Origin of the sequence: Serratia sp. OS31 (genome assembly GCF_014164835.1) — a bacterium.
GTDB classification, from domain to species: domain Bacteria; phylum Pseudomonadota; class Gammaproteobacteria; order Enterobacterales; family Enterobacteriaceae; genus Serratia; species Serratia liquefaciens_A.
The window spans coordinates 1-56,494 of record NZ_JACJFQ010000015.1 but is presented as its reverse complement, the minus strand read 5'-3'; the positions used below and the strand labels follow the sequence as shown (position 1 = coordinate 56,494).

Sequence of the window (56,494 nt, the reverse complement as noted above, 5' to 3'; positions counted from 1 at the left end):
CATATCGCCATTGGGATAGTTGCAGATGATGGCGTCGTACTTGCCGCTGTTAATGGCGGTCAGCAGTTTGTCGGTCAGCTCGGCGGCGCTCATTTCTGGCTGCAGATCGTAGGTCGCGACCTTCGGTGAGTTGATCAGCACACGCTCCTCTCCGGCAAACGGTTGTTCAACGCCGCCGTTATAGAAGAAGGTGACGTGGGCGTATTTTTCGGTTTCCGAAATGCGCAGCTGGGTTTTGTCGTGCTTCATTAACCATTCGCCGAAGGTGTTGTTCAACGATGCCGGCGGATAGGCGCAGGGAACTTTGATGTCGGCGGCGTATTCGGTCAGCATGACGAAATCACCAAAGTTGATGACTTTGGCGCGTGGGAAACCGTCGAAATCCGCATTCACGAAGGCACGAACGATCTGGCGTGCGCGATCGGCGCGGAAATTCATGAAAATCAGCGCGTCACCGTCGTGCAGTTCGGCAGTGGCCTCCCCGGCAGCCTGGAGAACGGTCGGCTTGACGAACTCGTCGTTCTCGCCACGCTGGTAAGCGGCCTGCAGGGCAGCAACGGCGTTGTCGGTGACAAAGTCGCCCTTGGCCTGAGTCAGTAAATCATAAGCCAGTTGAACGCGATCCCAGCGGTTGTCGCGGTCCATGGCGTAGTAACGGCCGATCAGCGATGCGATACGCCCGCAGCCCAGGCTGGCAAAGGCATCGCTAAAGCGTTGCAAGGAGGTTTCAGCACTGCGTGGCGGAGTATCACGACCGTCGAGGAAGGCATGCAGGTAAACGGTCTTGGCGCCGCGCTGCGAGGCCAGTTCAATCATGGCCAGAATATGATCTTCGTGGCTGTGTACGCCACCCGGCGACAGCAGCCCCATGATATGCACCGCTTTGCCGGCCTGCACGGCTTTGTCGACCGCTGCCGTCAGCGTTGGATTCGCGAAGAAATCGCCTTCTTTGATTTCTTTATCCAACCGGGTCAGATCCTGATAAACGATACGGCCGGCCCCCAGGTTGACGTGGCCGACTTCCGAATTGCCCATTTGACCGTCAGGCAGGCCAACATCCAGCCCGGATGCGGCGATCAGCGTGTGTGGCTGCTGTTGCCACAGGCGATCCATCACCGGCGTTTTGGCGTTCACAATGGCGTTGTCCTGTTGCTCCTCGCGGTGGCCGTACCCGTCCAGGATCACCAGTACCATCGGTTTTTTGTTGCTCGACATTGCATTAACCTCGTTATGAATTTTAAGTTGTGAATAGCCATCTGCCCGGTGCCAGAGTGATGGCTATTCACCCTAAAAACCGACCGATTTTACAACGCCGACGGTTAAAAAGAGCCCAGAGAGATCAAAGTTGCGGTCAACAAAGGCGGCTTTTAGGCTGTGGCGCAGAGAATTTCTCAGCGTAGCCCGCAGTTTCTGCACTAGCACTTGCTTATTGGCTGTATTTGCTGCACTCGGCAGGTATACTCTGGAACCTTGAGTTATTTTTTCCTTAAACTGACGGGAGTTGTTACACCCCATGCTGCAAGAAATTATGCAATTCGTTAGCAAGCATCCCATACTGAGCCTGGCCTGGATCGCCCTGCTGGTTGCGGTGATCGTCATGACGTTCAAGAGCAGTTTCTCCAAGGTGAAAGAGATCACCCGCGGTGAAGCCACCCGACTGATTAATAAAGAAGATGCCGTTGTGGTGGATACCCGCAGCCGTGATGATTTCCGCAGAGGCCACCTGGCCAACGCCATTAACCTGACCGCCAGCGAAATCAAAAGCGGCAGCCTGGGCGAGTTGGAAAAACACAAGGCTCAGCCTATCATCGTGGTTTGTGCCAACGGCACCACTTCCCGCGAGCCGGCAGAAAACCTCCACAAGGCGGGTTTCGAAAACGTCACCACGCTGAAGGACGGGATTGCCGGCTGGAGCGGGGAAAACCTGCCATTAGTGCGCGGTAAGTAATTATTTAACGTATTTGAGGTGGTAATCCATGGCTAACATTGATATCTACACCAAAGTGACCTGCCCGTTCTGCCATCGCGCCAAAGCGCTGCTGAACAGCAAGGGCGCCGCGTTTAACGAAATCGCCATCGATGGCGATAATGAAAAACGCGAAGCGATGATTGCGCGCAGTGGGCGCACCACCGTGCCTCAGATTTTCATCGATGGCCAACATATCGGCGGCTGCGATGATTTATATGAACTCGATGCTCGTGGTGGTCTGGATCCGCTGCTTTAAGCGGGCCGCTACCGGTTACTGAGTGTCAATAAGGACGTTTAACCAAGGGTATTACACACATGTCAGAACAAAACAGCACAGAGATGGCTTTCCAGATTCAGCGCATTTACACCAAGGATATCTCCTTCGAAGCGCCAAAAGCGCCGCAGGTTTTCCAGCAGGAATGGCAGCCAGAAGTTAAACTGGATCTAGATACCGCTTCCAGCCAGTTGGCTGACGAAGTGTATGAGGTTGTACTGCGCGTAACCGTGACGGCGTCTCTGGGCGAAGAAACTGCGTTCCTGTGTGAAGTGCAGCAGGCAGGCATCTTCTCTGTAGCGGGCATCGACGGCACGCAGCTGGCGCATTGCCTGGGCGCATACTGCCCGAACATTCTGTTCCCGTATGCGCGTGAGTGCATCACCAGCCTGGTTTCTCGCGGTACATTCCCGCAGCTGAACCTGGCACCGGTTAACTTTGACGCGCTGTTCATGAACTATCTGCAGCAGCAGGCGGAAGGCGAAGGTGCCGCACCACATCAGGATGCCTGATGAACACCGTCAATGCTTCAATGACCGTTATCGGTGCCGGCTCGTACGGCACCGCATTAGCCATTACGCTGGCGCGTAACGGCCACTCCGTGGTGCTGTGGGGCCATAACCCCGAGCAGATTCAAAAAATGCAGCGCGATCGCTGCAATCAGGCCTTTCTTCCCGACGTAACCTTCCCCGACACGCTGTTGCTCGAAGCCGACCTGGCCCGTGCGCTGGCGGCCAGCCGTGATGTGCTGGTGGTGGTGCCAAGCCATGTGTTTGGTGACGTGCTGCGTCAGTTGAAACCGCATTTGCGGCCGGATGCCCGTATCGTTTGGGCAACCAAAGGGCTGGAAGCAGAAACCGGCCGGCTATTGCAGGACGTGGCGCGCGAAGCGCTGGGTGAAGCCATTCCGCTTGCGGTGGTCTCCGGGCCGACTTTCGCCAAAGAATTGGCTGCCGGGCTGCCTACCGCCATTGCACTGGCCTCTACCGATGCGCAGTTCGCTGAAGATCTGCAACAGTTGCTGCACTGTGGCAAAAGTTTCCGCGTCTACAGCAACCCCGATTTTATCGGCGTGCAGTTGGGCGGGGCAGTGAAGAACGTGATTGCCATTGGCGCCGGCATGTCAGACGGCATCGGGTTTGGTGCGAATGCTCGTACGGCATTGATTACCCGCGGCTTGACGGAAATGACACGCCTTGGCTCTGCGCTGGGTGCCGATCCCTCGACCTTCATGGGCATGGCCGGGCTGGGCGATCTGGTGTTAACCTGCACCGATAACCAATCGCGCAACCGCCGCTTCGGTATTATGCTGGGGCAGGGAAAAGGCGTGCAGGAAGCGCAGGACAGTATAGGTCAGGTGGTCGAAGGCTATCGCAATACCAAAGAGGTATTGGCGTTGGCGCAGCGGCACGGCGTTGAAATGCCGATTACCGAACAGATTTACCAGGTGCTGTACTGCCACAAAGATGCCCGCGAGGCCGCGCTAAGCCTGTTGGGGCGGACCAGAAAAGACGAAAAACACAACGCTTGACCTATAAAATAGAATGCGGGGCGGCATGCTGACCCCGGCAACTGAATTGGGCTGCCTGATCGCCATGCGATGAGGCAGCCTGTTTTGCAAGGCGGAGAGGAACCTGATGTCGTCAGAAGAGTTAGAGCAGGTCTGGAATAGCATTAAATCAGAGGCGAGAGAGCTGGCTGAGTGTGAACCGATGCTGGCTAGCTTTTATCATGCGACGTTGCTCAAGCACGATAACCTGGGCGGTGCGCTCAGCTATATTCTGGCAAACAAGCTGGCAAATCCAATTATGCCGGCCATTGCGGTGCGTGAAGTGGTGGAAGACGCCTACCTAGCCGATCAGCAAATGATCGCTTCGGCCGCCCGTGACATCCTGGCCGTGCGTCTGCGTGACCCGGCGGTAGACAAATATTCAACGCCGTTGCTGTACCTGAAAGGTTTCCATGCGCTCCAGGCCTACCGTATCGGCCACTGGTTGTGGCTGCAGGGGCGGCAGGCGTTGGCGATTTACCTGCAGAATCAGATTTCGGTCGCTTTCGGCGTGGATATTCACCCGGCGGCCACGATTGGCTGCGGCATCATGCTTGACCATGCTACCGGCATCGTGATCGGTGAAACTGCCGTGGTAGAGAATGACGTGTCTATTTTGCAGTCGGTTACCCTCGGCGGTACCGGAAAGACCAGCGGCGATCGCCATCCGAAGATCCGTGAGGGCGTAATGATTGGCGCCGGGGCTAAAATTCTCGGCAATATAGAAGTGGGTAAAGGCGCTAAAATCGGTGCGGGCTCAGTGGTGTTGCAGTCTGTACCTGCGCATACGACGGCTGCGGGCGTGCCTGCACGTATTGTCGGTCGGCCGGAAAGCGACACGCCGTCGATGGATATGGACCAGTATTTCAACGGCACTAACCACGGTTTTGAATACGGCGACGGTATTTAAGCGGGTGGATTGGCGCATAAACATAAAATCGGGGGAGCTGTGGCTCCCCCGATGTGTTTCTTCGCAGGGTTAACCCTGTTTCGGGAAGTTGGTGATGTCTGTGACCATGTCATCGATCGCGGCTTTGACGTCCTCTGCCGTTACCGGTGAACTGTCGTTGCTGACGGTTTTACCATAGGCTTTACGAGCGACTTCCAGCACGGTTTTGCCGGTGTCCTGATCAATCAACTCACCTTCGATATACAGCGTGGTGTTTTGGGTTCTGTGACCGCTGGCCGCCATGGTGCTGGCAACCACTGCCGCGACCGGCACCACCTCATAGAATTTCACATCTTCGTTTTCGGCAGAAACTGCGGTGATGGCGAGCTTAGCTATCAGTACGCGCGATCCGGCCGGACTCTTCAGTACGGTAAAGCGATTTTCAAGCGCGGCTTTGATCCGCTGGGTGGCGTAAGCCTTTATTTTATTCAGCGTATCCTGGCTGACGCGCGTCGTCGGTTTTTCAGCAGGGAAATAGACTACCGGCTCGAAATACAGGCCGCGGTAGTTGGATTCTTTGTAGCTTGGGTCGATCCAGCGCAGCGTTTTATGGCCGCTGGGTGACGTGGTTTCCTGCAATTTACTGTAGTCAGACAAGAATCCCGAGTACTGATCCGTTTTGGTTACTTTGGACGAACAGCCTGCCAATAACAGGCCCGCTGCCAAAACCGCCATGGCAACGCCCAAACGTTGTTTTTTCATACGATTTCCTATGATGAATGTCGATTACCCTTACAAAACATAGCCTATTATCCTCTGCCGCAGTGAATGTTTTCGGGGACTGGCGTGCCCTGTTCCCGCACCCTTTTGACAGGATCGTGATACACCGCGGATTTTAGGTATTAAGCGCCCGTGAAAGTGAAAGCAGCGCCTTCTCCGCTTTCTCCCGCGTGACATCCAGCGCCCTTTGCCACTCTGGCAGCAGCGGCCACAGATCTTGCTGATTTTCGGCCTGCTGGCACCAGACAAAACGATCGTGCCAATCGCCGAGCGCACTTTGCGCTATTTTCAGGTTGGCGGCGGCTTGTGGCGTAATGTGAGAGAGTTGAGGATAGGCATCGACAACATAGCGCAGGCGCTTAACCAGCAGGCGCAGCCGGTGTCGATCGTAATGCGAGTCTGCTAATGCCAGGCACAGCTGCTTCGTCTGAAGGCTCAGGCGGAGGGCAATACGACGTTTCGTATGCCGGGGGTTGGTGCGGCGAAAGGTTTTTGGCCAGGCATGCAGCAGAGTGGGAAAGTGGGTCAGCAACGGTTGCGACATCAACGCCAGTTTGCGGCTGTGCAGCTCGGTTTTGCGCGTGTTGGTCTGCCATGCCAACGGGTGCTGTTCCAGTTCGGCAATCAGCACTTCCAGATCGCGTATCGGCGTAGTGATTTTACCCAATTCAGCGGCAGCGCGGCTGAGCCGGGTAACGCCAGGAATACCGCGCAAGGGGCGCAACAGGCTTCTGATACGCTGCAGGTTGATACGTACGTCGTGTAAGGCCTCAGCGTCCGTTATGTCGTGCAAACGCAACAGCGCCTGATTCAGCGCGCTTTCGAGCCTGCGTAGTTGCGTGACAATACTCTCAGCCAAAGCCATTCGATGTCCCCGGAGAGGTAACCTTTAAACATTATTGTCTCCGCAGGCCAGGTTGTCATTGATTAAGACTTAATCAGTGCACCCGCATAGTCCAGTTGTCGCCAGGCTTCGTACACCACCACGGCAACGGCGTTAGACAGGTTCATGCTGCGGCTTTGTGCCTGCATGGGGATGCGGATTTTCTGCTGTGCCGGCAAGGCTTCGAGGATCTCGGCGGGCAGGCCGCGCGTTTCCGGCCCGAACAGCAGGTAGTCACCGGCCTGATAGCTGACCGCGCTGTGCGCCGGGGTGCCTTTGGTGGTCAGGGCAAACAGACGCTGCGGATTTTCGCCGGCGATAAAAGCCGCGTAGTCGGCATGACGCCGGATGCTGGCGAATTCATGGTAATCCAGCCCGGCGCGACGCAGGCGTTTATCGTCCCACGGGAAGCCCATTGGCTCTATCAGGTGCAGTTGAAAACCGGTATTGGCACACAGGCGGATAATATTGCCGGTGTTGGGTGGGATCTCAGGTTCGAATAAAACGATGTTCAGCATGTAAAAAGCCCCTCATGACGAGGGGCGCAGAATAGCAAAATCTTAGCGGCCTGTCTTAGGCTATCAGCGCTGGTGGAGCGGTAACCACAACACCAGACGCAGGCCGCCGAGCGGGCTGTCTTCCGCTTTCACCCAACCACGGTGTTGGTTGACTGCCGCCTCAACGATGGCCAGGCCCAAACCGGTCCCGCCCGAGGCGCGATCGCGTGCTTCATCGGTACGATAGAACGGCCGGAATATTTGTTCGCGATCTTCCGCACTGACGCCGGGACCGTCGTCGTCGACCACAATGGTTATGCCTTGGTTGTCTGCGCTGAACGCCACGGCAATGTGGGTGTTCGAATAGCGCAGGGCATTGCGCACGATATTTTCCAATGCGCTATCCAGCGCACCGGCGTTACCGAACAGGGCCCACGGACCGGGAGGAGAGGTGATCTCCAGCTGTTTGCCCATTTGTTCGGCTTCGAAGCTGGCGTCGTCCAGCACGTCGGCCCACAGTTCGTTGGCCAGCAGCCGTTCACGGGCCAACTCACTTTTCTGTTGTCCGCGCGACAGCACCAGCAGATCGTTGATCATTGAGTCCAGGCGTTGTGCTTCGGTTTCGATGCGCGCCAGCTCGTGCCCTTCGCCGTGACGACGGCGCATTAATGCCGTGGCCAACTGCAGGCGGGTCAGCGGCGTACGCAACTCATGCGAAATATCGGAAATCAGCCGTTGCTGAGCGGTCATCATGCGTTCCAGCGCGCTGACCATTTGGTTAAAACTGGCACCGGTCGCCAGGAACTCTTGCGGCCCGGCCTCCAGTTCAGGATGCTGTTTCAGGTTGCCACGTGCGACATCGTCCGCCGCATTCTTCAGCTTGCGCGCCGGTTTTGCCAGGCTCCAGGCCAGCCATAGCAGCAAGGGGGCGCTGATCAGCATGGTGACGATCAGCAGCAGCAGCGGCCGGTCGAACATCAGGTTGATAAAATCGGATTGTGGGCTGTTGGCAGGGCGGATCAGGTACAGCTGGTAGTTGTCTTCACCATCGCGCACCGAGAAAGGGCCGACCAGTTCGACACGGCCATATTTCTTCTTCTTCGGATGATCGGCGTTATCAGATTGGCCGATGAAATTGCGCACCAACTGCATTTCGTTGCGCTGCATGTTGCCAATCACCCGGCCTTCGCTGGTGACCAGAAGCAGGCGCTGCCCAGGCGGGGCCCATTTTTCAATGGCGCGGAATAAGCGCCGCCACCACATCAGATCGTTGGCCGGATCGTTTTGCAACTCGGCCTCGACGTGTTGTTCCAGCATCAGCCCCTGCCGCTGCTCGCTGTCCAGCAGCGAGGTCATTTGGCGGGAGTCTAACTTGGGCACCATCAACACCAACATCAGCACCAGGGCCAATGTGAACCAGAAAATGGCGAAGATACGTGCCGTCAAACTGTTGATCATGTTGCAGATACCATTAAGTAACCCCGACCACGCAGCGTTTTGAACCACGGATGGCCGTCTTTGCGGTTGGGCAGCTTACGTCTCAGGTTGGAGATGTGCATATCGATAGCGCGATCAAAAGGCGTCAGCCGTTTACCCAGCACTTCCTGGCTCAGCAGTTCGCGTGACACCACTTGACCAAGGTGCTGCGCCAGCAGGTACAGCAGGGTAAATTCGGTGCCGGTGAGATCCAGCGTTTGGCCGTCGAAGCTGGCTTCCTGGCGACCTGGGTTGAGCTGCAGGCCGTCCACGTCCAGCGTTGGTGCGCCGGTGTCGACATTCTGCTGTTGTTCGCTCCAGTTGGAACGGCGCAGGATCGCGCGGATACGCGCCACCAGTTCGCGATCGTTAAAGGGTTTCGGCAGGTAGTCATCGGCGCCCAGTTCCAGACCCAATACGCGGTCAAGTTCACTGCCGCGAGCGGTCAGCATGATGACCGGGGTCTGGTGATGCTGACGCAGTTCTTTCAACGTATCGATACCGTTTTTCTTCGGCATCATGATATCGAGCAGCAGCAGATCGATGGAGCTGTCCAGTAGCGACAACGCCTGTTCGCCATCGTAAGCAACCACGATGGTAAAGCCTTCCATTTCAAGCAGTTCTTTTAACAGCGAGGTCAGCTCGCGGTCGTCGTCAACTAGCAGAATTTTATTCATTGTGTTTTACCTCCTGACGCAAAATACGTCATCAACTGTTGGCATTCCATGACTTTACGTAGTTTTACATGCACTGACGCATGTTTGCAGGTGCAGCAGTACACTGCTCCTCGTTGATTCGCAAAGTGAGAAAGCACGAGGAGTTGAAATGCGTAAGGTGACCGCATTAGTTATGGCATCAATGCTGGCAATAGGTTCTACCGCTGCGTTCGCTGCCGACACTACATCGGAAACTGCACCGACTCCCGGAAACGATGCGACCACCAGAACACCTGGCCAACACCACATGTTTGACGGTGTCAGCCTGACTGAGCAACAGCGCCAGCAAATGCGCGATTTAATGCGTCAGGCACGCCACGATCTGCCAGGTGTCAATGTAGCTGAAATGGAAGCCATGCATAAGCTGGTGACCGCAGACAAATTTGATGAAGCCGCCGTGTATGCCCAGGCGGAACAGATGGCCCAGCAGCAGGTTAAGCGTCAGGTCGAAATGGCCCGGGTACGCAATCAAATGTATAACCTGCTGACGCCACAGCAAAAAAGCGTTTTAGACCAGAAACATCAGCAGCGCATGCAGCAGATGGAGCAACAGATTTCTGGTTTGCAGCAAACTTCTGCCCAGAAGTTAAGTACGACTGAGTAGTCCCCTGTTTTTTCCTTGCCATAGACACCATCCCTGTCTTCCCCCGCCATGATGGCGGGGTTTTTTTTATCCATCAATTACAGCTTGATAAGCCGTTAGGCTACCCTGCAAAGTTAAGCCACAGAGTATGGACCATGACGGCGTTTCGCGCTGGTCGAACGGTTTTTTCTTCATCGATATGGCCGTTTTCCCTTTGCGACGCGCACTGCCTTGGCAACGGCAGGCGACGCTACGCGAAGGCTTTTTTGCTCACCATTCCGTTATACTGACCCTCTGAACGTTTAACCGGGATGGGTTATGGAACCGCAATATGCGCGTTTGGTGAAATCCGCCGCGTTAGCGGCCACCGTTTTGGCCTCAACGCTGTTACTGATCAAAATTGTCGCCTGGTACCGCACCGGTTCGGTGAGCCTGTTGGCCGCGCTGGTGGATTCGCTGGTGGATATCGCCGCATCGTTGACCAACCTGCTGGTGGTGCGTTACTCGCTGCAGCCGGCCGATGAGGAGCACACTTTCGGGCACGGCAAAGCTGAATCGTTGGCGGCGTTAGCGCAAAGTATGTTCATCTCCGGTTCGGCGCTGTTTTTATTTCTGACCGGTTTTCAACATCTGTATTCGCCGGAAACCCTGCGCGACCCTGGCATCGGTATGGCCGTGACGATAGTGGCGTTGGTCAGCACCCTGTTGCTGGTCACCTATCAACGCTGGGTAGTGAGAAAAACTCGCAGTCAGGCAGTGCGAGCAGATATGCTGCATTATCAGTCAGATGTCATGATGAATGGTGCTATTCTTATAGCGCTTGCGCTAAGCTGGTATGGTTTTCACCGGGCGGATGCGTTGTTTGCATTGGGAATCGGCGTCTACATTCTTTATAGCGCGTTACGGATGGGTTATGAAGCTGTGCAATCGTTGCTGGACCGGGCACTGCCGGACGACGAGCGCCAGGCGATTATCGACGTGATCTCTTCATGGCCTGGAGTGAAAGGCGCGCACGATCTACGCACCCGCCAGTCCGGTCCGACGCGTTTTATTCAGCTGCACCTGGAGATGGATGATGCGCTGCCGCTGATGCAGGCGCATATTCTGGCGGAACAGGTGGAGCAGGCGTTATTGCATCGCTTTCCGGGGGCTGATGTTCTCATCCACCAGGATCCTTGTTCTGTGGTACCCGTGGGCCGGCAAGGACGTTGGGAGCTATAATTAATGCAGGATGACGAGAACCGGCGCAGCGGATAAACGATAGCATTAGCTCAGCGTGCCATGAGGTTTTTTTACCGCAATAATGCGTGACTTGAATCAATTCAGCTGGGTGTTTTTGCTATAATATCCAGCAATAAACCGTAAAGCTGGTTTTCTGCAGCCGGAGAGGTTTCAAGACAATCGGCGAATACAGAATTCTTAAGAAATTGCATCTACAGTTCAGAGGTAGTCATGATCAAGAAAATCGGTGTACTGACGAGTGGCGGTGATTCGCCGGGTATGAACGCTGCAATCCGTGGCGTTGTGCGTGCTGCACTTTCGGAAGGTCTGGAAGTTTTTGGTATTTACGATGGCTACCTTGGCTTGTACGAAGATCGCATGGAACAATTGGACCGCTATAGCGTGTCCGATATGATCAATCGCGGCGGCACTTTCCTCGGTTCAGCCCGCTTCCCTGAGTTCAGAGACGACAGCGTACGCGCCAAGGCAATTGAGAATCTGAAAAACCGCGGTATTGATGCGTTGGTGGTGATCGGCGGCGATGGTTCCTATATGGGCGCCAAACGCCTGACGGAAGAAGGTTTCCCTTGTATCGGCCTGCCAGGCACCATCGATAACGACGTGGCCGGTACCGACTACACCATCGGCTTCTTCACCGCGCTCGAAACCGTAGTGGAAGCTATTGACCGTTTGCGCGACACCTCGTCTTCTCATCAGCGTATTTCCATCGTTGAAGTGATGGGGCGCTACTGCGGCGATCTGACGCTGGCGGCGGCGATTGCCGGCGGTTGTGAATTTATCGTATTGCCTGAAACCGAGTTCAACCGCGAAGACCTGGTTTGCGAAATCAAGGCCGGTATCGCTAAAGGCAAAAAACACGCGATTGTGGCGATCACCGAACACATCTGCGATATCGATGAGCTGGCTCGCCATATCGAACAAGAAACCAAGCGTGAAACCCGCGCGACCGTGCTGGGCCACATTCAGCGCGGCGGCTCGCCGGTAGCTTACGATCGTATTCTGGCTTCCCGCATGGGCGCTTACGCTATCGAGTTGCTGCTGCAGGGCTACGGTGGCCGTTGCGTCGGTATCCAGAACGAGAAGATGGTGCACCACGACATCATCGATGCGATCGAAAACATGAAGCGTCCGTTCAAGGGCGACTGGCTGGATACAGCGAAAAAGCTGTACTGATCCCGCATTCATTCAACTCGAGAAGCCTCCGCACGCGGGGGCTTTTTTTATGCCCGTGGCAGTTATATTCCAGAATCGTCTAGCCCAACATTTTTTATTCTTTAATTGGCGGGAAAGTTTCTGGCAGGCTCTGATGCTAAATCAACCGATTGAGGTTGTGATTATTTTTCCTGGGAGAGCGAGTCGATGCGTATGCGTAAATGGGGTGTAGGTCTGACAATAATGCTGCTGGCGTCCGGCGCCATGGCGAAAGATATCCAACTGCTGAACGTTTCGTACGACCCGACACGCGAGTTCTATCAGGAATATAACACCGCATTCGGTAAATACTGGCAGCAGCAGACCGGCGATAAAGTGACGGTGCGCCAATCGCATGGCGGCTCCGGCAAGCAGGCGACCTCGGTGATTAACGGTATTGAGGCCGATGTGGTCACGCTGGCGCTGGCCTATGACGTGGACGCAATCGCCGAGCGCGGGCGCATCGATAAAGAATGGATCAAACGCCTGCCGGACAACTCGGCACCTTATACCTCGACCATTGTGTTTTTGGTGCGTAAAGGCAACCCAAAACAAATTCACGACTGGCCGGATTTGATTAAGCCGGGCGTCTCGGTGATCACCCCGAACCCGAAAACCTCCGGGGGCGCACGCTGGAACTATCTGGCGGCCTGGGGTTACGCACTGCACCAGAACAATAACGATCAGGCCAAAGCGCAGGAATTCGTTAAAAACCTGTATAAGAACGTCGAAGTGCTGGATTCCGGCGCACGCGGTTCAACCAATACTTTCGTAGAACGTGGCATCGGTGATGTGCTGATCGCCTGGGAAAACGAAGCTTTGCTGGCGGAGAAAGAGCTGGGTAAAGACAAGTTTGAAATTATCACCCCAAGCGAATCGATCCTGGCGGAGCCGACCGTCTCGGTGGTCGATAAAGTGGTTGATAAGCGCGGTACTCGCGATGTGGCGACGGCTTATCTGAAGTATCTGTATACGCCGGAAGGACAAACCATCGCGGCGAAAAATTACTACCGCCCGCGTGACGAAGCTGTGGCGGCCAAGTTTGCCGAGCAGTTCCCGAAACTGAAGCTGTTCACGGTGGATGATACCTTTGGCGGCTGGACTCAGGCACAGAAGGTGCACTTCGCCACCGGTGGCGTGTTCGACGAGATCAGCAAGCGCTGATGCCTTGATGACAATAATAAAAAACCCCGGCTTGCCGGGGTTTTTTATTTAGCAGCCAGAGAAAAATCAGGCTTTTTTAGCAGCGGCAGCGGCTTTGACGATCACGGCGAAAGCATCGGCTTTCAGTGATGCGCCGCCAACCAGCGCGCCGTCGATGTCCGGCTGGGTGAACAGCTCGGCGGCATTTTTATCGTTCACGGAACCGCCGTACTGGATAATCACTTCTGCAGCTACCGCAGCGTCCTGCTTGGCGATGTGATCGCGGATAAATTTGTGTACTGCCTGAGCTTGCGCAGGGGTAGCGGATTTACCGGTACCGATAGCCCAGATTGGCTCATAAGCGATCACGGCGCCTTTGAACGCTTCTGCGCCCTGAGTTTTCAGCACGGCGTCGATCTGGCGTGCGCAAACTTCTTCGGTTTTACCCGCTTCGTTTTCTGCGTCGGTTTCACCGATGCACAGCACTGGGATCAGGCCGGCTTTTTTCAGCACGGCAAATTTCTCGGCGATCGCCGCATCGGTTTCTTTGTGGTAAGTACGACGCTCGGAGTGGCCGATGATGATGTATTGCGCACCGATATCTTTCAGCATGTCGGCGGAAACTTCACCGGTGAATGCGCCGGACAGGTTCACGTCTACGTTTTGGGCGCCCAGAGCAATGCGGCTGCCGGCCAGTGCGTGTTTCGCCTGGTCCAGATACATCACAGGCGGTGCGATAGCGACGCCACAACCGTCAACGCTGCTCAGCTCATTGCGCAGAGCGGCGATCAGTTCGTTAACCATGTGAGTGCTGCCGTTAAGCTTCCAGTTACCCATAACTAATGGATGACGCATGTTTTTTCCTCCAACAAGGGAACGCGAGAGTCGAAATAACCACTGCCGGACCGGCAGTTTACCTGCCCAACAGTATAGAGATGATTAAGCGCGAAGGCTTTGCTTTTCGTCATTAAATAGCCTGCTGTTACGGCTCGGATAACGTCAGCTTAACCGGTTCAACAGCGAAAGTTACCCCTTTATCGCCGTTATCTGCCACCACATAGCGGATCGCGCCGACCTGCTGTTGGTAAAAACGCGAGCCTTTGCCTTTTTCCAGCAGGTTAGCCACTTTACTCAGGCTTTTTTCCACCGTCAGCGTCGGTTCGAACTGGCGCATCAACGCGGCCATATAGCTGACGGCAATGGTGCGAGCAGCCTTTTCTTCGCCACTCTGCTGTAGCGGCAGATGGGTAATTTGCAGCGTTTTGATTTTTCCGGTGCCTTTTTCCAGCGCGGTTGAGGCATAGAGATTTTCGTTCAACTTGCTGGCGGCGCGCGTCAGCAGCGGCGAATCGTCTTCGGCGGTGGCAATAGCGCGAAATTCACCGATCGGCAGCGTCGGGTTATCACGATTGTATTTCTCGCGGAATTTTACCACCGTCAGATCAAACGTTGGCGCTCCGGCCTGCAGGTAAGGCGCGGTAGGCGAAGCGTTGGCGGGGGCATCCGGCGGATCGGCCCAGGCGCTGCCGATGCCCAGCAACAGGCAGGCAATGGCGATGGTTTTTCTCAGCATGGTATATACGGCATCAATGACAAAGATGGCTCCGATTAAAGCGAGAACAGAGGGGGGTGTCAAAGATCCCGCGCCATTATCGCTCGCTGACAAGAAAGCTGTGCGTTACTCCGCGTAATGCAGGGCAGAAATCTTCGCCCGGCAGCGCCTATGTTACACTGCACGGCAGAATATGGGCAGGCAAACAACGCAGGATTCAATGACAATACAACAGTGGTGTTTTTCGTTTAAGGGCCGAATTGGGCGGCGTGATTTCTGGATCTGGATGGTGCTGTGGGTGCTGCTGATGGCGGTGGCCTTTTCGCTTGCCAGCCGTGAGCTGGTGGACATCCAAACCATTGCATTCTTTATCGTTGGGCTGCTGTGGCCAACGGCGGCGGTGTTGGTGAAGCGTTTGCATGACCGCAATAAAGCCGGTTGGTGGGCGTTGTTACTGATTGTGGCTTGGCTGCTGGCGGCGGGTAACTGGCAAATGCTGGCGCCGGTTTGGCAGTGGGGCGTGGGGCGTTTTATCCCGACGTTGATCATTGTGATGATGATGATCGATTTGGGCGCGTTCGTCGGCACGCCCGAGGACAATCGTTTTGGTCCGCCGGCCAAACCCGTTAAGTTCGGCGCGGATTGAAACCAGGGGCTATCCGTTACCAGTAGTGTTCGCTGGTGATATGGCCCGGTTTGCGGCGCAGGTGCTTGCGCATTTGGCGCTGATCTTTCAGCGTTTGCTGGGTATCGCGCACCATTTGCGGGTTGCCGCACAGCATGACGTGGTCAGTTTCGGCATCGAGAGTCAGGCCCACCGCCGCTTCCAGGCGGCCATCCTCAATCAGTGCCGGCACGCGGCCCGTCAGTGAGCCGGGGACTTCTTCACGGCTGACAAGGGTTTGAATGCGCAGTTTGCCGTTGTAACGCTGTTGCAACTGCTGCATTAGTGGCAGATAGCTGAGATCGCGGGCAAAGCGTGCGGCATGCACCAACACCAGGTTTTTAAAACGCTCCAAGCCTTTGCCTTCCTGCAGAATCGACAGGTAAGGGCCAATGGCAGTCCCGGTGGCCAACATCCACAGGGTGTCGCACTCCGGCACCTCGTCCAGCACGAAAAATCCGGCGGCCTCTTTGGTCACCATCACTTCCGAACCCGGTCGTAGCTGATTGAGCCGCGGGCTCAGTTTGCCTTCCGGTACGGTAACCAGGTAAAACTCCAGATTCGGATCGCTGGGGGCGTTGACGTAAGAATAGGCGCGCTGCACGCGTTCACCGTCAACTTCCAGCGCCAGCTTGGCAAACTGCCCGGCAATAAAGGGATCTATGGGGGCGTGGACGGTAATGCTGAACAATCCGTCGGTCCATTGTTTGACTTGCGTAACCTTGCCATTAACCCAATCAGCCATACTCTAAAGCTCCAATGGTCGAATCAAATAAGCGCAATGTCGTGAGCCGGAAATAGCATGCGCAGTACGCTCTATGCGATAGCCGTGGCCAAACAGGCGGTGAAACAGTTGCAGCTCCGAGTTGCACAGGCTGCTGCAGGCGGTGGCCGCTACGCCGATGGGGCAGTGGTTTTCCACCAGCAGCACGCCTTGCGGATGCTCAAGCAGTTCGGCCATGTAGCCATCGTGTTGCCGCAGGCGCACCAACCGGGCGAGTTTGGCCTGATGGCAGGTCTCTTCCGACAGCTCTTCGGCATAGCGCTGATAAAGTTTCTCTTCGCGCGCACTGAGTAACTGTTCAACCGCTTCAGTGCCAAACAGCTGATGGGCGGACTCCAACAACGCCGTCGCCAAAGTATCGTGGCCATCGGCGAACCGGCTGTGCCCCTCATGGGTCAGCGACCAGTAGCGTGTCGGACGGCCCACTTTGGTGCGCGCTTCCTCGTAACAAACCAGCTCACGTTTTTCCAGGGATTGCAGATGCTGACGGATGCCCATGGGGGTGATATCCAAACGCTCGGCCAGCATTTTGGCGGAGTGTGGCCCCAGGGTTTTTAACTGCAATAAAATCAGCTCTGGTGTCTTCATTGTCCAAATCCCTATGGTGTTATTTTATTTCAAGATGATGAAAATAATTATCGATTAAATGCTAAAGCTAAACTACTGAAAGTTTGCTCTTTTTAACTCTTAAGCGGTAGACGTACAGTTTAATTTACGAGGCTGGTTGCCTTTGCTGCCACTGTGACGTGGATCAATATCTGCCTGAAACTCGCTAAAAAAATCAGATTTGTTAGCTTATGCCGCCATAGAGGGCTGCTCGCCGTTCTGGCTGAATGTGGGGCCATACCGGGACGCTGTGACGAGTTAAAACGTTAACGAAGATAATGAGAAAAATAGAAAACTTTCACCTGTTGGTGATGCTTACCCTGTTAGTGGCCGTCGGTCAGATGGCACAAACCATTTATGTTCCTGTTATTGCTGACATTGCCAAGGATCTGTCGGTGCGTTCCGGCGCAGTGCAGCGCGTGATGGCGGCGTATCTGATGACCTACGGGTTCTCGCAGCTGATTTACGGCCCGTTGTCGGACCGCATTGGCCGCCGTCCGGTGATCCTGGCCGGGATGATGATCTTTCTGATGGGGGCCCTGGGGGCGCTGTTGTCCAACAGCCTGACGATGCTGGTTGCCGCCAGCGCCATTCAGGGTATGGGTACCGGCGTGGCGGGGGTGATGGCACGTACCATGCCGCGTGACCTGTATGCCGGCACCTCGCTGCGGTATGCCAATAGCCTGCTTAACATGGGCATTCTGGTGAGTCCGCTGCTGGCGCCGATCATCGGCGGGGCTTTGGCGATGGTCTTTGGCTGGCGCGCCTGTTATGCCTTCCTGTTGATACTCTGTGCCGGCGTGGCCTTTGCCATGTTCCGCTGGCTGCCGGAAACCCGGCCGCAGCAAACCGAAAAACGGCGCATGCTGGCAAGTTTCCGCAAGCTGCTGACTGACGGCACGTTCAGTTGTTATCTGGTCATGCTGATCGGTGCGCTGGCGGGGATCGCCGTCTTTGAAGCCAGCTGTGGCGTGTTGATGGGCGGCGTGCTGGGCCTGAGTGGTCTGACCGTCAGTCTCCTGTTTATACTGCCGATCCCGGCGGCGTTCTTTGGTGCCTGGTATGCCGGTCGTGACGGTAAGACCTTCCACACGCTGGTGTGGCATTCGGTTATCAGCTGCCTGTTGGCGGGGCTGATGATGTGGATCCCGGGCTGGTTTGGGGTGATGAACATCTGGACGCTGATTGTGCCGGCTGCGCTGTTCTTCTTCGGCGCGGGAATGATGTTCCCGCTGGCCACCACCGGTGCGATGGAGCCGTTCCCCTATCTGGCCGGCGCGGCGGGAGCATTGGTCGGTGGTATGCAGAATATGGGGTCTGGCCTGGCGACCTGGCTTTCCGCCATGCTGCCGCAAACCGGGCAGTTCAGCCTCGGGCTGCTGATGTTTGCCATGGCGCTGCTGATATTGCTGTGCTGGTGGCCGCTGTCGAACCGAATGCAGCATCAGGGTCATACCGCATAAAACTTGCAGGGCGCCAATCGGCGCCCTGTTTCATTACAGCAGGAATTCGTGCAGCGCCGGGTCTTTGCGATCCAGGTAATGGGTCGAACGAATGCGGCGGATAGTGCGTGATTTGCCGCGGATAAGCAGGGTTTCCGTGGTGGCCATATTTCCCTGACTGCTGATGCCTTCCAACAGATCGCCCTTGGTGATGCCGGTTGCAGAGAAAATAACGTTGTCGTTGCGCGCCATTTCATCCAATACCAACACCTTGCCGGCTTCGATGCCCATCGCTTTGCAGCGTGCCAACTCTTCTTCGCCGATACGGCGATTTTCGGTGCTGTCGCCTTTCACCTGATGGCGTGGCAGCAGGCGAGCCTGCATATCGCCGTCCAATGCGCGGATCACCGCGGCGGAAATCACCCCTTCTGGCGCGCCGCCGATGCCGTACATCACGTCGACTTCGCTGTCCGGCATGCAGGTCAGGATGGAGGCCGCCACGTCACCGTCAGGAATGGCGAACACCCGAACGCCCAGCTGTTGCATTTGGGCGATAACGCCGTCGTGACGCGGCTTGGCAAGAATGACCACGGTCAGTTGAGTCAGCGGTTTGCCCAGGCAGGCCGCCACCTTATTCAGATTTTCCGCCAACGGCAGGTTAAGATCGATAGCGCCGCGTGCCGCCGGGCCAACCACCAGTTTTTCCATATACATGTCCGGCGCGTTCAGGAAGGTGCCGCGATCGCCGACCGCCAGTACCGCCAATGCATTGGGTTGGCCCATGGCGGTCATGCGAGTACCTTCGATCGGATCGACCGCGATATCCACCGCATCGCCCTGACCGCTGCCGACCTGCTCGCCGATATACAGCATCGGTGCTTCATCAATTTCGCCTTCGCCGATCACGATGCGGCCATCGATATCCACTTTGTTGAGCATAATGCGCATTGCGTTGACCGCCGCGCCGTCGGCGGCGTTCTTGTCGCCGCGTCCCAGCCATTTGTAGCCCGCCAGCGCGGCGGCTTCGGTAACACGGGAAAATTCGATGGCTAATTCACGTTTCATGGCAAAACCTGTCTGTGAGAAAGGAAGAAAATATCGGCAAAGTTTATCACAGCGGGCGGCGGCGGGGGCGGGGCAAAAAAACGCGCCGCCCGAAGGCAGCGCGTTATCAGGTTAACAAAGCAAAACAGCGTTAGTCGTGCTCTTCCCACGCTTGTGCGCGGGCAACCGCTTTTTTCCAGCCGCTGTAACGGAAGTTACGCTCGGTGGTTTCAATGCTTGGACGGAACTCGCGTTCGATAACCGCCTTGCTCTTCACCTCATCCAGGTCATTCCAGTAACCGATAGCCAGACCTGCCAGGAATGCGGCACCCAGCGCGGTCGATTCACGCACTTCAGGACGCTCGACACGAGTACCGAGGATGTCGGACTGGAACTGCATCAGGAAGTTGTTGGCGACCGCGCCACCGTCCACACGCAGCGATTGCAGGCGGGTATTGGAGTCTGCCTGCATGGCATCCAGCACGTCGCGCGTCTGGTACGCAATGGATTCCAGTGTCGCACGGATGATGTGGTTGCTGTTCGCGCCGCGGGTCAGGCCGAAGATCGCACCACGGGCATACGGGTCCCAGTAAGGAGCGCCCAAGCCGGTGAAGGCCGGAACCACGTACACGCCGTTGCTGTCTTTCACCTTGGTGGCGAAGTACTCGGAGTCGGCTGCATCGCTGATCAGTTTCAGTTCGTCGCGCAGCCACTGGATAGAAGCGCCGCCGATGAACACGGCACCTTCCAGCGCGTAGTTCACTTCGCCGCGTGGGCCGCAGGCGATGGTGGTCAACAGGCCATGGCTTGAGCGTACCGCTTCTTTGCCGGTGTTCATCAGCAGGAAGCAGCCGGTGCCGTAGGTGTTTTTCGCCATGCCCGGTTGAACACACAGTTGGCCGTACAGCGCCGCCTGTTGGTCACCGGCGATACCGGCGATAGGAATACGCGTACCGCCTTTACCCCCAATGTTGGTCTGGCCATACACTTCAGAAGAAGGACGGACTTTCGGCAGCATAGCGCGTGGGATATCCAGCGCTTCCAGCATGCGGTCATCCCAATCCAGCTCATGGATGTTGAACATCATGGTACGTGAGGCGTTGGTGTAATCGGTCACATGCACCCGCCCTTGGGTCATTTTCCACACCAGCCAGGTATCGACGGTACCGAACAGCAGCTCGCCGCGTTTGGCGCGTTCGCGGGCACCTTCAACGTTGTCGAGGATCCATTTTACCTTGGTGCCGGAGAAGTACGGGTCAACCACCAGGCCGGTGTTGTGACGGATGTACTCTTCCAGGCCGTCACGCTTGAGCTTTTCGCAAATGTCGGCGGTGCGGCGGCATTGCCAGACGATGGCGTTGTAAATCGGTTTTCCGGTCTCTTTTTCCCAGACGATGGTGGTTTCACGCTGGTTGGTGATGCCGATACCGGCAATCTGATCGGAATTGATATCGGCTTTCGCCAGCACTTCCACCAGCGTGGAGCTCTGTGATGACCAGATCTCCATCGGATCATGCTCAACCCAGCCGGCTTTTGGGTAAATCTGCGTGAACTCGCGCTGGGATACCGCAACAATGTTGGCATCGTGGTCGAGCACTACGGCACGTGAACTGGTGGTACCCTGGTCGAGAGCGACAATGTATTTTTTTTCTACAGTCATGATCTTAGTCCTGCTGTTGTTAACCGTTTTAAAACTGTGCCAATCACGCTTTACGCTGCTGAGCCTTGGCGGCGGGTTGTTCTTCGTCTACACAAACGTCACACGGCAGATTGCGGCCAATGAGCATGCGGTAGCCGAAGGCACCCAGGCAGGCACCGATGATTGGACCAAAGATTGGCACCAGGAAGTACGGAATATCACGTGCACCGGTGAAGGCCACTTTGCCCCAGCCGGCCAGATAAGCGAACATTTTCGGACCGAAGTCACGCGCCGGGTTCAGCGCAAAGCCGGTCAATGGTCCCATAGAGGCGCCGATCACGGCAATCAGAATACCGATCAACAGCGGGGCCAGCGGGCCGCGCGGGATGCCGTTGCCATCATCGGTCAGCGCCAGGATCAGACACATCAGGATCGCGGTAATCACCGTTTCAACCAGGAACGCCTGGCCAACGGAAATGTGCGCATTCGGGTAGGTAGAGAAGATGCCGGCCAGGGCCAGGCTTTCGTCGCTGCCGCGTACCATATGATTGGCTGCTTCGAAATCGAAGAACAGGTTGTAGTACAACCCGTAGACCAGGGCTGCTGCACAGAAGGCTCCGGCGATCTGCGCGACAATGTAAGGCAGTACTTTGCGTCCGTCAAAGCAGGCGAACAACCACAGCGCGATGGTCACGGCCGGGTTGAGGTGCGCACCGGAGATGGCAGCGGTCAGATAAATGGCCATGGCGACGCCCAGGCCCCAAATGATACTGATTTCCCATTGGCCGAAGCTGGCACCTGCCAGTTTCAGCGCGGCAACGCAGCCTACGCCAAAAAAGATCAACAGACCGGTGCCGAGGAACTCAGCGATGCACTGGCCTTTTAGGGTCGGACTGGTGGTTTGGCTCATAATGTTGTTGTCCTGCAAAACGGCGGTTATAGGTTTATAGGCTCGGAAGGTGTATCGATCCGTCCTAGGGGTACAGTTTTTTTCATCTCGTCCAATTATTAATTGAGGACGTGATGTAAATTTATCGTTAACGAACATAAACGAGAAATAGCGAAATCAAAATGTGTGTGCTTCGTCATAAAATTGAGCGAATTCGCGTCGTTTTGTGTTCTTTCTGCTCCATAAAACTGTGATCTGACCAGTGCTTTTATCCCCGACTGTTAACAAATCAATTTATGACCGAGAGGCATTTTCGGTTTTTGCTGATGGTGGGGGCAGGAAAATTGCAACAGACTGCGCGATGAGCCGGATGTTGCTAGACAGCCGGGGACAGGCTACTTACAATCGTTTTTATCGAAAGAAGCGTTTTATCGAGACAGGCGCGTTATTTTCAATAAAAGCGTGTGTCACTTGGCGCGATGCATATTCGCAGCAGTTGCAACCCGAGTTGCGGCCGTTACCTATAGATGTACGCCTTGCTATCATGAGGGGACTGAAGAATGTCATTTGAAGTATTTGAGAAATTGGAATCAAAAGTTCAGCAGGCGATCGATACCATCACCCTGCTGCAGATGGAAATTGAAGAGCTGAAAGAAAAAAACAATACTCTGTCTCAGGAAGTTCAGGCTGCCTCCGGCAACCAGGAATCGCTGGTACGCGAGAACCAGCAACTGAAAGAAGAGCAGCACGTATGGCAAGACCGCCTGCGCGCGCTGTTGGGCAAAATGGAAGAAGTCTGATTCCGTATTGCACGATCGAAAAGGGCGCCTGAGGCGCCCTTTTTCATGTCTGCAGATTACTCGATATCGAGTGGGTCTTCGGACAGAATAATACCGGTGTTGTCGGCATACAGATGATCGCCGGAGAAGAAGGTCACGCCGCCAAAGTTTACGCGGATGTCGCTTTCGCCGATGCTTTCACTGGCGGCGCCGACCGGAATGGCCGCCATCGCCTGAATGCCGATATCCAGTTCTTCCAGATCGTCCACCTGGCGTACCGCACCGTAAACCACGATGCCTTCCCATTCGTTCTGGGTTGCCAGGCGAGCCAGTTCTGCGTTGATCAGGGCGCGGCGTACCGAACCACCGCCATCAATCACCAGAACACGGCCGCGACCGTTTTCTTCAAGCAGCTCGAATAACAGGCCGTTATCCTCAAAGCATTTCACCGTAGTGATTTGCCCGCCAAATGAAGTACGCCCGCCAAAATTGGAGAATAGAGGCTCAACAACGTTTACCTCTTCATGATAGATGTCGCAAAGTTCGGAAGTATCGTATTTCATAGGATTTTACGTCTGTTTGCCGCTGGAATAATCAGTATATCCCTTTATCCGCCCTGTTGGCAAAATCATCAGTTCGATGGCTAACTGAGCACCACGCCAATCGCGAACAACACGTTGGCCAACAGCGCCGCTTTGACCATATGTTCCAGCATTGGGCGCATGCCTGACGGCGTTGGATCGCGTAACACGCGCAGACCGTGGCGCACCAGTAACGGGATAGCCAGGGCAAACAGCCAGCCCCACGGGCTATGCAGGTTAAGCAGCGTGAACAGCGCGAAGCAGGCTACTGCACCGATCAGCAGCGCCACGTGGTAATAGCGTGCATTCTGTGGCCCAAGGCGTACCGCCAGGGTATTTTTGCCGTTGGCGCGGTCGCTTTCGATATCGCGCAAATTATTGATGTTCAGCACTGCGGTGGCCAGCAGGCCGCAGGCCGTGGCCGGTAACATCACAATACTGTCGAACGCATGGGTTTGCAGGTAGTAGGTGCCCGCCACGCTCAGCCAGCCGAAGAACACCAGCACCGAAATGTCACCCAGCCCCAGATAGCCATAGGGTTTGGTGCCGACGGTATAGGTAATGGCGGCGACGATAGACAGCCCGCCCAGCACCAGGAAGCCCACCACGTCGCTGGGTTGTTCGCAGGCCACGGCGATCAATGAACAGCCGGCAATCGCGATCAACACTACCGTCACCACCAGCGCGCGCTTCATTTGTGCCTGGGTGATCATGCCTTTTTGCATGCCGCGCAACGGCCCGATGCGATCTTCTTTGTCGCTGCCTTTTACCGCATCGCCATAGTCGTTCGCCAGGTTGGAGAGAATTTGCAGCAGACCGGCCGTCAGGAGTGCCAGCAGCGCCACGCCGGGTTTCAGGCTGCCCTGCCAGGCGGCAATGGCCGAACCGACGACGATCGAGGCAAAGGCCAGCGGCAGAGTGCGCGGTCGTAAACTTTCAAGCCAGGCTCTGGCCGGGGAGGTGGTAGTTGATGAGCTCATTTTTCGCTTCAGAGTTAGTGGCTGTGTCCGTTAGAAATAATTGTGGGAGGCAATGCCTCCCACAGATGACTGACTGGACATGATTGAGCGATTATAGGATAAAACGACTCAAATCTTCATCCGCTACCAGTTCATCCAGATGATTACGTACGTAATCCGCATCAATTGTAATGGATTGACCATTAATTTCACTCGCATCATAGGAAATATCTTCCATCAGACGCTCAAGCACGGTGTGCAAACGACGCGCGCCGATGTTTTCGGTGCTTTCGTTAACCTGCCATGCGGCTTCTGCGATGCGGCGGATGCCATCGGCGGTGAAGTCGATATTGACGCCTTCGGTGCCCATCAGCGCTTTGTACTGCTCGGTCAGCGACGCGCTTGGCTCGGTCAGGATGCGCTCGAAATCTTCGGTGGTCAGCGCCTGCAATTCAACGCGGATCGGCAGGCGGCCCTGCAGTTCCGGGATCAAATCTGACGGGCTGGCGGTCTGGAATGCGCCGGAGGCGATAAACAGAATGTGATCGGTTTTCACCATGCCATGCTTGGTAGAGACGGTACAGCCTTCCACCAGCGGCAGCAGGTCGCGCTGCACGCCTTCGCGAGACACGTCCGGGCCGGAGCTCTGGCCGCCGCGCTTACAGATTTTGTCGATCTCGTCGATAAACACGATGCCGTGCTGTTCAACCGCTTCAATCGCCTGTTCTTTCAGCTCTTCCGGGTTTACCAGCTTGGCCGCTTCTTCTTCCACCAGCAGCTTGAAGGCTTCTTTAATCTTCAGCTTGCGTGGTTTCTGCTTTTGGCCGCCGAGGTTCTGGAACATCGACTGCAGCTGGTTGGTCATCTCTTCCATGCCCGGAGGCGCCATGATTTCCACGCCCATCGGCGCGGCAGCCAGATCGATCTCGATTTCTTTATCGTCCAGCTGGCCTTCACGCAGTTTCTTGCGGAATGCCTGACGCGCAGCAGAAGGCTCTTGATGTTCTTCCGCCTGGCCCCAGTTGTTCTTGGCCGGCGGGATCAGCACATCGAGGATGCGCTCTTCGGCCAGTTCTTCGGCGCGGGTGCGGTTCTTGTCGATTGACTGCAGGCGCACCATTTTGATCGCGGCATCGGTCAGATCGCGGATGATGGAATCCACTTCTTTACCGACGTAGCCCACTTCGGTGAACTTGGTGGCTTCAACCTTGATGAACGGCGCGTTGGCCAGCTTCGCCAGACGACGGGCGATTTCGGTTTTACCGACGCCGGTAGGGCCAATCATCAGAATGTTCTTTGGTGTGACTTCATGGCGCAGCATCTCGTTGAGCTGCATCCGGCGCCAGCGGTTACGCAGGGCGATGGCAACGGCACGCTTGGCCTTGTTCTGGCCAATAATGTAGCTGTCCAGTTCGCTGACGATCTCGCGCGGGGTCATTTCAGACATAGTATTCGATCCTTACGCTTTGGAAGGCAATTCTTCAATGGTGTGGAAATGGTTGGTGTAAATACAGATGTCGCCGGCGATGTTGAGGGATTTATCAACAATTTCGCGGGCGCTCAGCTCGGTATTTTCCAACATCGCACGAGCGGCTGCCTGGGCGTACGGACCGCCGGAGCCAATCGCAATCAAATCGTTTTCAGGCTGGATCACGTCGCCGTTGCCGGTGATGATCAGCGATGAGTTTTCATCCGCGACGGCCAGCAGCGCTTCGAGCTTGCGCAGCATGCGGTCGGTACGCCAGTCTTTCGCCAATTCAACGGCTGCTTTCACCAGGTGACCCTGGTGCATTTCCAGCTTGCGCTCGAACAGCTCAAATAGCGTGAAGGCATCCGCGGTGCCACCGGCAAAACCGGCAATCACTTTATCGTTATACAGGCGACGCACTTTCTTGACGTTGCCCTTCATTACCGTATTGCCCAAGGTGGCCTGGCCATCGCCACCGATCACTACCTGGCCGTTGCGGCGTACGCTTACAATTGTTGTCACGAGCAGACCCTCGTTGAAGACGGAAAGAAGCCCTCGCAGCATCTGCTTGCGCAGACACTACGAGGCATATTGAGAGTATAGATGGGGGGGGATTGACGCTTTTCAACCCCCAACGGAGAGGGGAATGCAACTTGACATGCCCACGCCCTTCAGGCGCGACAGGGTTTTGTCCGCAGCAGCCCGGCTGCTGTATGGGCCGAGCACCACGCGATTCCAGCCACCGCCGGCGGTAATACGGCTTTCGATGCCTTCAAACGCCAGGCGTGCACGCACGGATTCTGCCTGATCGGTGGCGCGGAACGAGCCGCACTGCACCATCCACTTCTGCTTCGATTCTGGCTTGGTTTCCGTTTCCTGCTTGGCCGCTTCCTGTTTCACTTCCGGTTTCGGCTGCGGTTTTGGCTCAGGATGCTTAACCTGCGCAGGCGGCGGTGTGACCGGCTGCGGTTTGGGTTGCGGCTTAGGCTGCTGCTGCACTGGCTGTGTCGTCGCGCCGTTGTTAAACGGATTACGCGGCTGAGTCACCTGCGGCTGTTGGACCTGTTGCTGCTGGATGGGCTGCTGTTGCATCTGCTGTTGCTGCTGGCGGCTGTTACGCGCAGCGGCCTGTGAAGGGTCGTTATACGGCACTTCATTGAGCTGCGTCGGACGCTGTTGCATATCCGCCTGCATTTGATCCAGCAGTTGGCGCTGCTCGGCGGTCAGCTGAGTCTTGGAGTTGGCTTCGCCGCCGGCCGTCGGTTCGGTCGGGGTTTGTACGCCAATCTGGCGACTCTCCAGCTCTTTGATATAACGCCAACGTTCTTCCGGCTTCGGCGGCAGGCCGTTGCCCGGACGATTGCTGTGCGCAGGCAGCAGCGGTACGTCATCCGGCTTGTTGTGCGTAATGAAATAGAGGCCACCGACAAATATCACCAGAAGTGCGACGGCCAGCGCCAACACGGTTTTGGAGACCTTCGGAGAACTGCGTTTTTTACGGCTGGGGGTTTTTCGCTTAGCTCCTGCTGCGCGCCCACGGCTTACATAGTCTTTTTGTGCCACTATTATTCCGCTGTGTCCTGATGAGGGGATAAGTCCGTCATGTTACTGAACCCTAAAATATTTGACTAGCGTTTAGGGGCAGCCGTGCTGCCTCTGATAATCAATTCACTGTCCAAAAGCCGGGAGCCGCTTGCCACGTTCTGTCCGTGCAACTGCTCCAGCAACAACAGCATTGCCTGCTGGCCAATCTGGTAGCGCGGTTGAGCCACCGTGGTTAACGGCGGATCGCAATACTGCGCCAGTTTAATGTCGTCAAAGCCGACGATGGAGAGGTCCTGCGGTACCCGCAGCCCCATTTTTTTCGCCTGCGACAGCACGCCAATCGCCATTACGTCGCTATGGCAGAAGACTGCCGTCGGTGGTTTTGGTTGCGCCATCAGCGCCGCCAGCGCCTGAGCACCAGCTTCGTAGGTGAAATCACCTCGGGTAATATAGCTGCTTTCGACGCTAATGCCATTACGACGTAGCGCCTGAATGTAACCTTGCAGCCGATAATGGCTCAGCGGCATCTGTTCAGGCCCGGCGACACAGGCGATTTGCTTGTGTCCGAGCTGATGTAAATAATGCACGGCTTCGAAGGCGGCGGTCAGGTTATCGATGTGTACCGTCGGCAGTTCCAGCTCCGGGGCAAACTCGTTGGCCATCACCATCGGCGGCAGATTGCGTTGTTCTTCCTTGCTGGCGTCGAACGGCAGGTTAGAGCCGAGCAGCAGCATGCCATCGATTTGCTTGGTGATAATCAAATTGACGAAGGTGCGTTCCTGTTGGTTTTGTTGCGCGCAGTCCCCAATCAGCACCAGATAACCCTGTTGTGCCGCGGTCTGCTCGATCCCCTGGATCACATCGGCGAAAAAGGGATCGCAAATGTCGGGGACAATCACCAGGATGGTGCGGGATTCGTTGCGCTTGATATTACGGGAGAGAGCATGAGGAGAATAGCCTACGGCCAGCACGGCCTGTTCCACTTTCTGACGCGTCGGCGTTGACACCTTTTCCGGATTCATCAACGCACGCGACACGGTTGCCGTTGAAACGCCCGCCATTTCGGCAACGTCTTTCATGGTTGCCATGGATAATTCTTTCTTGTGTTCCAACGCCTTTCTCCTTGCGTTAGCCCCATGCCAACGCGACTACTTCAGTTTGCTCACAAATTCTGGCGTGCGGTGGAGTTGTTATGATTTAGCGCCATCCGCGCTTAAACATTCGGTCACGGTAGTGCAGCGGTGACAAAATTGCCTTCACAGACATTCTAAACAGAATATGTCCTGCCTTTGTTACCTAATTTGCATAAAAAGTGTGACCTGAGGAGGTTTTTTAGCGTTCGCTCGCAATTTCAAGGGTAAACGTTTGCCTGGCAGGAACTGAATCAGACTTTTCTGGGATCAACTGTCTATCGGGTCGATGTCCAGCGTCCACTTTACCTTGCGTGCCTGCGGCAGGGTGCCGACTAACGGCAAGGTGCTTTTCATCAACCGTTGTAACACCTGCCGTGAAGGGTGTTGCAGCAGCAGTTGCCAGCGGAAACGACCGCCGCGTTTTGACTGCAGTGCGGGAACCGGCCCCATCACCCACAGCGAATCGTCCTTCAGCGGGCTGGCTTCCAGCAGATTGCGCAATTGCTGCAGGAATTGCGGCGCCTGTTGGTTATCGTGATCTTCCGAACGGACAATGATGTGGCTGGTATAGGGCGGCAGGAATACGCTGTTGCGCTCTGCCAGCGTCTGTTTGGCAAAGGCGTCGTAACCCTGCTGCAGCAAGATTTGCAGCAGCGGATGCTCCGGATGGTGGGTTTGCAGCAACACCTCGCCGGCTTTACCTGCCCGGCCGGCCCGACCTGAGACCTGGGTATATAACTGGGCAAAGCGCTCGGCGGAACGGAAATCGGCCGAGAACAGCGCCCCGTCGACGTCCAGCAGTGCCACCAGCGTGACATCCGGGAAATGGTGCCCTTTTGCCAGCATTTGGGTGCCGATCAAAATACGTGACCCGCCGCGGTGAATATCCGCCAGGTGCTGTTCCAGCGAGCCCTTGCGGCTGGTGGTGTCGCGATCGATGCGGGTGATGGGCGTTTCCGGGAACAGCGGCGCCAGTTCGTTTTCCAACTGTTCGGTACCGACGCCCACCGACACCAGGTGTGTCGAACCGCACTGCGGACACTGGTGCGGTACCGGGCGCTGGCTGTCGCAGTGGTGGCAACGCAGTTGACGTTGGTTTTGGTGGAAGGTGTAGTAATGATCGCAACGCTGGCATTCGGCAATCCAGCCGCATTCGTGGCACAGCAACGCCGGTGCGTAGCCGCGACGGTTAAGGAACAGCATCACCTGGTTACCGGCCTTCAAATGGTGCTGCATGCTTTTCAGCAACGGCTGCGACAGACCCACTTTCAGCGGCAGGCCTTTCAGGTCGATCAGGTGTTGAGCTGCCGGTTTGGCGTTGCCCGCACGCTGGGTGAGTTTCAGCTGGCGATATTTACCCAATTGCACGTTGTGCAACGTTTCCAGTGCCGGCGTCGCGGAGCCCATCACCATCGGGATGTTTTCCTCGCGGGCGCGAAAGACTGCCAGATCGCGTGCGTGGTAGCGCCAGCCTTCCTGCTGTTTATAAGAGCTGTCGTGCTCTTCGTCGATGATGATCACGCCCAGGCGTGCAAACGGGGTAAACAGCGCCGAGCGGGTGCCAATGACAATCGCTGCTTCGCCGCTGCGGGCGCGCAGCCACACCGACAACCGTTCGCTGTCGTTGAGGCCGGAGTGCAGCACCTCTACCGGCGCGTTGAAACGTTCGCGAAAGCGGGCGATGGTTTGCGGCGTCAGGCCGATTTCCGGCACCAGCACCAGCGCCTGTTTGCCGGCCGCCAGAATGTTTTCCAGCACGCTGAGATAGACTTCGGTCTTGCCGGAGCCGGTGACCCCGGCCAGCAGCCAGGCGGCGAACTGAGTATCTTCGCTGCGGATGGCACCCACGGCGGTTGCCTGCTCGGTGTTCAGCCGTAACCGTTCGCCCAACACTTCAAAGCCGGGCCGCCAGTCCTGCGTCGCTACCGTCTGGGCCCGTAAATCGGCCAGCCCCTTGGTGCGCAATGCCTGCAAAGCGCTCTCGGTTAACGCCAGTTCATTGACCTGGTGACGATAAACCGGGCGTTGCAGCAACGCCGCCAGCGCCTGCTGCTGTTTGGGGGCACGCTTCAGGCTTTCCGGTGGCGTGGCACGGCCCTGTTCGGTCGCGAACCATTGCCAAAGCGGGGCAGTTTCCGCCGCTTTTCCCTGACGCAGCAGGATGGGCAGCGCGTGGAACAGCACTTCGCCAATCGGGTAATGGTAATAGTCGCTGGCCCAGCGAAGAATACGCCACAGGCTGGGAGAGAATAAGGAGGCGTCGTCGATCACGCTGTCGATCGGTTTGAGCTTATCCAGCGGCAATTCGCTGGTTTCGCTGCACCCGGTGACGATACCGATCGCCCGCTGCTTGCCCCAGGGAACGCCTACGCGCGCGCCGACCGCAGGCTGCAGGCCTTGCGGCAGCAGATAGTCGAAGGTGCGGGCGAGGGGTACCGGCAAAGCAACGTGAACAACAGGCATTGAGGTCATCCAGAGTAAAAAAACAGTCCATCAGTTTACACGGCGCATCGGCAAATGTACGGTTCCGATTGCGTGGTACTTTTAATTCTGTATAATTTGCCGCCTTTGGTATAATTCGATACCAAATTTTATTATCAACCACGTGTGGTGTCTGGCGAAACAGGGCTGGATAGCGACACGGCCTTAACTGAGGTTTCCCATGAAACAAGGTATCCACCCAAAATACGAAGAAGTTACTGCTAACTGCTCTTGCGGTAACGTGATCAAAATCCGCTCTACCGTGGGTCACGATCTGAACCTGGACGTTTGTGGCGAATGCCACCCGTTCTACACTGGCAAGCAGCGTGACGTTGCTACCGGTGGCCGCGTTGACCGCTTCAACAAGCGTTTCAGCGTGCCAGGCGCTAAGAAATAAGATTTCTTATCGTCAGATGAAAAAGGCGCCTTCGGCGCCTTTTTTCGTTTCTACCGTCTGCTTTCGCAGACCGGCGCTTAGTATTCCCAGGTATCGGGATCCACACCCAATTCACGCATCAACAGCTTCGCGGCTTCCGGGATTTCATCGCTGCGTTCTTTGCGCAGGTCTTCGTCGTTCGGCAGCGGCTGGCCGGTAAAGGCGTGCAGAAACGCTTCACACAGCAATTCGCTGTTGGTGGCGTGGCGCAGGTTATTGACCTGGCGACGGGTCCGTTCATCGGTGAGGATTTTCAGGACCTTCAGCGGAATGGATACCGTGATCTTTTTGACTTGCTCGCTTTTTTTACCGTGTTCAGCGTAAGGGCTGACATACTCGCCGTTCCACTCAGCCATGGGACACCTTAAATTTGTCAGAAAAATTACAAAATTCTAAAAACCGGCCAATTATGCCCGATCTTCACTGTTCTCACTAAATAAATGTCAATTTTACGCGACCAGGGTCACTGAATGCGGACGATCAATAGGCGTCGCCTATGCATTCCGGGTTAACATCGTATCGTCATATCAAACTGGCATAATTTTAGCGGGTATTAGGGCTTTGCTCAATCTATACGCAAAGAAGTTTAGATGTCCAGATGTATTGATGTCTATCCTCGCTGCGATTAATCTTTAGGCCTCATTCATCCGAATCCCGAGAGCCGAGCGACCCTATGACGCGTAAACCTGCCACGATTGCCGTACGTAGCGGCCTGAACGATGACGAACAGTACGGCTGCGTTGTTCCGCCGATCCACCTTTCCAGCACCTATAATTTTACCGACTTCAATCAGCCTCGCGCTCATGACTACTCGCGCCGCGGTAACCCGACGCGTGATGTGGTCCAGCGTGCGTTGGCGGAACTTGAAGGCGGTGCCGGTGCGGTGATGACCAGCAGCGGGATGTCGGCGATCCATCTGGTGACCACCGTATTGCTGCAGCCCGGCGATCTGCTGGTGGCGCCGCATGATTGCTACGGCGGCAGCTACCGCTTGTTCGACAGCCTCAGCAAGCGTGGCGCTTACCGCGTGCTGTTTGTCGATCAGGGGAATGAAGAGGCGCTGCAGCAGGCATTGGCGCAAAAGCCCAAGCTGGTGCTGATTGAAAGTCCGAGTAATCCATTGTTGCGCGTGGTGGATATTGCGGCGATATGCGATGCGGCGCACGCAGTGGGGGCCTTGACGGTGGTGGACAACACCTTCCTCAGCCCGGCGCTGCAACAGCCCATCGGACTGGGCGCCGATCTGGTGGTGCACTCCTGCACCAAATACCTTAACGGCCATTCCGACGTGGTCGCCGGTGCGGTGATCGCCAAAGATAAAGATCTGGCGGTGGAACTGGCGTGGTGGGCCAATAATATCGGCGTGACCGGCGGCGCGTTTGACAGCTATTTGCTGCTGCGCGGTATGCGTACCCTGTCGCCGCGTATCAAGGCGGCGCAACAAAACGCCGAAGCTATTGTCAGTTATTTACAGCAGCAACCCTTGGTGAAAAAGCTGTATCATCCTTCTCTGCCACAGAACCCTGGGCACGAGATTGCACGTCGTCAGCAACGCGGTTTTGGCGCGATGCTCAGCTTTGAACTGGACGGTGATGAAGCGCTATTGCGCCGTTTTCTGTCTGCCCTTGAGCTGTTTACTCTGGCAGAATCGTTGGGCGGCGTAGAAAGCCTGATCTCGCATGCAGCGACCATGACCCATGCAGGTATGGCGGCAGAAGCCCGTGCGGCGGCCGGTATTTCCGAGAGCCTGCTGCGTATCTCCGTGGGTATTGAAGACAGTGAAGATTTGATTGCCGATCTGGAACGTGCCTTCCAGGCGGCGGCAACGAGGTAAGCATGAATGCAATTGCGGTAGCAGGGCCGGTGAGCGGGCGTCAACTGCACAAGTTTGGCGGCAGCAGCCTGGCGGACGTGAAGTGTTATCTGCGGGTGGCCGGGATCATGGCCGAATACAGCCAGCCGGGCGACATGATGGTGGTGTCGGCTGCCGGCAGTACCACTAACCAACTGATTAGCTGGCTAAAGCTTAGTCAGAGCGATCGCCTTTCTGCGCATCAGGTACAGCAGACGCTGCGTCGTTATCACAGCGATTTGATTAGCGGTCTGTTACCGCCGGAAACCGCGGAACCCTTGATCGCCGAATTTATTCAGGATCTGGAGCGTCTGGCCGTGTTGCTGGACGAAAAGCTCGACGACGTCATCTATGCCGAAGTGGTTGGCCACGGTGAAATCTGGTCGGCGCGGCTGATGGCAGCGGTACTGAACAAGCTGGATATGCAGGCGGCCTGGTTGGACGCACGTGATTTCCTGCGGGCGGAACGTGCTGCTCAGCCGCAGGTTGATGAAGGTCGTTCTTATCCCCTGCTGCAACAACTGCTGGCGCAGCACCCGGGCAAGCGCCTGGTGGTCACCGGTTTTATTTCACGTAACGACGCCGGCGAAACCGTGCTGTTGGGACGTAACGGCAGCGACTATTCCGCCACTCAGGTCGGTGCGTTGGCCGGTGCGGAGCGCGTGACCATCTGGAGCGACGTGGCCGGGGTCTACAGCGCCGATCCACGCAAGGTGAAAGATGCCTGCCTGCTGCCGCTGCTGCGCCTGGACGAAGCCAGTGAACTGGCGCGTTTGGCGGCTCCGGTGTTGCACACCCGTACTTTGCAGCCGGTATCCGGCAGCGATATCGATCTTCAACTGCGTTGCAGTTATCAGCCGGAACAGGGTTCAACGCGTATTGAACGCGTGCTGGCCTCGGGCACCGGTGCGAAGATCGTCACCAGCCATGACGACGTGTGTTTGATTGAGCTGCAGGTTGCCGGTCAGCATGATTTTAAACTGGCGCAGCAAGAGTTGGATTTGGTGCTTAAACGCGCGCAGATCAAACCGCTGGCGGTCGGAGTTCATCCGGACCGCAGTCTGGTTCAGCTGTGCTACACCTCCGAAGTGGTGAACAGCGTCCTGCACACGCTGCAAAACGCGGGGCTGCCGGGTGAGCTGCAACTGCGCGAAGGCTTGGCGCTGGTGGCGCTGGTGGGTGCCGGCGTTTGTAAAAACCCGCTGCATAGTCATCGCTTCTATCAGCAATTGAAAGACCAACCGGTAGAGTTTATCTGGCAGGCTGAGGATGGCATCAGCATGGTGGCGGTGCTGCGTCAGGGGCCGACCGCGCTGCTGATTCAGGGCCTGCATCAGAGCTTGTTCCGCGCTGAAAAACGTATTGGTCTGGTGCTGTTCGGCAAAGGCAACATTGGCGCACGCTGGCTGGAGCTGTTTGCTCGCGAACAGAAAAACATCTCCGCCCGCAGCGGCTTCGAATTCAGTCTGGCGGGCGTGGTGGACAGTCGCCGCAGCCTGCTCAATTACGACGGGCTGGACGCCAGCCGCGTATTGGCCTTCTTCGAAGATGAAGCGCAGGAACTGGACGAAGAGTCACTGTTCTTGTGGATGCGCGCGCACCCGTTCGATGATCTGGTGGTGCTGGACGTGACCGCCAGTGAAAATCTGGCCGAGCAGTATCTGGACTTCGCCAGCTACGGTTTCCACGTGATCAGCGCCAACAAACTGGCGGGAGCGTCGTGCAGCGCTAACTATCGCCAAATTCGCGATGCTTTTGCCAAGACTGGCCGCCACTGGCTGTATAACGCTACCGTCGGTGCCGGTCTGCCGGTCAACCATACGGTGCGCGACCTGCGCGACAGCGGTGACAGCATTCTGGCCATTAGCGGCATCTTCTCCGGGACGCTGTCCTGGCTGTTCCTGCAGTTCGACGGCACGGTGCCGTTCACCGATCTGGTGGATCAGGCCTGGCAACAGGGGCTGACCGAGCCGGATCCCCGCGTCGATCTCTCCGGCCAGGACGTGATGCGCAAGCTGGTGATTCTGGCGCGCGAAGCGGGCTACGACATTGAACCGAATCAGGTGCGGGTGGAGTCGCTGGTGCCAGCGGGCGCAGAGCTTGGCTCCGTGGATCAGTTCTTTGAAAATGGCGATGCGTTGAACCAACAGATGCTGCAGCGTTTTGAGGCCGCCAGTGAAATGGGGCTGGTGCTGCGACATGTGGCGCGCTTCGATGCCAACGGCAAGGCGCGGGTCGGTGTGGAAGCGGTCCGCCCTGAGCATCCGCTGGCGTCTTTGCTGCCTTGCGACAACGTATTCGCTATCGAAAGCCGCTGGTATCGTGACAATCCGCTGGTGATCCGCGGACCAGGGGCCGGGCGCGACGTCACTGCCGGGGCGATCCAGTCAGACCTTAACCGTTTGGCGCAGCTGCTTTAATTTTCTTGTGGGCGCGCATCCGTCGCGCCCCTCGTTTTTCCTGCCATAATTCTCTGTGTTGCGAACATGAAATTCCTTCTCTTAACGGGTGAGGATTAATCATCGTATTCCCCTCACTTTCCTGTTGACTCTTTAGCCAACATGCGGCATTTTCTATCTAGACGTCTAAACGTATAGACGCTTATCAAAACAAGCAGAACAGCGATCGACAAGAGGCGGACAGGGTATGAGTTTTTTCCACGCAAACCAGCGGGAAGCGCTGAATCAGAGTCTGGCGGAGTTAAATGGCCAGATTAACGTATCATTTGAATTCTTCCCGCCGCGTACCAGCGAGATGGAAGACACCCTGTGGCAGTCCATTGATCGTCTGAGCAGCCTGAAACCTAAATTTGTCTCTGTGACCTATGGCGCAAACTCCGGCGAGCGCGATCGCACCCACAGCATCATCAAAGGGATCAAGGACCGTACCGGTCTGGATGCGGCCCCACACCTGACCTGCATCGATGCGAGCCCGGCTCAGTTGCGTGAAATCGCGACCGATTACTGGAACAGTGGCATCCGTCATATTGTGGCGCTGCGTGGCGACCTGCCACCGGGCAGCGGCAAGCCGGATATGTACGCCACCGATTTGGTGACGCTGCTGAAAGATGTTGGTGATTTCGATATCTCGGTTGCCGCTTATCCTGAAGTGCATCCGGAAGCGAAAAGCCCGCAGGCGGACCTGATTAACCTGAAGCGTAAAATCGATGCCGGTGCCAACCGGGCGATTACCCAGTTCTTTTTCGATGTGGAAAGTTACCTGCGCTTTCGCGATCGTTGCGTCGCTACCGGCATTGATGTGGAAATCGTTCCGGGCATTTTGCCGGTGTCCAACTTCAAGCAGCTGCAGCGTTTCGCCACCATGACCAACGTACGCGTACCGAGCTGGATGACCAGTATGTTTGAAGGGCTGGATGACGATGCGGAAACCCGCAAAATGGTCGGTGCCAATATCGCGATGGATATGGTGAAGATCCTCAGCCGCGAAGGGGTAAAGGATTTCCATTTCTATACGCTCAACCGCGCCGAGATGAGCTACGCCATTTGCCATACGCTGGGTGTGCGTCCGGTCGCGGCCTAATTAACTCTATTCATCATCGGGAAGGGCGCTGGGTCAATGCAGCGCCCTTTTTGTTGGGCGCAATTTCTTCCAATACCGCTGCTGGGCAACCTGTTGAGATGGGGCATCCGTCAGCGAGGGATAAAAAAACGGCCCCTGCAAGCAGGAGCCGTACTTTGGCGCTTAACCTAGCCTGTGTTGCGCATCCCGGCGGCAACGCCGGCAATGGTGACCATCAGCGCCTGCTCAACGCGGGCGTCCGGATGCTCCTGCTGGCGCGAACGGTGCAGCAACTCCGCCTGCAGTACGTTCAACGGGTCGGTGTACACGTTACGCAGCGCAATGGATTCGGCGATCCACGGCAGGTCTTCCATCAGGTGCGCGTCATTGGCGATGGTCAGCACCACCTTGATGTCGCTTTCCAATTGGTCGCGCAGCTGCTGGCCCAGTGGCCACAGTGATTTGTCCACCAAACGTTGATCGTAATATTCCGCCAGCCACAGGTCGGCCTTGGCGAACACCATTTCCAGCATCGCAATACGGGTGGAGAAGAACGGCCAGTCGCGGCACATGGCTTCCAGCTGATCCTGCTTGCCGGCCTTCACCGCTTCCTGCAGACCGGCACCGGCGCCCAGCCAGGCGGGCAGCATCAGGCGGTTTTGCGTCCAGGCGAAGATCCAGGGTATGGCGCGCAGGCTCTCTACGCCGCCGTTTGGCTTACGCTTGGCAGGGCGGGAACCCAGCGGCAGTTTGCCCAGTTCCAGTTCCGGCGTTGCGGCGCGGAAATAAGGCACGAAATCCGGGTTTTCGCGCACGTAGCCGCGGTACATTTTGCATGAGGTGTCTGACAGTTCGTCCATCAGCGTACGCCACTCTTTTTTCGGCTCTGGCGGCGGCAGCAGGTTGGCTTCCAGGATGGCACCGGCATACAGCGCCAGGCTGCTGATGGTGACTTCCGGCAGACCGAATTTGAAGCGGATCATCTCGCCCTGCTCGGTCACGCGCAGACCGCCTTTCAGGCTGCCCGGCGGTTGCGACAGCAGCGCAGCATGCGCCGGCGCGCCGCCGCGGCCAATCGAACCGCCACGGCCGTGGAACAGGGTCAGCGCTACGCCGGCCTTTTCACAGGTTTTGATCAGTGCGTCTTGAGCGCGGTATTGCGCCCAGGAGGCGGCCATCACCCCGGCGTCTTTCGCCGAGTCGGAATAGCCGATCATCACCATCTGTTTGCCCTGGATAAAGCCGCGGTACCAGTCAATATTCAGCAACTGGGTCATCACGTCGTCGGCGTTATTCAGGTCGTCGAGGGTTTCGAACAGCGGCGCGACCGGCAGCGGGAACGGGCAACCGGCTTCTTTCAGCAGCAGATGGACCGCCAGCACGTCGGAAGGGGTGCGCGCCATGGAGATCACGTAGGCGGCAATTGAGCCTTCCGGCGCCTCGGCGATCACCCGGCAGGTTTCCAGCACTTCCTGGGTGTCGGCGCTTGGTTCCCACTTCAGCGGCACCAGCGGGCGTTTGGAATTCAGTTCGCGGATCAGAAACGCCTGCTTGTCGGCTTCTGACCAGCTTTCGTAGTCGCCGAGGCCCAGATAGCGGGTCAATTCAGCGATGGCTTCGGTGTGGCGCGTGCTTTCCTGGCGAACGTCGATGCGTACCAGCGGCACACCAAAGCAGCGCACGCGGCGCAGGGTATCGAGCAATTGACCGTTGGCGATGATGCTCATGCCGCAGGCCTGCAATGACTGGTAACAGGCGAACAGCGGTTCCCACAGCTGTTCGTTATTCACCAGCAGGTCGTGCGGCTTCAGCACGCGCTCGCCTTTCAGGCGGCCTTCCAGATAAGCCTGAGAGCTCATCAGCTGGCTGCGCAGCTGCTTCATGATTTCGCGGTACGGCTCCTGCACCTCATCGCCACCGGCTCGTGCACGCAGTTCCGGAGTACATTCGGTCATCGACAATTCGGACACCAGCACCTGAATATCGCGGGTGAACAGATCGCAGGCTTTCCAGCGGCTCAGCAGCAGCACGTGGCGGGTGATTTCGGCCGTGACGTTCGGGTTGCCGTCACGGTCACCGCCCATCCAGGACGTGAAACGCACCGGCACCGCTTCCGCCGGCAGGCTGTAATCGATTGAGTTTTCCAGCTGTTCGTTGAATTCGCGCAGGAAGGCCGGCACCCCTTCCCACAGGCTGTTTTCCACCACCGCAAAGCCCCACTTGGCTTCGTCAACCGGGGACGGGCGGTGTTTACGGATCTCGTCGGTATGCCACGATTGAGCCACCAACTGGCGCAGGCGACGCATGATCTTGTTGCGCTCGTAGTCGGCCAAATCGTTATGGTCGAGCTGGCTGAGGCAGGTGTTCACCTCTACCAGTTTGTGGATCAGGGTGCGGCGGGTGATTTCCGTCGGGTGTGCAGTCAGCACCAGCTCGATAGAAAGTTGAGACACCGCATTTTGCAGCTCTTTGGTGCTGAGCTTTTTGTCTTTCAGCCGGGTGAACAGCTGGGCCAGCGCTTCCGGGTTACTGGCGGCTTCACCATTGGGTGAAATACTGTGGTATTGCTCGGCGGTATTGGTCAGATTGAGAAACTGACTGAAGGCGCGCGCGACCGGCAGCAACTCGTCGTTGGACAGGTTTTGCAAGGTGGAAAGCAGTTCCTGACGGTGCGCTTCATTGCCTGCACGTGAAGATTTGGAAAGCTTACGGATAGTTTCAACGCGATCGAGAATATGCTCGCCCAGCGCTTCTTTGATGGTATCGCCGAGCAATTTGCCGAGCATACTGACATTACTTCGCATTGCCGAATATTGTTCGTTCATATAACCCCTGACCCAATTCTGTATGATTTTTATCTTGTAAGTAAATTTCACGTGTCAGGCGAAGAGCGCCTGTTTCATCTCGCCACGTTCCTGTCCAATGGTCAATTGACACTATTTTTAGCAAAAAAACATCAAAATCGGCGCATTTTCTGAAATTTAATTACGGCACGCCGGTTATCAGTCTGGCTTATTTCATTGGTTTAATACGTATTTATAGGTAGGGGAAAGGATAAATCATAACCCCTACTTTGTATCAGGTTTATTGACGACAGAAATGATTGACCAACTGGCCCAACAGTTCGCGCGTGGGTTCGATAAAGCCGGTATCGATGTATTCATCCGGCTGATGCGCCTGGTCGATAGAGCCGGGACCCAGCACCAGGGTCGGACAGACCTGCTGGACGAACGGCGCCTCGGTGCAGTAGTTGACCACCTGCGTGCGGGTACCCAGCAGCTTCTCAATCACCGCCACCATCTGGTGATCGGTCGGACACTCGTAGCCCGGTACCGAGGCATGCAGTTCCTCAATACTCAGGCGGCCCGGCCAGCGCTGGCTGATGGGTTCCAGCGTTTGGTGCATCAGTTCGTTGATGTTATCGAGCGTCATGCCCGGCAGCGGACGGATATCCAGATGCAGTTCACAGCAGGCGCAAATGCGGTTAGCGGCATCGCCGCCGCTGATATGGCCGAAGTTCATGGTGGGATAGGGCACGGCGAACGCCGGGTTGTTGTAGCGCTCCTGCAGCGTTTTACGCAGCTCCATCAAACGGCCGATGGTGTCATGCATCAGATCGATGGCGTTTACACCGCGCGCCGGGTCGCTTGAATGGCCTGATTGACCGACGATGCGAATGGCGTTGGCCATATGGCCTTTGTGCGCACGCACCGGCTGCAACGAGGTCGGCTCGCCGATAATTGCGAAGTCAGGGCGGATGCTGGTCGAGGCGGCGAAGTAACGTGCACCGGCCATCGTTGTCTCTTCATCTGCGGTGGCCAGAATGTACAACGGTTTAGTTAATTGGCTGGCATCGATGTCACGCACCGCATCCAGAATAAAGGCAAAAAAGCCCTTCATGTCGGCGGTACCCAGTCCGTAAAGCTTGTTGTCGTGCTCGGTCAGGGTAAAAGGATCGCGCGTCCAGCGACCTTCATCATAAGGCACGGTATCGGTGTGGCCCGCCAGCAGCAAGCCGCCGCTGCCTTCGCCAATGCTTGCCAGCAGGTTGAATTTGTTGCGGCTGTCCGGCACCGGCTGCACGTCGACACGGAAGCCCAAATCGGCAAACCAGCCGGCCAGCAAGTTGATTAACGCTTCATTACTCTGATCGAGGGCACCATCGGTGGCGCTGATCGACGGAGTGGCGATCAACGCCCGGTACAGCTCAATAAATGGAGGTAATTTCATCTTCACTGTTGACAGCCTTTGGTTAGGTTGGTATCAATATTCATGCAGTTATTGTGAATAAAAATACAGTAAGCTGGAGCGTAAGGGAACCCGATTCCCGGATGATTATAAAAACATCAACGCTCGACCTCGTGGGTGAACGGCGAAACAACGCTGGTGAGCCTGGAAACCTGAGTCGAATACGACCAAACGCAAGTCAAGAAGGTGAAAGGCCCCATGTTGAATACGCTGATTGTCGGTGCCAGCGGTTATGCCGGAGCGGAGCTCACGGCGTACCTTAATCGTCACCCACACATGAACATAACCGCTTTAGCGGTTTCAGCGCAAAGTGCAGATGCAGGAAAATTGCTTTCCGATTTGCATCCTCAGTTAAAAGGCATCGTCGATCTGCCGTTGCAACCACTGGTTGACGTTGCGAAAGCGGCTGAAGGTATCGACGTGGTGTTTTTGGCCACGGCGCATGAAGTCAGCCACGATATCGCGCCGGCTTTCCTAGCCGCTGGTTGCGTGGTGTTCGATCTTTCCGGCGCATTCCGCGTAAAAGACGCCGCTTTCTACAGCCAGTACTACGGTTTTGAACATCAGCATGCCGACCTGCTGGAGCAGGCGGTGTATGGCCTGGCGGAGTGGCAGAGCGACAAAATCAAGCAGGCGCAACTGATCGCCGTGCCGGGCTGTTACCCGACGGCAGCGCAGCTGGCACTGAAACCGCTGATCGACCAAGGTTTGTTGAACCTCGACCAGTGGCCGGTCATCAACGCCACCAGCGGCGTTAGCGGTGCGGGTCGCAAGGCCAGCGTCACCACCAGCTTCTGTGAGGTGAGCCTGCAGCCGTACGGAATTTTCAACCACCGTCATCATCCGGAAATCGTCGCGCATCTGGGGGCGCCGGTCATTTTTACGCCACATTTGGGTAACTTCCCGCGTGGTATTCTCGAAACCATCACCTGTCGCCTTAAAGCCGGCGTGACCGCGCAGGACGTGGCCGCCGTTTATCACGCCGCCTATGACGACAAACCGCTGGTGCGGCTGTACGACAAAGGCGTGCCGGCGCTGAAGTCAGTGGTTGGGTTGCCGTTTTGCGACATCGGCTTTGCCGTGCAGGGCGAACACCTGATTGCCGTTGCGGTGGAAGACAACCTGTTGAAAGGCGCAGCCGCTCAGGCGGTGCAATGCCTGAATATCCGTTTTGGGTTCCCGGAAACCCAGTCATTACTTTAATAAATCACCAGCGTGGGATGTAAACAGCGATGAACCCGTTAATTATCAAGTTAGGTGGCGTGTTATTAGACAGTGAAGAAGCGCTGGAGCGTTTGTTTACCGCGTTGGACAGCTACCGCCAGCAGCATCAGCGCCCACTGGTTATCGTTCACGGCGGCGGTTGTGTGGTGGACGAACTGATGAAGCAGCTTTCCCTGCCGGTGGTGAAGAAAAATGGGCTGCGGGTCACCCCGGCCGATCAGATCGACATTATCACCGGTGCCCTGGCCGGGACTGCCAACAAAACCTTGCTGGCATGGGCAATCAAACACCAGATTAATGCCGTAGGCCTGAGCCTGGCGGACGGCGGCAGCGTCACCGTCACTCCGCTCGATCCGGCGCTTGGCCACGTAGGCAACGCGCAGCCGGGGTCACCGGCGTTGCTCAATACCCTGCTGGGTGCCGGCTATCTGCCGGTGATCAGCTCTATCGGGATTACCGCCGATGGGAAGTTAATGAATGTAAACGCCGATCAGGCGGCGACCGCGTTGGCCGCCACGCTGGGTGCGGACTTGATCCTGCTGTCGGATGTCAGTGGCATCCTTGACGGAAAAGGGCAGCGCATTGCAGAAATGACGGCGCAAAAAGCGGAACAACTGATTGCCCAGGGCATCATCACTGATGGTATGGTGGTGAAGGTGAATGCGGCACTCGATGCAGCCCGCACCCTCGGTCGCCCGGTAGATATCGCCAGTTGGCGCCATGCCGATCAGCTTCCTGCACTGTTTAACGGCGTGTCGATTGGCACCCGGATCCTCGCTTAAATTTAGAATTAAAAAGGAAAAGACCATGCAAAACCAAGGCATCAAAAAAATCGTTCTGGCGTACTCTGGCGGCCTGGATACTTCGGCCATCATTCCCTGGCTGAAAGAAAACTACGGCGGCTGCGAAGTGGTGGCGTTCGTGGCAGATATCGGCCAGGAGCGCAGCGATCTGGAAGGCGTGGAGCAAAAAGCCCTGCAATCCGGTGCCTCTGAGTGTCACGTGGTTGATCTGCGTGAAGAATTCATCCGTGATTATGTTTACCCCGTGCTGCAAACCGGCGCCCTGTATGAAGGCAGCTACCTGCTGGGGACCTCAATGGCCCGCCCGATCATCGCCAAGGCGCAGGTTGAGCTGGCGTTGAAGGTCGGTGCAGACGCGTTGTGCCACGGCGCAACCGGTAAAGGTAACGATCAGGTGCGTTTCGAGACCACCTATACCGCACTGGCGCCGCATTTGAAAGTGGTAGCCCCTTGGCGCGAGTGGAACCTGCGTTCCCGTGAAGCGCTGCTGGACTACCTGAAAGAGCGCAACATCCCGACCACGGCGTCGCTGGAAAAAATCTACAGCCGTGACGAAAACGCCTGGCATATCTCTACCGAAGGCGGCGTGCTGGAAAGCCCGTGGAATGCACCGAATAAAGACTGCTGGGTCTGGACCGTCGATCCGCAGGAAGCTCCGGATCAGCCAGAGCAGGTGACTGTCACCGTCGAGAAAGGCCGTGTAGTGGCGGTAAACGGCGAAGCGTTGAGCCCGTACAAATGCCTGGAAACCCTGAACGTGCTGGGCGCCAAACATGGCGTAGGCCGTATCGATATCGTGGAAAACCGTTTGGTGGGCATCAAATCCCGCGGTTGCTACGAAACCCCGGGCGGTACCATTATGGTGGCGGCACTGCGTGGCGTTGAGCAGTTGGTTCTGGATCGCGACAGCTTCAAATGGCGTGAGCAGTTGGGCCTGGAAATGGCTTACGTCGTGTACGATGGCCGTTGGTTCGCACCGCTGCGTCGTTCACTGCAAGCCTCTGCTGAGGCACTGGCCGAAGAAGTGAACGGCGAAGTGGTTTTGCAGCTATACAAAGGCCAGGTCACGGCAATTCAGAAGAAATCTGCCAACAGCCTGTACTCTGAAGAGTTCGCCACCTTTGGCGAAGACGAAGTTTACGATCACAGCCATGCCGGTGGCTTTATCCGCCTGTTCTCGCTCTCTTCACGCATTCGTGCGCTGAACGAGAAAAAGAACAAGTAACTTTATTGATTATTCGGCGTGACTTGGTAAGGGCGCAGCGTGCTGCGCCCTTATTCGCATAAAATTCAGGAGTAAGGTATGGCACTTTGGGGCGGACGGTTCAGTCAGGCGGCAGATCAGCGGTTCAAGCAGTTAAATGATTCTCTGCGCTTCGATTATCGCCTGGCAGAACAGGACATCGTAGGGTCAGTGGCCTGGTCGAAAGCGCTGGTGACCGTCAACGTATTGACGGCGACCGAGCAGCAACAGCTGGAACAGGCGCTGAGCGTGCTGTTGGAAGAGGTGCAGGCCGATCCACAGGCGATTGTCAGCAGCGATGCGGAAGATATTCACAGCTGGGTGGAGCAAAAGCTGATCGACAAGGTCGGCGATCTGGGTAAAAAACTGCACACCGGCCGTAGCCGTAACGATCAGGTCGCGACCGATCTGAAATTGTGGTGCAAACAACAAATTGGTGAGCTGCATCAGGCCATCGTGCAACTGCAACAGGCGCTGGTGGAAACCGCTGAAGCCAACCAGGATGCGGTCATGCCGGGCTATACCCACCTGCAGCGTGCGCAGCCGGTGACCTTTGCCCACTGGTGTCTGGCCTATGTCGAAATGCTGGCGCGTGATGAAAGCCGTCTGCAGGATACGCTGCAACGCCTGGACGTCAGCCCGCTTGGCAGCGGCGCACTGGCCGGTACCGCGTACCCGATCGACCGTGAGCAACTGGCCGGTTGGCTGGGCTTTGCTTCGGCAACCCGTAACAGCCTGGACAGCGTTTCCGATCGTGACCACGTGCTGGAACTGTTGTCGAACGCCTCCATCAGCATGGTGCATCTGTCGCGCTTTGCCGAAGACCTGATCTTCTTCAACAGCGGCGAAGCGGCCTTTGTCGATTTGTCCGACCGCGTGACTTCCGGCTCCTCGCTGATGCCGCAGAAGAAAAACCCGGATGCGCTGGAGCTGATCCGCGGTAAATGCGGCCGTGTGCAGGGCGCACTGACGGGCATGATGATGACGCTGAAAGGCCTGCCGCTGGCGTACAACAAAGATATGCAGGAAGACAAGGAAGGGCTGTTCGATGCGTTGGACACCTGGATGGACTGTCTGCAGATGGCGGCGCTGGTGCTGGATGGCATTCAGGTGAAACGTCCGCGTTGTAAGGAAGCGGCGGAGCAGGGCTACGCCAACTCGACCGAACTGGCGGATTATCTGGTCGCCAAAGGCGTGCCATTCCGTGAGGCGCACCATATCGTCGGTGAAGCAGTCGTAGAGGCGATCCGCCAGGGGAAAGCGCTGGAAGCCTTGCCGTTGACTGATTTGCAGAAATTCAGCGCGGTGATTGGTGACGACGTATACCCGATTCTGGCACTTCAATCATGCTTGGATAAACGTTCCGCGAAGGGGGGCGTTTCTCCTCAGCAGGTCGCTAGCGCGATCGTCGCGGCGAAACAGCGTTTGGCTTAACTCAAAGTAAATAACAAGGATGTTTATGCATTATTTACAGTTAGTGCCTGTTTTTACTGATTTCTACATACGCAAGGCAGAGGCAAACAAAGTCTCTGCCGGATATGGAGAAATCAATGTACAAAAACAGAAAGCGTGGATTACGTCGTCATCACTATTATCGTCTAAAAAGTAATCGTAAAGATTACTACGGCGGAATAATTTATCCGGAGTCATTTACGGCGCAGGGAATTGCCCGTAGAGCAGGTAAATTAGTTACTACAGCACCTGATTGCAGTTGCTGGATGTGCGGGAATCCTCGTCGATATTTCTTCAGTGTTACTTTGCAGGAATTAAAGGCGAATGATAGTGAAGTCGATGGATGGAAAGAGTTAAACGCTGAGTCCGTTTGATTCTGACATGTATAAAGGGCGAAGTTCATATGCAGAACTGCGCCCTTTGTTTTTGGAAGTGCTACTCGCCCGGACAGCGTTGGCAGCGCTCTGCCTCGGCCTCGCCCAGTTTGAGTTTTGACTGCAGATCGCGCAATGCGGTACGCAGGCCTTCCTCGATCACCGGGTGATAGAACGGCATGTCCAGCATCTGGTTGACGGTCATTTTCTGCTGGTGCGCCCACGCCAATAGATGAGCGATATGCTCGACGTCCGGCCCTATCATTTCTGCACCAAGGAAACGCCCGGTGCCTTGCTCGCCGTAGACGTGCAGAATGCCTTTATTACGCAGCATGACCCGTGAACGGCCCTGATTTTCGAATGACACCTCACCGATTTCGAAACAGCCGCAGGCGCTGAATTTTTCATTCAGCTCACGGAAGGTGGAGCCGACCATGGCGATCTGCGGATCGGAAAACACCACCGAAATCGCGCTGCGCCGCAGGCCTGGAGTGACTTCCGGGAAGCTCCCGGCGTTGGTTCCGGCAATGCGTGCCTGATCGCTGGCTTCGTGCAACAGCGGCAGCTGGTTGCTGGCATCACCGGCGATAAAGATATGCGGTACGCTGGTTTGCATCGTCAGGCGATCGGCCTGAGGCACGCCTCTGGCATCGAGCGTCAGGCGGGTATTCTCAAGGCCCAGATTATCGACGTTCGGCCGACGACCGGTAGCAGCCAGGACGTAATCCACCATGATCTCCTGCGGTAAGCCGTTCAGACCCTGATAGCGGATAAAGACCTTGTCGCCTTCGCGCTGCATCATGTCCACTTTCACATCGGCATCAAGATAGAACTCTTCGCCCAACGCCTTGGCGGCATAATTGCGTACCGTACTGTCGGTTAGCGGCCCGACGGCACCACCAACGCCAAATACCTTGGTTTCGACGCCGAGGCGATGCAGCGCCTGCCCCAGTTCCAGGCCAATTACGCCGGGCCCGAACACGGCCACCGAGTCTGGCAAATCAGTCCAGTTGAACACGTCATCATTGACGATCAATCGGTCGCCCAACGCATTCCACGCTGCCGGCCAGCTTGGGCGGGAACCGGTGGCGATAACGATACGTTGCGCCACAATGCGAGTGTGATCGTCCACCTGCAGAGTATTGTCGTCGATGAAGCGGGCGTAACCCTGAATTTTGTCGGTGGCCGGGATCTCGTCGACGCCTTCCAGTACAAAGCCGACGAAACGGTCGCGCTCGCGTTTAACGCGGTCCATGACTTCACGGCCGTTAATGGTGGTTTTACCGGCGGGATACACGCCAAAACCCGGTGCCCGCTCGATTTGATGCACCGCCTCGGCGGCGGCAATCAGCAATTTTGATGGCATGCAGCCAACGCGGGCACAGGTGGTGCCATAAGCTCCGCCCTCGATCATCACCACGCTCGGGGTGGCAAGCTTGGCGGCGCGATAGGCGCCCAGACCGGCGGTGCCGCCGCCGATGACCGCGACGTCAACATTCAACTGTTTCATATCCGCTCCTGAAAGCTAAAAAAAGGGCGGGCCGGAGCCCGCCAAAAGTTCACGTTGGCTTTGTTATTACTTATAAATCAGGCTGACAGGAAAGTTTCCAGGTCATCGCTACCGCCGATATGACGACCGCCGATAAACACCTGCGGTACGGTCGCGCGACCGGTGATGGCGCGCAGGCTGACGGTGGTGGCGTCCTGACCCAGTACGATCTCTTCATACTGGATGCCACGTTCCTGCAGCATTTGTTTGGCTTTGGCACAGAACGGGCAGCCCGGTTTGGTGAACAGGGAAACCGACTCCTGCACTTTGAATTCCGGGGCCAGGTATTTCAGCATGGTGTCGGCGTCAGACACTTCAAACGGGTCGCCCGGCTTGTTAGGTTCGACGAACATTTTTTCCACCACGCCATTGCGCACCAGCATGGAATAACGCCATGAGCGCGGGCCAAAGCCCAGATCCGCTTTCTCGACCAGCATGTCCATGCCTTTGGTGAACTCGCCGTTGCCGTCCGGAATGAAGGTGATGTTCTCTGCGTGCTGATCGGCCTTCCAGGCGTTCATGACGAAGGTGTCGTTCACTGAAACGCACAGAATGCTGTCAACGCCGTGCTGTTTGAATACGCTGGACAGTTCGTTGTAGCGCGGCAGGTGGCTGGAAGAACAGGTTGGGGTAAACGCGCCCGGCAGTGAAAACACGATGACGGTTTTATCTTTGAACAGGTCATCAGTGGTGACGTCAATCCATTGGTCGCCCTGACGGGTGTGGAAGGTAACCTGAGGAACTTTTTTGCCTTCTTGACTGGTAAACATGAATTAACCCCTTAATTAGGAAAAATAATTTTTAGCTGTTAGCGCGGTATCGCTTCGTTGGGTGACATTATTGACGTCGGGGCTTGATAGATCTAATCGCTCATTGCTATCTTATCTATCGCCATGAGCTATCGTGGTCTGGAGGGAAACAATGAATATTCGTGATTTAGAGTACCTGGTCGCTTTGGCCGAGCACCGGCATTTCCGCCGTGCCGCTGATTCTTGCCATGTTAGCCAACCCACGCTGAGTGGGCAGATCCGTAAGCTGGAAGACGAGCTGGGTGTGATGTTGCTCGAACGCACCAGCCGCAAGGTGTTATTCACCCAGGCGGGCCTGTTGCTGGTGGAACAGGCGCGTACCGTGCTGCGCGAAGTCAAAGTTCTGAAAGAGATGGCCAGCCAGCAAGGTGAAGCCATGTCCGGGCCGCTGCATATCGGCCTGATCCCCACCGTCGGGCCTTATTTGCTGCCGCAGATCATTCCTACGCTGCACAAAACCTTTCCCAAACTGGAAATGTACCTGCATGAAGCGCAAACCCAACAGCTGTTGGCGCAGCTCGACAGCGGTAAACTGGACTGCGCCATTCTGGCGCTGGTGAAGGAAACGGAAGCCTTTATTGAAGTGCCGCTGTTTGACGAACCGATGAAGTTGGCGGTGTATTCCGATCACCCATGGTCGCAGCGTGACCGCGTGGCGATGCCGGATCTGGCCGGGGAAAAGTTGTTGATGCTGGAAGATGGCCACTGTCTGCGCGATCAGGCGATGGGCTTTTGTTTCCAGGCCGGGGCTGACGAAGATACCCACTTCCGGGCGACCAGCCTGGAAACGCTGCGTAATATGGTCGCGGCGGGCAGTGGGATTACGTTGTTGCCGTCACTGGCGGTACCGCCGCAGCGTGAGCGCGACGGCGTGTGTTACCTGGACTGCTTCAAACCTGAACCCAAGCGCACCATTGCGCTGGTGTACCGCCCCGGCTCCCCATTGCGCAGTCGTTATGAGCAATTGGCCGAGGCGATCCGCGAGCACATGCAAAGCTACATGGGCACCACGTTAAAACAGGCGGTTTAAGCCGTTCAGCGCTGCCACCCGGTAGGCTTCGGCCATGGTCGGATAGTTGAAGGTCGTATTAACGAAATATTCGATAGTATTGCCTTCACCTTTCTGTTCCATGATCGCCTGCCCGATGTGGATGATCTCTGCCGCACGCTCGCCGAAGCAGTGGATCCCGAGGATCTGCAGGGTGTCGCGATGGAACAGGATCTTCAGGCTGCCGACGTTCATGCCGGCAATCTGCGCGCGGGCCAGATGCTTGAACTGTGCGCGACCCACTTCATACGGCACTTTCATCGCCGTCAATTCCTGCTCGGTTTTACCGACGGAGCTGATTTCCGGAATGGTGTAGATACCGGTCGGGATGTCTTCAATCAGGTGCCCACTGGCTTCGCCGGAGGAAATCGCCTGCGCGGCAATGCGGCCCTGATCGTAGGCAGCAGATGCCAGACTCGGGTAGCCAATCACGTCACCCACGGCATAAATGTGCGGCAGCGCGGTCTGGTACATGCTGTTCACTTTCAGCAAGCCACGGCTGTCTGACTCCAGGCCGACGTTCTCCAGCCCCAGCGAATCGGTATTACCGGTGCGGCCGTTGGCGTACAGCAGGCAATCGGCCTTCACTTTCTTGCCGGATTTCAGGTGAACAATCACGCCGTCTTCGGTGCCTTCGATCTTCTCGAACTCTTCGTTGTGGCGGATCACCACGCCGTTGTTCCAGAAGTGATAGGACAGCGAGTCCGACATTTCCTGGTCGAGGAACGCCAGCAGACGATCGCGGGTGTTGATCAGATCCACCTTCACGTTCAAACCGCGGAAGATAGATGCATATTCACAACCGATCACCCCGGCACCATAAATGATGACGTGGCGCGGTTCGTGGTTCAGTTCGAGAATGGAATCACTGTTATAAATACGCGGATGGTTAAAATCGACGCTCGACGGGTTGTACGGGCGTGAGCCGCAGGCAATAACGATATGATCGGCGCGGATGGTGTCCTGGGTGCCGTCCATATAGCTGACGCTGACGGTGTTGGCGTCGATAAAGCGCGCATCACCGGCAAACAGCTTGCACTGGTTGCGCTCATAGAATCCCTGACGCATCCGGGTTTGCTGATTAATGACGTTATCGGCGTGGCGTAAAATATCAGGGAATGTCGCGCTGAGCGTGCGTGAATTGTTATAAAGCGGGTTTTGGTTGAATTCGATAATGCGGCTAACGGCGTGGCGGAGGGCTTTGGATGGGATGGTGCCCCAATGGGTACATCCACCGCCTACGTTATTGTACCGTTCTATCACGGCCACGCGGGCGCCCTGTTTCACCAACCCCATAGCGGCACCTTCACCACCTGGGCCCGAGCCAATGACTATGGCATCAAATTGATAGTGCTGTTGCATAGGGGAGAGACCTGTCTTATACAAAATTACAACGGTATCTTAACATCATAGCGCTGAGTGCCCAATCACCATTAGGCTTTTTGAGGCAAAGCACAAATGGTGCAGGCTGAAACTGTGACAGGGCGCGTTTGTATAAATGCTGTTGCAATAAAATTTGCTATATTGCCGGGTCTACGGCGTTAGACTGACAAAATGGATCTTATCTGGATATGCATATGGGCGTCAGAGCACAACAAAAAGAACGGACTCGTCGTTCCCTCATCGAAGCGGCCTTCAGCCAACTGAGCGCCGAACGCAGCTTTGCCAGTCTGAGCCTGCGCGAGGTCTCGCGCGAAGCGGGTATCGCGCCGACGTCATTTTATCGCCACTTCCGTGATGTGGACGAGCTGGGGTTAACCATGGTTGATGAGAGCGGCCTGATGCTGCGTCAACTGATGCGGCAGGCGCGGCAGCGTATCGCCAAGGGGGGCAGCGTGATCCGCACCTCGGTCTCCACCTTTATGGAGTTTATCGGCAATAATCCCAACGCCTTCCGCCTGCTGTTGCGTGAACGTTCCGGGACCTCGGCGGCCTTTCGTGCGGCGGTGGCGCGTGAGATCCAACATTTTATCGCCGAACTGGCGGATTACCTCGAGCTGGAAAACCACATGCCGCGCAGTTTCACCGAAGCGCAGGCGGAAGCGATGGTCACCATTGTCTTTAGCGCCGGTGCTGAAGCGCTGGATATCGACATCGATCAGCGGCGTCGGCTCGAAGAGCGGTTAGTGTTGCAACTGCGGATGATTTCCAAAGGCGCTTATTATTGGTATCGCCGCGAACAAGAAAAAACTTCTGTATCCCACGTATAAAGGTAGAAAACGATGGAAAAACCAGGCCGTGAGAATGGCACCTTACTGCTGGCGTTGATTGCCGGCCTTTCAATCAACGGTTCGTTCGCCGCGCTGTTCAGCTCGGTGGTGCCGTTTTCGATTTTCCCGATTATTGCCTTGGTGTTGGCGGTGTATTGCCTGCATCAACGTTATCTGCACCGCGCAATGCCGGATGGCATACCTAAGCTGGCGGCGGCGACTTTCCTGCTGGGGGTGCTGCTGTACAGTGCGATAGTGCGTGCCGAATACCCGCAGATCGGCTCTAACTTCCTGCCGGCGATTATTTCCGTGGCGCTGGTGTTCTGGATTGGTATGAAGCTGAAAGCGCGCAAGGCGCTGGATGAGAATACCCCGGCGTAAAGGGCAAAAGCAGGGGCGCAGCAAGCGTAGCGCCCCTGTGGGATTAAACGCGTTTTTCCAACAGTACGCCGCATTCCATATGATGGGTGTACGGGAACTGATCGAACAATGCCAGACGGCTGATTTGATGCGTTTCCTGCAACGTCTCCAGATTGGCGCACAGCGTTTCCGGGTTGCATGAGATATACAAAATGCGCGGATAGGCCTGCACCATTTTTACCGTTTCATCATCCAGCCCGCTGCGCGGCGGATCGACGAAAATGGTTTCGCAGTTATAGCTGCTCAGATCGATACCCTTCAAACGATTAAACTCTCGTACTCCGTTCATCGCCTGGGTAAAGTCTTCCGCCGCCATACGGATAATCTGTACGTTGTCGATATGATTGGCGGCAATATTGTATTGCGCCGCAGCAACGGAAGGCTTGGCTATTTCTGTGGCCAGCACCCGCTCGAAGTTACGCGCCAGCGCCAGGGAGAAGTTGCCGTTGCCGCAATACAGCTCCAGCAGATCGCCTTTAGAGCCGGCGGTCACGTCCAGCGCCCATTCCAGCATCTGTATGTTCATCGCCGCATTCGGCTGGGTAAAGCTGTTTTCCACCTGACGGTAAATCATGTCGCGGCCGGCGACCGGCAGGACTTCGTCTACATAATCCTGATCCAGCATGATTTTCATCTTCGACGCGCGACCAATCAACTGCAGGTCAAAGCCCTGGGCACGGAGATCATCCCGCAGCTTTTCTGCCTGCCGCTGCCATTCGTCGTCCAGCTTACGGTGATACAGCAGCGAGGCGATGATTTTGCCGCTGCGCGTAGACAGGTAATCAATCTGGAACAGCTTGCGGCGCAAAATAGGATCCGGCTTGATGGCGGCGATCAGTGCGCTCATCAGGCGGTTAATCAATTCGCTGGCGGCAGGAAACTGCTCGACGCGGATGCGTTGCTTGGTCTGCTGGTCAAACATGATGTGGTACATCTCGTCTTCATCATGCCAGATGCGGAATTCGGCGCGCATGCGGTAGTGTTCGACTTGCGAGCGGAACACTTCCGGCTCGGGTGCCGTGAACGGTGACATCAGCGTCTTCAGCCGGGCAGTTTTTTCCGCCAGTTGGTCATCGTAACGTTCAATAGGCAAATTCTCGGGCGTCATGTTTCTTCTCGTCAGGCAAATTTGATCAGCGGGGATTGTAGGGAATCAGTCCGTGAAGTCCAGTTTTGTCTTGTTTATTATTTGTAACATTGATAGCAGTCTAGACATCTATTTACATTGATCGTAGCATTGTCGTCCGGCCTCAAGCAGCGAGTGAAAAGGGAATCCGGTGTGAATCCGGAGCTGACGCGCAGCGGTAAGGGGAAGTCACGGCGATAGCGTTTTACGCAGACACTGTCCATTGCAGGACGGGAAGTCATCGCCCGGTGCGGGTAGCCAAGAGGCCGCCTGCAACTCCCAAGCCCGAAGACCTGCCGGTGTTACGTCGCAATGTCCGTGGCCGTCGCGAAATACCGGCCATGATCCTGCGGCATCCGCCAATTAAGTTTGGATGCTTTTTCATGACAATTACAAAAAATACGCTGCTGGCGGTGGTTTCCTCCGTCACGGCTTTTTCTGGATGGGCGCAAGACAACACCACAGCCAATAACAGCGATAATCTGGTGGTTTCCGCCAACCGCTTCCCACAGCCGGTTTCTTCCGTGCTGGCACCCACGTCCGTCGTCACCCGTGATGAAATCGACCGCTGGCAGGCAAAAAGCCTGACCGACGTGATGCGCCGCCTGCCGGGCGTAGACGTGGGGCAAAACGGTGGTCTGGGGCAAAAAAGCTCGCTGTTCATTCGCGGCACCAATTCCAGCCACGTGCTGGTACTGATTGACGGTATTCGTCTTAATCAGGCCGGTATCAGCGGCTCTTCCGATCTCAGCCAGATCCCGATCTCGCTGGTGCAGAAAGTTGAATATATTCGTGGCCCACGTTCGGCCGTTTATGGCTCCGATGCCATTGGCGGCGTGGTTAACATTATTACCACCCGCGAAAAGAACGGCACTACGCTTTCCGCCGGTGTGGGGTCTAACGGCTACCAGGCCTATGACGCGTCTACTCAGCAACAGCTGGGCGACAGCACGGTTGCCACGGTCGCCGGTAACTACACCTATACCAAAGGCTATGATGTGGTGGCCTACGGCAGTACCGGCATGCAAAGCCAGCAGGATCGCGACGGCTTTATGAGCAAGTCGTTGTACGGCGCTGTTGATCATCAGTTCAACGAGGCTATCAGCGGTTTTGTTCGTGGTTACGGTTATGACAACCGCACGGCTTACGACGCTTATTACTCTTCGCCAACCAGCGCGCTGGTTGATACCCGTAAGCTGTATAGCCAGACCTGGGATACCGGCCTGCGTTATAAGGAAGGTATCTACGCAACGCAGTTGATTGGCAGCTACAGCCACAGCAAGGATTATGATTACGATCCACGTCGCGGCATGCATGACAGCTCAGCCAGCCTGGTTGACTCCGAGCAGTACAACCTGCAATGGGGAAATACCCTTCAGGTGGGTCAGGGTACGGTCAGCTCAGGGATTGACTGGCAACATCAGCAAATCAAGCCAGACTCCACCACGGTTAACGGTGAGAAAACGCAGCGCAACGCCGGTGTTTATCTTACTGCGCAGCAGTTGGTCGGGCCGGTCACCCTGGAAGGGGCGGTTCGCGGCGACGATCACTCAGAATTCGGTTGGCATGGCACCTGGCAAACCAGCGCGGGCTGGGAGTTCATTGAAGGGTACCGTTTCATCGCTTCCTACGGCACGGCATTCAAAGCCCCTAATATGGGTCAGCTGTATGGCAACTTCGGCAATAATACCGATCTGAAGCCGGAAGAAAGCAAGCAGTGGGAAGGGGGCTTTGAAGGTTTGACCGGGCCGGTAACCTGGCGCGTGTCCGGATACCGCAACGACATTGATAACCTGATTGATTCCACCGGCGAGACCAACTACGTTTATTACAATGTTGGCAAAGCCACTATTAAAGGTATTGAAGCAACGGCTTCATTCGACACGGGGCCGTTAACCCATCACATTGGTTACGACTATGTCGATCCGCGCAATGCCAAAACCAACGAAGTGCTGTTGCGTCGTGCCAAACAGCAGGTGAAGTATGAGCTGGATTGGCAGGTCTATGATTTTGACTGGGCGGTCACCTATCAATACCTGGGTGAGCGTTATGATAAAGACTACAGCACCTATCCAGAGCAAAGCGTCAAACTCGGCGGTGTCAGCCTGTGGGATCTCGCAGTTTCGTATCCGGTCACATCTCATCTGACAGTTCGTGGTAGAATCGCCAACCTGTTTGATAAAGATTATGAGACGGCTTATGGCTACGCTACTCCAGGAAGAGAATACTACCTCACTGGAAGCTATACCTTCTAACACCCCTGCTACGGCCCGTCCGACGGTGCTGGTATTTGATTCCGGCGTCGGCGGGTTATCGGTGTACCAAGAGGTTCGGCAATTGCTGCCGGACCTCCACTATATATACGCCTTCGATAATGTGGCGTTTCCCTACGGCGAGAAATCCGAAGAGTTTATTGTTGAGCGCGTGCTGGAGATTGTCAGCGCGGTGCAGCACCGGCATCCTCTGGCGATAGTCATCATCGCTTGTAACACGGCCAGTACGGTCTCCCTGCCGGCCCTGCGCGAACGCTTTACCTTCCCGGTTGTCGGCGTGGTGCCTGCCATCAAGCCCGCAGCCCGCCTGACCGCCAATGGTGTGGTGGGCCTGCTGGCTACCCGCGGTACCGTACAGCGTACTTATACCCATGAGCTGATCGCCCGTTTCGCTACCGATTGCAAGATCGAGCTGCTTGGCTCCTCTGAGCTGGTGGAACTGGCTGAAGCCAAGCTGCATGGCGAAGCCGTACCGCTGCCGGCGCTGAAGAAAATTCTCCATCCATGGCTGAGCATGCGCGAGCCACCGGATACCGTGGTACTCGGTTGCACCCATTTCCCTTTATTAGCAGAAGAGCTGATGCAGGTGTTGCCTGAGGGAACCCGACTGATCGATTCCGGCGCGGCGATTGCCCGTCGTACCGCATGGCTGATTTCGACGCAGGAAAATCTGGTGTCGACGCAGGAAGAGAATCTGGCGTATTGCATGGCGTTAAATGAAGATACTGACGCTTTATTGCCCGTTCTGCAGGGATATGGCTTTAAATCGTTGAAAAAACTGCCTCTTTAAGGCTGTTTTGGTTAAATGTTCAACGGTCGGAAAAAATATTGAAATTAGGGGTTGCGGCCTTCTGAGAACTCCCTATAATGCGCCTCCACTGACCGGGAACAACGACTCCTCTAACGAGAGCCAGTCGCCCAGCCAGGAAGAATCAAGCCGGTGAAAACACCGTTTCTTAATAAGAAAAAAGCTTGACTCTTCAGCGGGAAAGCGTAATATGCACCTCCCGCGTTACCGAGAAATATCTTAGTAACGAACGCTCTTTAACAATTTATCAGACAATCTGTGTGGGCACTCCACAAGACGATATCCAGAACCTTCGGGTTCAAAAAAATATCAAGTCTTGAAGAGTGACCAAGCAATAAGTCA

Annotated in this window: 53 protein-coding genes and 1 riboswitch (1 of these 54 cut by a window edge); of the genes, 26 read left to right on the top strand and 27 right to left on the bottom strand. The window is 56.1% G+C overall.

Going from position 1 to position 56,494, the window contains the following annotated elements:
- On the bottom strand, positions 1-1,215 hold the 5' portion of the coding sequence (gene gpmM / locus H5P17_RS14240) for a 2,3-bisphosphoglycerate-independent phosphoglycerate mutase (protein ID WP_182823556.1). It extends 330 nt beyond the left edge of the window; 1,215 of the gene's 1,545 nt are visible here — the first part of the coding sequence; its start codon is at positions 1,213-1,215; its stop codon lies off the left edge, out of view.
- A gap of 298 nt (positions 1,216-1,513) precedes the next feature.
- Between gpmM and H5P17_RS14235 the strand changes: the two genes are divergently transcribed.
- From H5P17_RS14235 to cysE, 5 genes are all read left to right on the top strand, one after another.
- On the top strand, positions 1,514-1,948 hold the full coding sequence (locus H5P17_RS14235; protein ID WP_020837580.1) for a rhodanese-like domain-containing protein: 435 nt from the start codon (positions 1,514-1,516) through the stop codon (positions 1,946-1,948).
- A 28-nt stretch (positions 1,949-1,976) separates the two neighbouring features.
- Entirely contained in the window at positions 1,977-2,225 is a 249-nt protein-coding gene (gene grxC / locus H5P17_RS14230) for a glutaredoxin 3 (protein ID WP_044554908.1), read from the top strand.
- A 59-nt stretch (positions 2,226-2,284) separates the two neighbouring features.
- Positions 2,285-2,755 (top strand): protein-export chaperone SecB, encoded by a 471-nt coding sequence (gene secB / locus H5P17_RS14225; RefSeq protein ID WP_020837579.1) that lies wholly within the window; start codon positions 2,285-2,287, stop codon positions 2,753-2,755.
- Positions 2,755-3,774 carry an NAD(P)H-dependent glycerol-3-phosphate dehydrogenase gene (gene gpsA / locus H5P17_RS14220; RefSeq protein ID WP_182823554.1) on the top strand — a complete coding sequence of 340 codons (1,020 nt, stop codon included), beginning with the start codon at positions 2,755-2,757 and terminating at the stop codon, positions 3,772-3,774. Before secB ends, gpsA begins: the two co-directional genes overlap by 1 nt.
- Positions 3,775-3,880: 106 nt before the next feature.
- Positions 3,881-4,702, top strand: a complete 822-nt coding sequence (cysE, locus tag H5P17_RS14215; protein ID WP_044554910.1) for a serine O-acetyltransferase — start codon at positions 3,881-3,883, stop codon at positions 4,700-4,702.
- Positions 4,703-4,771: 69 nt separating this feature from the next.
- Here the strand turns inward: cysE and H5P17_RS14210 are convergent, their stop codons facing one another.
- The 5 genes from H5P17_RS14210 to cpxR form a co-directional block, all read right to left on the bottom strand.
- The gene (locus H5P17_RS14210; protein WP_044554911.1) at positions 4,772-5,443 is read right to left on the bottom strand and encodes a DUF3313 domain-containing protein; all 672 of its coding nucleotides are present in this window, start codon (positions 5,441-5,443) and stop codon (positions 4,772-4,774) included.
- Between the two features lie 133 nt (positions 5,444-5,576).
- A complete protein-coding gene (locus tag H5P17_RS14205) occupies positions 5,577-6,326 on the bottom strand; it encodes a CHAD domain-containing protein (protein ID WP_182823552.1) in 750 nt (249 codons plus the stop codon).
- Between the two features lie 62 nt (positions 6,327-6,388).
- Positions 6,389-6,862, bottom strand: coding sequence for a tRNA (uridine(34)/cytosine(34)/5-carboxymethylaminomethyluridine(34)-2'-O)-methyltransferase TrmL (gene trmL, locus H5P17_RS14200; protein ID WP_044554913.1), 474 nt, complete (start codon positions 6,860-6,862; stop codon positions 6,389-6,391).
- A gap of 63 nt (positions 6,863-6,925) precedes the next feature.
- Positions 6,926-8,299, bottom strand: coding sequence for an envelope stress sensor histidine kinase CpxA (gene cpxA / locus H5P17_RS14195; protein WP_044554914.1), 1,374 nt, complete (start codon positions 8,297-8,299; stop codon positions 6,926-6,928).
- Positions 8,296-8,994: an envelope stress response regulator transcription factor CpxR gene (gene cpxR / locus H5P17_RS14190; protein ID WP_004953234.1), complete on the bottom strand. Its 699-nt coding sequence runs from the start codon at positions 8,992-8,994 to the stop codon at positions 8,296-8,298. The genes cpxA and cpxR overlap by 4 nt, the downstream gene beginning before the upstream one ends.
- Positions 8,995-9,142: 148 nt before the next feature.
- Here cpxR and cpxP point away from each other — a divergent pair, with 148 nt between their 5' ends.
- The 4 genes from cpxP (at position 9,143) to H5P17_RS14170 (ending at position 13,213) form a co-directional block, all read left to right on the top strand.
- On the top strand, positions 9,143-9,637 hold the full coding sequence (gene cpxP, locus H5P17_RS14185; protein WP_041415106.1) for a cell-envelope stress modulator CpxP: 495 nt from the start codon (positions 9,143-9,145) through the stop codon (positions 9,635-9,637).
- A gap of 297 nt (positions 9,638-9,934) precedes the next feature.
- A complete protein-coding gene (gene fieF / locus H5P17_RS14180) occupies positions 9,935-10,837 on the top strand; it encodes a CDF family cation-efflux transporter FieF (RefSeq protein WP_044554915.1) in 903 nt (300 codons plus the stop codon).
- Between the two features lie 231 nt (positions 10,838-11,068).
- Positions 11,069-12,031, top strand: coding sequence for a 6-phosphofructokinase (pfkA, locus tag H5P17_RS14175; protein WP_020837567.1), 963 nt, complete (start codon positions 11,069-11,071; stop codon positions 12,029-12,031).
- Positions 12,032-12,223: 192 nt separating this feature from the next.
- Positions 12,224-13,213, top strand: a complete 990-nt coding sequence (locus H5P17_RS14170; RefSeq protein ID WP_044554942.1) for a sulfate ABC transporter substrate-binding protein — start codon at positions 12,224-12,226, stop codon at positions 13,211-13,213.
- Positions 13,214-13,279: 66 nt separating this feature from the next.
- Here H5P17_RS14170 and tpiA read toward each other — a convergent pair whose 3' ends face one another.
- Positions 13,280-14,047: a triose-phosphate isomerase gene (gene tpiA, locus H5P17_RS14165; protein WP_041415104.1), complete on the bottom strand. Its 768-nt coding sequence runs from the start codon at positions 14,045-14,047 to the stop codon at positions 13,280-13,282.
- 127 nt (positions 14,048-14,174) lie between these two features.
- The gene (locus H5P17_RS14160) at positions 14,175-14,765 is read right to left on the bottom strand and encodes a DUF1454 family protein (RefSeq protein ID WP_182823549.1); all 591 of its coding nucleotides are present in this window, start codon (positions 14,763-14,765) and stop codon (positions 14,175-14,177) included.
- Positions 14,766-14,964: 199 nt separating this feature from the next.
- Between H5P17_RS14160 and H5P17_RS14155 the strand changes: the two genes are divergently transcribed.
- On the top strand, positions 14,965-15,390 hold the full coding sequence (locus H5P17_RS14155; RefSeq protein WP_182823547.1) for a DUF805 domain-containing protein: 426 nt from the start codon (positions 14,965-14,967) through the stop codon (positions 15,388-15,390).
- Between the two features lie 16 nt (positions 15,391-15,406).
- Here the strand turns inward: H5P17_RS14155 and fpr are convergent, their stop codons facing one another.
- A complete protein-coding gene (fpr, locus tag H5P17_RS14150; protein WP_182823546.1) occupies positions 15,407-16,153 on the bottom strand; it encodes a ferredoxin--NADP(+) reductase in 747 nt (248 codons plus the stop codon).
- Between the two features lie 3 nt (positions 16,154-16,156).
- A complete protein-coding gene (locus H5P17_RS14145; protein WP_044554918.1) occupies positions 16,157-16,780 on the bottom strand; it encodes a metalloregulator ArsR/SmtB family transcription factor in 624 nt (207 codons plus the stop codon).
- A gap of 296 nt (positions 16,781-17,076) precedes the next feature.
- On the opposite strand from H5P17_RS14145, the gene emrD reads away from it, so the two are divergent.
- Positions 17,077-18,261, top strand: a complete 1,185-nt coding sequence (gene emrD, locus H5P17_RS14140; protein ID WP_044554919.1) for a multidrug efflux MFS transporter EmrD — start codon at positions 17,077-17,079, stop codon at positions 18,259-18,261.
- Positions 18,262-18,294: 33 nt separating this feature from the next.
- Here emrD and glpX read toward each other — a convergent pair whose 3' ends face one another.
- From glpX to H5P17_RS14125, 3 genes are all read right to left on the bottom strand, one after another.
- On the bottom strand, positions 18,295-19,305 hold the full coding sequence (gene glpX / locus H5P17_RS14135; RefSeq protein WP_182823544.1) for a class II fructose-bisphosphatase: 1,011 nt from the start codon (positions 19,303-19,305) through the stop codon (positions 18,295-18,297).
- A 130-nt stretch (positions 19,306-19,435) separates the two neighbouring features.
- A complete protein-coding gene (gene glpK, locus H5P17_RS14130; protein WP_020837549.1) occupies positions 19,436-20,944 on the bottom strand; it encodes a glycerol kinase GlpK in 1,509 nt (502 codons plus the stop codon).
- Positions 20,945-20,987: 43 nt separating this feature from the next.
- A complete protein-coding gene (locus H5P17_RS14125; protein WP_020837548.1) occupies positions 20,988-21,833 on the bottom strand; it encodes an MIP/aquaporin family protein in 846 nt (281 codons plus the stop codon).
- A 539-nt stretch (positions 21,834-22,372) separates the two neighbouring features.
- Here H5P17_RS14125 and zapB point away from each other — a divergent pair.
- Positions 22,373-22,612 (top strand): septal ring assembly protein ZapB, encoded by a 240-nt coding sequence (zapB, locus tag H5P17_RS14120; RefSeq protein WP_020837547.1) that lies wholly within the window; start codon positions 22,373-22,375, stop codon positions 22,610-22,612.
- A gap of 56 nt (positions 22,613-22,668) precedes the next feature.
- Here the strand turns inward: zapB and rraA are convergent, their stop codons facing one another.
- The 7 genes from rraA to priA form a co-directional block, all read right to left on the bottom strand.
- Entirely contained in the window at positions 22,669-23,154 is a 486-nt protein-coding gene (gene rraA, locus H5P17_RS14115; protein ID WP_020837546.1) for a ribonuclease E activity regulator RraA, read from the bottom strand.
- 80 nt (positions 23,155-23,234) lie between these two features.
- A complete protein-coding gene (locus H5P17_RS14110) occupies positions 23,235-24,152 on the bottom strand; it encodes a 1,4-dihydroxy-2-naphthoate polyprenyltransferase (protein WP_182823543.1) in 918 nt (305 codons plus the stop codon).
- A gap of 91 nt (positions 24,153-24,243) precedes the next feature.
- Positions 24,244-25,578 (bottom strand): HslU--HslV peptidase ATPase subunit, encoded by a 1,335-nt coding sequence (gene hslU, locus H5P17_RS14105; protein ID WP_020837542.1) that lies wholly within the window; start codon positions 25,576-25,578, stop codon positions 24,244-24,246.
- A 12-nt stretch (positions 25,579-25,590) separates the two neighbouring features.
- Complete coding sequence (gene hslV / locus H5P17_RS14100) at positions 25,591-26,121, bottom strand: ATP-dependent protease subunit HslV (protein WP_012147466.1); 531 nt, start codon at positions 26,119-26,121, stop codon at positions 25,591-25,593.
- Positions 26,122-26,223: 102 nt separating this feature from the next.
- Complete coding sequence (gene ftsN / locus H5P17_RS14095) at positions 26,224-27,162, bottom strand: cell division protein FtsN (protein WP_182823541.1); 939 nt, start codon at positions 27,160-27,162, stop codon at positions 26,224-26,226.
- A 65-nt stretch (positions 27,163-27,227) separates the two neighbouring features.
- The gene (gene cytR, locus H5P17_RS14090; RefSeq protein WP_020837535.1) at positions 27,228-28,256 is read right to left on the bottom strand and encodes a DNA-binding transcriptional regulator CytR; all 1,029 of its coding nucleotides are present in this window, start codon (positions 28,254-28,256) and stop codon (positions 27,228-27,230) included.
- 288 nt (positions 28,257-28,544) lie between these two features.
- Positions 28,545-30,740, bottom strand: a complete 2,196-nt coding sequence (gene priA, locus H5P17_RS14085) for a primosomal protein N' (RefSeq protein WP_182823539.1) — start codon at positions 30,738-30,740, stop codon at positions 28,545-28,547.
- Positions 30,741-30,939: 199 nt separating this feature from the next.
- On the opposite strand from priA, the gene rpmE reads away from it, so the two are divergent.
- Positions 30,940-31,155, top strand: a complete 216-nt coding sequence (rpmE, locus tag H5P17_RS14080) for a 50S ribosomal protein L31 (RefSeq protein WP_012147462.1) — start codon at positions 30,940-30,942, stop codon at positions 31,153-31,155.
- Positions 31,156-31,232: 77 nt separating this feature from the next.
- Here the strand turns inward: rpmE and metJ are convergent, their stop codons facing one another.
- The gene (gene metJ / locus H5P17_RS14075; RefSeq protein WP_012147461.1) at positions 31,233-31,550 is read right to left on the bottom strand and encodes a met regulon transcriptional regulator MetJ; all 318 of its coding nucleotides are present in this window, start codon (positions 31,548-31,550) and stop codon (positions 31,233-31,235) included.
- A 317-nt stretch (positions 31,551-31,867) separates the two neighbouring features.
- Between metJ and metB the strand changes: the two genes are divergently transcribed.
- The 3 genes from metB (at position 31,868) to metF (ending at position 36,586) form a co-directional block, all read left to right on the top strand.
- Complete coding sequence (metB, locus tag H5P17_RS14070; protein ID WP_020837533.1) at positions 31,868-33,028, top strand: cystathionine gamma-synthase; 1,161 nt, start codon at positions 31,868-31,870, stop codon at positions 33,026-33,028.
- A gap of 2 nt (positions 33,029-33,030) precedes the next feature.
- Positions 33,031-35,466: a bifunctional aspartate kinase/homoserine dehydrogenase II gene (locus tag H5P17_RS14065; RefSeq protein ID WP_044554924.1), complete on the top strand. Its 2,436-nt coding sequence runs from the start codon at positions 33,031-33,033 to the stop codon at positions 35,464-35,466.
- A gap of 226 nt (positions 35,467-35,692) precedes the next feature.
- Positions 35,693-36,586 (top strand): methylenetetrahydrofolate reductase, encoded by an 894-nt coding sequence (gene metF / locus H5P17_RS14060; protein ID WP_044554925.1) that lies wholly within the window; start codon positions 35,693-35,695, stop codon positions 36,584-36,586.
- Positions 36,587-36,753: 167 nt separating this feature from the next.
- Here metF and ppc read toward each other — a convergent pair whose 3' ends face one another.
- The gene (gene ppc, locus H5P17_RS14055; protein WP_046374890.1) at positions 36,754-39,390 is read right to left on the bottom strand and encodes a phosphoenolpyruvate carboxylase; all 2,637 of its coding nucleotides are present in this window, start codon (positions 39,388-39,390) and stop codon (positions 36,754-36,756) included.
- Between the two features lie 259 nt (positions 39,391-39,649).
- The gene (gene argE, locus H5P17_RS14050; protein WP_182823537.1) at positions 39,650-40,795 is read right to left on the bottom strand and encodes an acetylornithine deacetylase; all 1,146 of its coding nucleotides are present in this window, start codon (positions 40,793-40,795) and stop codon (positions 39,650-39,652) included.
- A gap of 216 nt (positions 40,796-41,011) precedes the next feature.
- On the opposite strand from argE, the gene argC reads away from it, so the two are divergent.
- The 5 genes from argC (at position 41,012) to H5P17_RS14025 (ending at position 45,909) form a co-directional block, all read left to right on the top strand.
- Positions 41,012-42,016 carry an N-acetyl-gamma-glutamyl-phosphate reductase gene (gene argC / locus H5P17_RS14045; RefSeq protein ID WP_044554928.1) on the top strand — a complete coding sequence of 335 codons (1,005 nt, stop codon included), beginning with the start codon at positions 41,012-41,014 and terminating at the stop codon, positions 42,014-42,016.
- Between the two features lie 29 nt (positions 42,017-42,045).
- Positions 42,046-42,819: an acetylglutamate kinase gene (argB, locus tag H5P17_RS14040; RefSeq protein WP_020837527.1), complete on the top strand. Its 774-nt coding sequence runs from the start codon at positions 42,046-42,048 to the stop codon at positions 42,817-42,819.
- A gap of 25 nt (positions 42,820-42,844) precedes the next feature.
- Positions 42,845-44,065, top strand: coding sequence for an argininosuccinate synthase (locus tag H5P17_RS14035; RefSeq protein ID WP_044554930.1), 1,221 nt, complete (start codon positions 42,845-42,847; stop codon positions 44,063-44,065).
- Positions 44,066-44,143: 78 nt separating this feature from the next.
- Positions 44,144-45,517, top strand: coding sequence for an argininosuccinate lyase (argH, locus tag H5P17_RS14030; RefSeq protein ID WP_182823535.1), 1,374 nt, complete (start codon positions 44,144-44,146; stop codon positions 45,515-45,517).
- Positions 45,518-45,633: 116 nt separating this feature from the next.
- Positions 45,634-45,909, top strand: a complete 276-nt coding sequence (locus tag H5P17_RS14025; protein WP_182823533.1) for a hypothetical protein — start codon at positions 45,634-45,636, stop codon at positions 45,907-45,909.
- 61 nt (positions 45,910-45,970) lie between these two features.
- On the opposite strand, the gene H5P17_RS14020 is transcribed toward H5P17_RS14025, so the two are convergent.
- Entirely contained in the window at positions 45,971-47,419 is a 1,449-nt protein-coding gene (locus H5P17_RS14020) for a dihydrolipoyl dehydrogenase (RefSeq protein ID WP_182823531.1), read from the bottom strand.
- Positions 47,420-47,496: 77 nt separating this feature from the next.
- A complete protein-coding gene (locus H5P17_RS14015) occupies positions 47,497-48,228 on the bottom strand; it encodes a glutathione peroxidase (RefSeq protein WP_182823529.1) in 732 nt (243 codons plus the stop codon).
- Between the two features lie 151 nt (positions 48,229-48,379).
- Here H5P17_RS14015 and oxyR point away from each other — a divergent pair, with 151 nt between their 5' ends.
- The gene (oxyR, locus tag H5P17_RS14010; RefSeq protein ID WP_020837516.1) at positions 48,380-49,297 is read left to right on the top strand and encodes a DNA-binding transcriptional regulator OxyR; all 918 of its coding nucleotides are present in this window, start codon (positions 48,380-48,382) and stop codon (positions 49,295-49,297) included.
- On the opposite strand, the gene sthA is transcribed toward oxyR, so the two are convergent.
- Complete coding sequence (gene sthA, locus H5P17_RS14005) at positions 49,280-50,677, bottom strand: Si-specific NAD(P)(+) transhydrogenase (RefSeq protein WP_020837515.1); 1,398 nt, start codon at positions 50,675-50,677, stop codon at positions 49,280-49,282. The genes oxyR and sthA overlap by 18 nt on opposite strands.
- Before the next feature lie 215 nt (positions 50,678-50,892).
- Between sthA and fabR the strand changes: the two genes are divergently transcribed.
- The gene (gene fabR, locus H5P17_RS14000; RefSeq protein ID WP_020837514.1) at positions 50,893-51,525 is read left to right on the top strand and encodes an HTH-type transcriptional repressor FabR; all 633 of its coding nucleotides are present in this window, start codon (positions 50,893-50,895) and stop codon (positions 51,523-51,525) included.
- Positions 51,526-51,537: 12 nt separating this feature from the next.
- Positions 51,538-51,906, top strand: a complete 369-nt coding sequence (locus H5P17_RS13995; protein ID WP_020837513.1) for a YijD family membrane protein — start codon at positions 51,538-51,540, stop codon at positions 51,904-51,906.
- A 43-nt stretch (positions 51,907-51,949) separates the two neighbouring features.
- Here H5P17_RS13995 and trmA read toward each other — a convergent pair whose 3' ends face one another.
- Positions 51,950-53,053 carry a tRNA (uridine(54)-C5)-methyltransferase TrmA gene (trmA, locus tag H5P17_RS13990; RefSeq protein WP_182823521.1) on the bottom strand — a complete coding sequence of 368 codons (1,104 nt, stop codon included), beginning with the start codon at positions 53,051-53,053 and terminating at the stop codon, positions 51,950-51,952.
- 120 nt (positions 53,054-53,173) lie between these two features.
- Positions 53,174-53,387: riboswitch (cobalamin riboswitch) on the top strand.
- Positions 53,388-53,454: 67 nt separating this feature from the next.
- Between trmA and btuB the strand changes: the two genes are divergently transcribed.
- A complete protein-coding gene (gene btuB / locus H5P17_RS13985; RefSeq protein WP_182823519.1) occupies positions 53,455-55,326 on the top strand; it encodes a TonB-dependent vitamin B12 receptor BtuB in 1,872 nt (623 codons plus the stop codon).
- A complete protein-coding gene (murI, locus tag H5P17_RS13980; RefSeq protein ID WP_182823517.1) occupies positions 55,271-56,134 on the top strand; it encodes a glutamate racemase in 864 nt (287 codons plus the stop codon). The genes btuB and murI overlap by 56 nt, the downstream gene beginning before the upstream one ends.
- Positions 56,135-56,494 lie beyond the last annotated feature (360 nt).

What these genes read in the sequence shown, in the direction of transcription:
- trmA (WP_182823521.1), bottom strand. Translation starts at nt 53,053, where the DNA reads ATGACGCCCGAGAATTTGCCTATTGAACGTTACGATGACCAACTGGCG.
- priA (WP_182823539.1), bottom strand. Translation starts at nt 30,740, where the DNA reads ATGCCTGTTGTTCACGTTGCTTTGCCGGTACCCCTCGCCCGCACCTTC.
- H5P17_RS14145 (WP_044554918.1), bottom strand. Translation starts at nt 16,780, where the DNA reads ATGAAGACACCAGAGCTGATTTTATTGCAGTTAAAAACCCTGGGGCCA.
- cpxA (WP_044554914.1), bottom strand. Translation starts at nt 8,299, where the DNA reads ATGATCAACAGTTTGACGGCACGTATCTTCGCCATTTTCTGGTTCACA.
- tpiA (WP_041415104.1), bottom strand. Translation starts at nt 14,047, where the DNA reads ATGCGTCATCCATTAGTTATGGGTAACTGGAAGCTTAACGGCAGCACT.
- fabR (WP_020837514.1), top strand. Translation starts at nt 50,893, where the DNA reads ATGGGCGTCAGAGCACAACAAAAAGAACGGACTCGTCGTTCCCTCATC.
- H5P17_RS14065 (WP_044554924.1), top strand. Translation starts at nt 33,031, where the DNA reads ATGAATGCAATTGCGGTAGCAGGGCCGGTGAGCGGGCGTCAACTGCAC.
- secB (WP_020837579.1), top strand. Translation starts at nt 2,285, where the DNA reads ATGTCAGAACAAAACAGCACAGAGATGGCTTTCCAGATTCAGCGCATT.
- fieF (WP_044554915.1), top strand. Translation starts at nt 9,935, where the DNA reads ATGGAACCGCAATATGCGCGTTTGGTGAAATCCGCCGCGTTAGCGGCC.
- sthA (WP_020837515.1), bottom strand. Translation starts at nt 50,677, where the DNA reads ATGCAACAGCACTATCAATTTGATGCCATAGTCATTGGCTCGGGCCCA.
- oxyR (WP_020837516.1), top strand. Translation starts at nt 48,380, where the DNA reads ATGAATATTCGTGATTTAGAGTACCTGGTCGCTTTGGCCGAGCACCGG.
- metF (WP_044554925.1), top strand. Translation starts at nt 35,693, where the DNA reads ATGAGTTTTTTCCACGCAAACCAGCGGGAAGCGCTGAATCAGAGTCTG.
- argH (WP_182823535.1), top strand. Translation starts at nt 44,144, where the DNA reads ATGGCACTTTGGGGCGGACGGTTCAGTCAGGCGGCAGATCAGCGGTTC.
- argB (WP_020837527.1), top strand. Translation starts at nt 42,046, where the DNA reads ATGAACCCGTTAATTATCAAGTTAGGTGGCGTGTTATTAGACAGTGAA.
- H5P17_RS14160 (WP_182823549.1), bottom strand. Translation starts at nt 14,765, where the DNA reads ATGCTGAGAAAAACCATCGCCATTGCCTGCCTGTTGCTGGGCATCGGC.
- pfkA (WP_020837567.1), top strand. Translation starts at nt 11,069, where the DNA reads ATGATCAAGAAAATCGGTGTACTGACGAGTGGCGGTGATTCGCCGGGT.
- metB (WP_020837533.1), top strand. Translation starts at nt 31,868, where the DNA reads ATGACGCGTAAACCTGCCACGATTGCCGTACGTAGCGGCCTGAACGAT.
- murI (WP_182823517.1), top strand. Translation starts at nt 55,271, where the DNA reads ATGGCTACGCTACTCCAGGAAGAGAATACTACCTCACTGGAAGCTATA.
- H5P17_RS14155 (WP_182823547.1), top strand. Translation starts at nt 14,965, where the DNA reads ATGACAATACAACAGTGGTGTTTTTCGTTTAAGGGCCGAATTGGGCGG.
- glpK (WP_020837549.1), bottom strand. Translation starts at nt 20,944, where the DNA reads ATGACTGTAGAAAAAAAATACATTGTCGCTCTCGACCAGGGTACCACC.
- zapB (WP_020837547.1), top strand. Translation starts at nt 22,373, where the DNA reads ATGTCATTTGAAGTATTTGAGAAATTGGAATCAAAAGTTCAGCAGGCG.
- ppc (WP_046374890.1), bottom strand. Translation starts at nt 39,390, where the DNA reads ATGAACGAACAATATTCGGCAATGCGAAGTAATGTCAGTATGCTCGGC.
- fpr (WP_182823546.1), bottom strand. Translation starts at nt 16,153, where the DNA reads ATGGCTGATTGGGTTAATGGCAAGGTTACGCAAGTCAAACAATGGACC.
- trmL (WP_044554913.1), bottom strand. Translation starts at nt 6,862, where the DNA reads ATGCTGAACATCGTTTTATTCGAACCTGAGATCCCACCCAACACCGGC.
- gpsA (WP_182823554.1), top strand. Translation starts at nt 2,755, where the DNA reads ATGAACACCGTCAATGCTTCAATGACCGTTATCGGTGCCGGCTCGTAC.
- H5P17_RS14210 (WP_044554911.1), bottom strand. Translation starts at nt 5,443, where the DNA reads ATGAAAAAACAACGTTTGGGCGTTGCCATGGCGGTTTTGGCAGCGGGC.
- H5P17_RS14015 (WP_182823529.1), bottom strand. Translation starts at nt 48,228, where the DNA reads ATGTTTACCAGTCAAGAAGGCAAAAAAGTTCCTCAGGTTACCTTCCAC.
- H5P17_RS14025 (WP_182823533.1), top strand. Translation starts at nt 45,634, where the DNA reads ATGTACAAAAACAGAAAGCGTGGATTACGTCGTCATCACTATTATCGT.
- H5P17_RS14170 (WP_044554942.1), top strand. Translation starts at nt 12,224, where the DNA reads ATGCGTAAATGGGGTGTAGGTCTGACAATAATGCTGCTGGCGTCCGGC.
- H5P17_RS14125 (WP_020837548.1), bottom strand. Translation starts at nt 21,833, where the DNA reads ATGAGCCAAACCACCAGTCCGACCCTAAAAGGCCAGTGCATCGCTGAG.
- cpxR (WP_004953234.1), bottom strand. Translation starts at nt 8,994, where the DNA reads ATGAATAAAATTCTGCTAGTTGACGACGACCGCGAGCTGACCTCGCTG.
- btuB (WP_182823519.1), top strand. Translation starts at nt 53,455, where the DNA reads ATGACAATTACAAAAAATACGCTGCTGGCGGTGGTTTCCTCCGTCACG.
- cpxP (WP_041415106.1), top strand. Translation starts at nt 9,143, where the DNA reads ATGCGTAAGGTGACCGCATTAGTTATGGCATCAATGCTGGCAATAGGT.
- rpmE (WP_012147462.1), top strand. Translation starts at nt 30,940, where the DNA reads ATGAAACAAGGTATCCACCCAAAATACGAAGAAGTTACTGCTAACTGC.
- metJ (WP_012147461.1), bottom strand. Translation starts at nt 31,550, where the DNA reads ATGGCTGAGTGGAACGGCGAGTATGTCAGCCCTTACGCTGAACACGGT.
- H5P17_RS14205 (WP_182823552.1), bottom strand. Translation starts at nt 6,326, where the DNA reads ATGGCTTTGGCTGAGAGTATTGTCACGCAACTACGCAGGCTCGAAAGC.
- H5P17_RS14020 (WP_182823531.1), bottom strand. Translation starts at nt 47,419, where the DNA reads ATGAAACAGTTGAATGTTGACGTCGCGGTCATCGGCGGCGGCACCGCC.
- H5P17_RS13995 (WP_020837513.1), top strand. Translation starts at nt 51,538, where the DNA reads ATGGAAAAACCAGGCCGTGAGAATGGCACCTTACTGCTGGCGTTGATT.
- emrD (WP_044554919.1), top strand. Translation starts at nt 17,077, where the DNA reads ATGAGAAAAATAGAAAACTTTCACCTGTTGGTGATGCTTACCCTGTTA.
- glpX (WP_182823544.1), bottom strand. Translation starts at nt 19,305, where the DNA reads ATGAAACGTGAATTAGCCATCGAATTTTCCCGTGTTACCGAAGCCGCC.
- grxC (WP_044554908.1), top strand. Translation starts at nt 1,977, where the DNA reads ATGGCTAACATTGATATCTACACCAAAGTGACCTGCCCGTTCTGCCAT.
- H5P17_RS14235 (WP_020837580.1), top strand. Translation starts at nt 1,514, where the DNA reads ATGCTGCAAGAAATTATGCAATTCGTTAGCAAGCATCCCATACTGAGC.
- rraA (WP_020837546.1), bottom strand. Translation starts at nt 23,154, where the DNA reads ATGAAATACGATACTTCCGAACTTTGCGACATCTATCATGAAGAGGTA.
- argE (WP_182823537.1), bottom strand. Translation starts at nt 40,795, where the DNA reads ATGAAATTACCTCCATTTATTGAGCTGTACCGGGCGTTGATCGCCACT.
- H5P17_RS14035 (WP_044554930.1), top strand. Translation starts at nt 42,845, where the DNA reads ATGCAAAACCAAGGCATCAAAAAAATCGTTCTGGCGTACTCTGGCGGC.
- H5P17_RS14110 (WP_182823543.1), bottom strand. Translation starts at nt 24,152, where the DNA reads ATGAGCTCATCAACTACCACCTCCCCGGCCAGAGCCTGGCTTGAAAGT.
- cysE (WP_044554910.1), top strand. Translation starts at nt 3,881, where the DNA reads ATGTCGTCAGAAGAGTTAGAGCAGGTCTGGAATAGCATTAAATCAGAG.
- hslU (WP_020837542.1), bottom strand. Translation starts at nt 25,578, where the DNA reads ATGTCTGAAATGACCCCGCGCGAGATCGTCAGCGAACTGGACAGCTAC.
- argC (WP_044554928.1), top strand. Translation starts at nt 41,012, where the DNA reads ATGTTGAATACGCTGATTGTCGGTGCCAGCGGTTATGCCGGAGCGGAG.